The sequence below is a fragment of the Streptococcus sp. 2018162 genome (assembly GCF_019754175.1).
GTDB classification, from domain to species: domain Bacteria; phylum Bacillota; class Bacilli; order Lactobacillales; family Streptococcaceae; genus Streptococcus; species Streptococcus hashimotonensis.
The window spans coordinates 1-57,671 of sequence record NZ_JAIJZP010000003.1; the positions used below are offsets into that span (position 1 = coordinate 1).

Annotated in this window: 51 protein-coding genes and 1 tRNA gene (1 of these 52 running past the window's edge); 34 read left to right on the forward strand and 18 right to left on the reverse strand. The window is 42.1% G+C overall.

Going from position 1 to position 57,671, the window contains the following annotated elements:
• Nucleotides 1–390: 390 nt before the first annotated feature.
• Together K5Q22_RS03935 and queA are read right to left on the reverse strand one after the other, a co-directional pair.
• Nucleotides 391–864 carry an arginine repressor gene (locus K5Q22_RS03935; RefSeq protein ID WP_002941715.1) on the reverse strand — a complete coding sequence of 158 codons (474 nt, stop codon included), beginning with the start codon at nucleotides 862–864 and terminating at the stop codon, nucleotides 391–393.
• A 48-nt stretch (nucleotides 865–912) separates the two neighbouring features.
• Entirely contained in the window at nucleotides 913–1,941 is a 1,029-nt protein-coding gene (gene queA / locus K5Q22_RS03940) for a tRNA preQ1(34) S-adenosylmethionine ribosyltransferase-isomerase QueA (protein ID WP_024400153.1), read from the reverse strand.
• A 347-nt stretch (nucleotides 1,942–2,288) separates the two neighbouring features.
• Between queA and K5Q22_RS03945 the strand changes: the two genes are divergently transcribed.
• On the forward strand, nucleotides 2,289–2,996 hold the full coding sequence (locus K5Q22_RS03945; RefSeq protein WP_205013718.1) for a glucosamine-6-phosphate deaminase: 708 nt from the start codon (nucleotides 2,289–2,291) through the stop codon (nucleotides 2,994–2,996).
• A gap of 55 nt (nucleotides 2,997–3,051) precedes the next feature.
• On the opposite strand, the gene K5Q22_RS03950 is transcribed toward K5Q22_RS03945, so the two are convergent.
• Both K5Q22_RS03950 and K5Q22_RS03955 read right to left on the reverse strand, forming a co-directional pair.
• Entirely contained in the window at nucleotides 3,052–4,167 is a 1,116-nt protein-coding gene (locus tag K5Q22_RS03950) for a low temperature requirement protein A (protein ID WP_205013717.1), read from the reverse strand.
• Nucleotides 4,168–4,788: 621 nt separating this feature from the next.
• Nucleotides 4,789–5,751 carry a glutathione S-transferase family protein gene (locus tag K5Q22_RS03955; protein WP_205013716.1) on the reverse strand — a complete coding sequence of 321 codons (963 nt, stop codon included), beginning with the start codon at nucleotides 5,749–5,751 and terminating at the stop codon, nucleotides 4,789–4,791.
• A 131-nt stretch (nucleotides 5,752–5,882) separates the two neighbouring features.
• Between K5Q22_RS03955 and K5Q22_RS03960 the strand changes: the two genes are divergently transcribed.
• Entirely contained in the window at nucleotides 5,883–6,599 is a 717-nt protein-coding gene (locus K5Q22_RS03960) for a pseudouridine synthase (protein ID WP_029186508.1), read from the forward strand.
• Between the two features lie 13 nt (nucleotides 6,600–6,612).
• Complete coding sequence (locus K5Q22_RS03965; protein ID WP_205013715.1) at nucleotides 6,613–7,092, forward strand: glutathione peroxidase; 480 nt, start codon at nucleotides 6,613–6,615, stop codon at nucleotides 7,090–7,092.
• A gap of 18 nt (nucleotides 7,093–7,110) precedes the next feature.
• Here the strand turns inward: K5Q22_RS03965 and K5Q22_RS03970 are convergent, their stop codons facing one another.
• The 5 genes from K5Q22_RS03970 to K5Q22_RS03990 form a co-directional block, all read right to left on the reverse strand.
• A complete protein-coding gene (locus K5Q22_RS03970) occupies nucleotides 7,111–8,112 on the reverse strand; it encodes an iron ABC transporter permease (RefSeq protein ID WP_205013714.1) in 1,002 nt (333 codons plus the stop codon).
• Nucleotides 8,109–9,134, reverse strand: a complete 1,026-nt coding sequence (locus K5Q22_RS03975; protein WP_205013713.1) for an iron ABC transporter permease — start codon at nucleotides 9,132–9,134, stop codon at nucleotides 8,109–8,111. Before K5Q22_RS03975 ends, K5Q22_RS03970 begins: the two co-directional genes overlap by 4 nt.
• A 13-nt stretch (nucleotides 9,135–9,147) precedes the next feature.
• A complete protein-coding gene (locus K5Q22_RS03980; protein ID WP_205013712.1) occupies nucleotides 9,148–10,077 on the reverse strand; it encodes an ABC transporter substrate-binding protein in 930 nt (309 codons plus the stop codon).
• Between the two features lie 12 nt (nucleotides 10,078–10,089).
• Nucleotides 10,090–10,875: an ABC transporter ATP-binding protein gene (locus K5Q22_RS03985; protein ID WP_205013711.1), complete on the reverse strand. Its 786-nt coding sequence runs from the start codon at nucleotides 10,873–10,875 to the stop codon at nucleotides 10,090–10,092.
• A 151-nt stretch (nucleotides 10,876–11,026) separates the two neighbouring features.
• Entirely contained in the window at nucleotides 11,027–12,472 is a 1,446-nt protein-coding gene (locus K5Q22_RS03990; RefSeq protein WP_205013710.1) for a UDP-N-acetylmuramoyl-L-alanyl-D-glutamate--L-lysine ligase, read from the reverse strand.
• 411 nt (nucleotides 12,473–12,883) lie between these two features.
• On the opposite strand from K5Q22_RS03990, the gene K5Q22_RS03995 reads away from it, so the two are divergent.
• The 8 genes from K5Q22_RS03995 (at nucleotide 12,884) to K5Q22_RS04030 (ending at nucleotide 26,777) form a co-directional block, all read left to right on the forward strand.
• Entirely contained in the window at nucleotides 12,884–13,630 is a 747-nt protein-coding gene (locus tag K5Q22_RS03995; RefSeq protein ID WP_024385479.1) for a 1-acyl-sn-glycerol-3-phosphate acyltransferase, read from the forward strand.
• Between the two features lie 67 nt (nucleotides 13,631–13,697).
• Complete coding sequence (locus K5Q22_RS04000; protein WP_205013709.1) at nucleotides 13,698–14,360, forward strand: helix-hairpin-helix domain-containing protein; 663 nt, start codon at nucleotides 13,698–13,700, stop codon at nucleotides 14,358–14,360.
• On the forward strand, nucleotides 14,344–16,581 hold the full coding sequence (locus tag K5Q22_RS04005) for a DNA internalization-related competence protein ComEC/Rec2 (protein WP_205013708.1): 2,238 nt from the start codon (nucleotides 14,344–14,346) through the stop codon (nucleotides 16,579–16,581). Before K5Q22_RS04000 ends, K5Q22_RS04005 begins: the two co-directional genes overlap by 17 nt.
• Nucleotides 16,582–16,749: 168 nt before the next feature.
• Nucleotides 16,750–22,113: a ZmpA/ZmpB/ZmpC family metallo-endopeptidase gene (locus K5Q22_RS04010; protein ID WP_205013707.1), complete on the forward strand. Its 5,364-nt coding sequence runs from the start codon at nucleotides 16,750–16,752 to the stop codon at nucleotides 22,111–22,113.
• Nucleotides 22,114–22,471: 358 nt separating this feature from the next.
• Nucleotides 22,472–23,503 (forward strand): DNA polymerase III subunit delta, encoded by a 1,032-nt coding sequence (holA, locus tag K5Q22_RS04015; protein ID WP_205013706.1) that lies wholly within the window; start codon nucleotides 22,472–22,474, stop codon nucleotides 23,501–23,503.
• Nucleotides 23,504–23,615: 112 nt separating this feature from the next.
• On the forward strand, nucleotides 23,616–24,221 hold the full coding sequence (gene sodA, locus K5Q22_RS04020; RefSeq protein WP_013730459.1) for a superoxide dismutase SodA: 606 nt from the start codon (nucleotides 23,616–23,618) through the stop codon (nucleotides 24,219–24,221).
• Nucleotides 24,222–24,484: 263 nt separating this feature from the next.
• Nucleotides 24,485–26,509 carry a bifunctional UDP-sugar hydrolase/5'-nucleotidase gene (locus K5Q22_RS04025; RefSeq protein ID WP_205013705.1) on the forward strand — a complete coding sequence of 675 codons (2,025 nt, stop codon included), beginning with the start codon at nucleotides 24,485–24,487 and terminating at the stop codon, nucleotides 26,507–26,509.
• Nucleotides 26,510–26,705: 196 nt separating this feature from the next.
• A tRNA-Arg gene (locus K5Q22_RS04030) sits at nucleotides 26,706–26,777 on the forward strand.
• A gap of 106 nt (nucleotides 26,778–26,883) precedes the next feature.
• Here the strand turns inward: K5Q22_RS04030 and K5Q22_RS04035 are convergent.
• From K5Q22_RS04035 to K5Q22_RS04050, 4 genes are all read right to left on the reverse strand, one after another.
• Nucleotides 26,884–28,068 carry a chloride channel protein gene (locus K5Q22_RS04035; protein ID WP_205013704.1) on the reverse strand — a complete coding sequence of 395 codons (1,185 nt, stop codon included), beginning with the start codon at nucleotides 28,066–28,068 and terminating at the stop codon, nucleotides 26,884–26,886.
• Complete coding sequence (locus K5Q22_RS04040; RefSeq protein ID WP_205013703.1) at nucleotides 28,058–28,336, reverse strand: chorismate mutase; 279 nt, start codon at nucleotides 28,334–28,336, stop codon at nucleotides 28,058–28,060. Before K5Q22_RS04040 ends, K5Q22_RS04035 begins: the two co-directional genes overlap by 11 nt.
• 81 nt (nucleotides 28,337–28,417) lie before the next feature.
• Nucleotides 28,418–28,687 (reverse strand): 30S ribosomal protein S14, encoded by a 270-nt coding sequence (gene rpsN, locus K5Q22_RS04045; RefSeq protein ID WP_002940393.1) that lies wholly within the window; start codon nucleotides 28,685–28,687, stop codon nucleotides 28,418–28,420.
• A 141-nt stretch (nucleotides 28,688–28,828) separates the two neighbouring features.
• Entirely contained in the window at nucleotides 28,829–29,290 is a 462-nt protein-coding gene (locus K5Q22_RS04050) for a flavodoxin (RefSeq protein WP_012775265.1), read from the reverse strand.
• Between the two features lie 94 nt (nucleotides 29,291–29,384).
• On the opposite strand from K5Q22_RS04050, the gene K5Q22_RS04055 reads away from it, so the two are divergent.
• From K5Q22_RS04055 to serB, 8 genes are all read left to right on the forward strand, one after another.
• Complete coding sequence (locus tag K5Q22_RS04055; protein WP_205013702.1) at nucleotides 29,385–30,329, forward strand: bifunctional oligoribonuclease/PAP phosphatase NrnA; 945 nt, start codon at nucleotides 29,385–29,387, stop codon at nucleotides 30,327–30,329.
• Nucleotides 30,316–31,344 carry an FAD:protein FMN transferase gene (locus K5Q22_RS04060; RefSeq protein ID WP_205013701.1) on the forward strand — a complete coding sequence of 343 codons (1,029 nt, stop codon included), beginning with the start codon at nucleotides 30,316–30,318 and terminating at the stop codon, nucleotides 31,342–31,344. Before K5Q22_RS04055 ends, K5Q22_RS04060 begins: the two co-directional genes overlap by 14 nt.
• A gap of 118 nt (nucleotides 31,345–31,462) precedes the next feature.
• A complete protein-coding gene (locus K5Q22_RS04065) occupies nucleotides 31,463–31,705 on the forward strand; it encodes a type B 50S ribosomal protein L31 (protein ID WP_012027466.1) in 243 nt (80 codons plus the stop codon).
• Between the two features lie 565 nt (nucleotides 31,706–32,270).
• The gene (locus K5Q22_RS04075; protein ID WP_029694034.1) at nucleotides 32,271–33,500 is read left to right on the forward strand and encodes an FtsW/RodA/SpoVE family cell cycle protein; all 1,230 of its coding nucleotides are present in this window, start codon (nucleotides 32,271–32,273) and stop codon (nucleotides 33,498–33,500) included.
• A 13-nt stretch (nucleotides 33,501–33,513) separates the two neighbouring features.
• A complete protein-coding gene (locus K5Q22_RS04080; RefSeq protein ID WP_015647132.1) occupies nucleotides 33,514–34,053 on the forward strand; it encodes a DJ-1 family glyoxalase III in 540 nt (179 codons plus the stop codon).
• Between the two features lie 181 nt (nucleotides 34,054–34,234).
• Entirely contained in the window at nucleotides 34,235–36,187 is a 1,953-nt protein-coding gene (gene gyrB, locus K5Q22_RS04085) for a DNA topoisomerase (ATP-hydrolyzing) subunit B (RefSeq protein WP_002939427.1), read from the forward strand.
• A gap of 88 nt (nucleotides 36,188–36,275) precedes the next feature.
• On the forward strand, nucleotides 36,276–38,000 hold the full coding sequence (gene ezrA / locus K5Q22_RS04090) for a septation ring formation regulator EzrA (RefSeq protein WP_024385447.1): 1,725 nt from the start codon (nucleotides 36,276–36,278) through the stop codon (nucleotides 37,998–38,000).
• 51 nt (nucleotides 38,001–38,051) lie between these two features.
• Complete coding sequence (gene serB, locus K5Q22_RS04095) at nucleotides 38,052–38,687, forward strand: phosphoserine phosphatase SerB (RefSeq protein ID WP_105136160.1); 636 nt, start codon at nucleotides 38,052–38,054, stop codon at nucleotides 38,685–38,687.
• A gap of 173 nt (nucleotides 38,688–38,860) precedes the next feature.
• Here the strand turns inward: serB and K5Q22_RS04100 are convergent, their stop codons facing one another.
• Nucleotides 38,861–39,511, reverse strand: coding sequence for an HAD family hydrolase (locus K5Q22_RS04100; protein ID WP_172013366.1), 651 nt, complete (start codon nucleotides 39,509–39,511; stop codon nucleotides 38,861–38,863).
• A gap of 107 nt (nucleotides 39,512–39,618) precedes the next feature.
• Here K5Q22_RS04100 and K5Q22_RS04105 point away from each other — a divergent pair, with 107 nt between their 5' ends.
• Nucleotides 39,619–40,746: a glycerate kinase gene (locus K5Q22_RS04105; RefSeq protein ID WP_205013700.1), complete on the forward strand. Its 1,128-nt coding sequence runs from the start codon at nucleotides 39,619–39,621 to the stop codon at nucleotides 40,744–40,746.
• Nucleotides 40,737–40,964, forward strand: a complete 228-nt coding sequence (locus K5Q22_RS04110; protein ID WP_024385444.1) for a hypothetical protein — start codon at nucleotides 40,737–40,739, stop codon at nucleotides 40,962–40,964. Before K5Q22_RS04105 ends, K5Q22_RS04110 begins: the two co-directional genes overlap by 10 nt.
• A gap of 9 nt (nucleotides 40,965–40,973) precedes the next feature.
• Here K5Q22_RS04110 and K5Q22_RS04115 read toward each other — a convergent pair whose 3' ends face one another.
• Nucleotides 40,974–41,426 (reverse strand): DUF1694 domain-containing protein, encoded by a 453-nt coding sequence (locus K5Q22_RS04115; RefSeq protein ID WP_205013699.1) that lies wholly within the window; start codon nucleotides 41,424–41,426, stop codon nucleotides 40,974–40,976.
• A 149-nt stretch (nucleotides 41,427–41,575) separates the two neighbouring features.
• On the opposite strand from K5Q22_RS04115, the gene eno reads away from it, so the two are divergent.
• Nucleotides 41,576–42,883, forward strand: coding sequence for a surface-displayed alpha-enolase (gene eno, locus K5Q22_RS04120; RefSeq protein ID WP_002935704.1), 1,308 nt, complete (start codon nucleotides 41,576–41,578; stop codon nucleotides 42,881–42,883).
• A gap of 413 nt (nucleotides 42,884–43,296) precedes the next feature.
• On the forward strand, nucleotides 43,297–43,944 hold the full coding sequence (locus K5Q22_RS04125; protein WP_205013698.1) for an HAD family hydrolase: 648 nt from the start codon (nucleotides 43,297–43,299) through the stop codon (nucleotides 43,942–43,944).
• 27 nt (nucleotides 43,945–43,971) lie between these two features.
• Here K5Q22_RS04125 and K5Q22_RS04130 read toward each other — a convergent pair whose 3' ends face one another.
• Together K5Q22_RS04130 and K5Q22_RS04135 are read right to left on the reverse strand one after the other, a co-directional pair.
• A complete protein-coding gene (locus tag K5Q22_RS04130; protein WP_002935693.1) occupies nucleotides 43,972–44,157 on the reverse strand; it encodes a hypothetical protein in 186 nt (61 codons plus the stop codon).
• A 63-nt stretch (nucleotides 44,158–44,220) separates the two neighbouring features.
• Nucleotides 44,221–45,225 (reverse strand): lactonase family protein, encoded by a 1,005-nt coding sequence (locus K5Q22_RS04135; protein ID WP_205013697.1) that lies wholly within the window; start codon nucleotides 45,223–45,225, stop codon nucleotides 44,221–44,223.
• 135 nt (nucleotides 45,226–45,360) lie between these two features.
• Between K5Q22_RS04135 and K5Q22_RS04140 the strand changes: the two genes are divergently transcribed.
• The 3 genes from K5Q22_RS04140 to budA are packed head-to-tail and all read left to right on the forward strand — an operon-like array spanning nucleotide 45,361 to nucleotide 48,466.
• Entirely contained in the window at nucleotides 45,361–46,527 is a 1,167-nt protein-coding gene (locus tag K5Q22_RS04140) for an AI-2E family transporter (RefSeq protein WP_014638343.1), read from the forward strand.
• Nucleotides 46,517–47,746: a tetratricopeptide repeat protein gene (locus K5Q22_RS04145; protein ID WP_205013696.1), complete on the forward strand. Its 1,230-nt coding sequence runs from the start codon at nucleotides 46,517–46,519 to the stop codon at nucleotides 47,744–47,746. The genes K5Q22_RS04140 and K5Q22_RS04145 overlap by 11 nt, the downstream gene beginning before the upstream one ends.
• A gap of 3 nt (nucleotides 47,747–47,749) precedes the next feature.
• A complete protein-coding gene (gene budA, locus K5Q22_RS04150) occupies nucleotides 47,750–48,466 on the forward strand; it encodes an acetolactate decarboxylase (RefSeq protein WP_014638341.1) in 717 nt (238 codons plus the stop codon).
• Between the two features lie 40 nt (nucleotides 48,467–48,506).
• Here budA and K5Q22_RS04155 read toward each other — a convergent pair whose 3' ends face one another.
• A complete protein-coding gene (locus tag K5Q22_RS04155; protein ID WP_205013695.1) occupies nucleotides 48,507–50,165 on the reverse strand; it encodes an NFACT family protein in 1,659 nt (552 codons plus the stop codon).
• Between the two features lie 881 nt (nucleotides 50,166–51,046).
• On the opposite strand from K5Q22_RS04155, the gene trpX reads away from it, so the two are divergent.
• From trpX to K5Q22_RS04195, 8 genes are all read left to right on the forward strand, one after another.
• Complete coding sequence (gene trpX / locus K5Q22_RS04160; RefSeq protein ID WP_205013694.1) at nucleotides 51,047–52,048, forward strand: tryptophan ABC transporter substrate-binding protein; 1,002 nt, start codon at nucleotides 51,047–51,049, stop codon at nucleotides 52,046–52,048.
• Between the two features lie 22 nt (nucleotides 52,049–52,070).
• Nucleotides 52,071–52,937: an ABC transporter permease gene (locus K5Q22_RS04165; RefSeq protein ID WP_205013693.1), complete on the forward strand. Its 867-nt coding sequence runs from the start codon at nucleotides 52,071–52,073 to the stop codon at nucleotides 52,935–52,937.
• A complete protein-coding gene (locus tag K5Q22_RS04170; RefSeq protein WP_205013692.1) occupies nucleotides 52,934–53,692 on the forward strand; it encodes an ABC transporter ATP-binding protein in 759 nt (252 codons plus the stop codon). Before K5Q22_RS04165 ends, K5Q22_RS04170 begins: the two co-directional genes overlap by 4 nt.
• Nucleotides 53,693–53,779: 87 nt before the next feature.
• A complete protein-coding gene (locus tag K5Q22_RS04175; protein ID WP_205013691.1) occupies nucleotides 53,780–54,265 on the forward strand; it encodes a prolyl-tRNA synthetase associated domain-containing protein in 486 nt (161 codons plus the stop codon).
• 5 nt (nucleotides 54,266–54,270) lie between these two features.
• On the forward strand, nucleotides 54,271–54,675 hold the full coding sequence (locus K5Q22_RS04180) for a hypothetical protein (protein ID WP_014638335.1): 405 nt from the start codon (nucleotides 54,271–54,273) through the stop codon (nucleotides 54,673–54,675).
• A gap of 255 nt (nucleotides 54,676–54,930) precedes the next feature.
• Nucleotides 54,931–56,592: a ribonuclease J gene (locus K5Q22_RS04185; RefSeq protein ID WP_024406880.1), complete on the forward strand. Its 1,662-nt coding sequence runs from the start codon at nucleotides 54,931–54,933 to the stop codon at nucleotides 56,590–56,592.
• A 63-nt stretch (nucleotides 56,593–56,655) separates the two neighbouring features.
• Nucleotides 56,656–57,432 (forward strand): alpha/beta hydrolase family protein, encoded by a 777-nt coding sequence (locus K5Q22_RS04190; protein WP_205013690.1) that lies wholly within the window; start codon nucleotides 56,656–56,658, stop codon nucleotides 57,430–57,432.
• 65 nt (nucleotides 57,433–57,497) lie between these two features.
• Nucleotides 57,498–57,671, forward strand: partial view of a M57 family metalloprotease gene (locus K5Q22_RS04195; protein ID WP_205013689.1) — the 5' portion only. Its footprint extends 573 nt past the window's final position; the window shows 174 of its 747 coding nt (coding positions 1–174); it begins with the start codon at nucleotides 57,498–57,500; its stop codon lies off the right edge, out of view.

Below are 57,671 nucleotides of genomic sequence, written 5' to 3' on the forward strand. Positions count from 1 at the left end.
ATTTCAACATAAGGTGTTGCTTTTGTATACACTTTTTACACTAAACTTTAGTCCAAAATAAAATAATTTCCTTATTTTGACTACTGAATTCAAAATATTGTTCATCAAATACCTTGAAAGGCTTGACAAATGGTAGAAAAGAGTTCGTCAACAATTTTTCGTTTTAAGTTGTTGAGCTGAAACAGTCTATTCCCAGACTGTTTCACTCCCACCCCCGCACAGCTCAAACTGTCTGGGAGACAGTTTGAGGTTGGAGATAAAGCGAACTTTGTTCGCAACAGTCGTAATGGCCAGATTTGGAGTGTAAAACACGAACAAATCTGCCAATCAACCACTGCGCTGAGATGTTGACACGAACTCTGAGTAGTGGTCCTGGGCTTGAGCCCGGCCTTATAATTTACTAAAGAAAAATGGTGGAGTAAACTGTTTCAAGTGCTCGAAGCAAGCTTGTGCCCCCTCGACATCTTCACAAATGATGAGACAGACGTCGTCACCGCAGACGGTTGCTACAATTTGAGGAATCTCCATGGCATCCAAAATAGAACCGAATGAGTTAGCTAATCCAGGTAGGGTCTTGAGGACCACTTGATGCTGGATAGGTTTTAGCATGACCAAAGCATCTTCCATATAGAGTCGCAGTCGTTTTTCCCAGCGAGTAGGAGCAATGGGGTTGATGACATAGTGAGAAGAATCATCTTCGTTGACTTTGACAAGATTGAGCATCTTAATGTCACGAGAGAGGGTAGATTGGGTAACGGAGACTCCGTTGACCTCTAGTAATTCTTGCAATTCCTGCTGGGTATGTATTTTCTTCTCCATGATTAGAGACAGGATCAGCTGATGGCGGCTTTCAATCTTGTTCATAGGGCCCTCCAATAAAATCAGAATTCAGAATAATTTGGTGATAACAGCCTATTGAATGAACATTGCATCCCCAAAACTAAAGAAGCGGTAGCGTTCTTCAACAGCATGTTTATAGGCATCTAACGTAAATTCTCTACCTGCAAAGGCAGAAACTAGCATAACCAAAGTAGATTTTGGCAGGTGGAAATTGGTTGAGAAGGCATCAACAATTCGGAAGGTGTAGCCAGGTTTGATGAAGATATTTGTCCAACCAGAATCAGCTTCCAAACGGCCATCAAATTTATTACCGATGGTTTCGAGGGTGCGGATGGATGTCGTGCCGACTGCAACGATACGACCACCGCTATCTTTGACCTGATTGAGTGTTTGAGCAGCTTCTGCTGATAGGTTATAGAATTCCGAGTGCATTTCATGCTCATCAACGTTATCAACAGAGACTGGTCGGAAGGTCCCAAGCCCAACGTGAAGAGTCAGATAGACTAGTTTCACTCCTTTAGCTTCGATTTTTTCGAGTAACTCTTGGGTGAAATGTAGTCCAGCAGTTGGAGCTGCGGCAGAACCGTTTTCCTTGGCATAAACTGTTTGATAGCGTTCACGGTCTTCTAATTTTTCATGAATGTAAGGTGGAAGTGGCATTTCGCCTAGGCTTTCCAAGACTTCAAGGAAGATACCTTCATAGGAGAATTCAACAATTCTTCCACCGTGTTCTAATTCTTCTACGATAGTAGCAGTTAATCGTCCGTCACCAAAGGCAACTGTGGTACCGACTTTCAGGCGTTTTGCTGGTTTGGCAAGCACTTCCCACTGATCACCTTGGGTATTTTTCAAAAGCAAAAGCTCAACATGTCCCATAGTTTCAGGCTTGTAGCCATAGAGACGGGCAGGCAGAACACGTGTATTGTTCATGACCAGAGCATCACCGGGATTCAGCTGGTCGATGATATGGTCAAAGTGACTGTCAACCATGCTCCGTTTTTCGCGGTCGAGGATCAATAGTTTAGAGCTGTCGCGCTTTTCAAGGGGTACTTGAGCGATAAGCTCTTCGGGTAAATCAAAATCAAAATCTGCAGTATTCATATTCACTCCTTAGACTAAAATAAAATATAGGTAAAATAAATCAATAGGGCAAATGGCAAAGCCACCAATAAACTACCAATCAGGTAGAAAATAAACTTTAGGACCTTTGATTTAGAAATAAAATAGCCAGTAAGGCAGAACAGAATACCAATAAAAAATAAGTAAAAAAGCACATCTGTCATAAATGTATTATATCATAGTTAGACACTTAAGTCTTGATGGATGGGAAGAGAATTAAAATTATTCGTGTTGATGTAATACTTTATAAGTATAAATTCTTGACAAAAATTGGTCTATACCATATAATAAAGAAAAATAAGAAATGGTATAGACCAAAGAGGTGCGCTATGAAAATTCATGTAGTAAACAATCAAGTTGAAGGAGCAACTGTAGCATTAGATATTTTGAGAGAAAAATTGAACGAAGGTGCCAAGGTATTAGGTTTGGCAACAGGCTCCAGTCCGTTAGAATTTTACAGATTGATTCGTGAGTCGGATTTAGACTTTTCGGATGTGACATCTGTAAACTTGGATGAGTATGTTGGTTTAGGTGAGGAGAGCGACCAATCCTATATCCATTTTATGAAGGAAAATCTTTTCAATGACAAACCGTTTAAGAAATCTTATTTACCGAATGGTTTGGCGACAGATGTAGTTGCTGAAACAGAACGTTACAATAAAATTCTGGCTGAACATCCAGTTGATTTCCAAATTTTGGGTATCGGTCGCAACGGCCATATCGGTTTCAACGAACCAGGTGCTCCATTTGATGGTCAGACCCATCTGGTTGAATTGGCGCCATCAACCATCGAAGCCAATGCACGCTTCTTTGCGGATCCAGAGGAAGTGCCCAAGCAGGCTATTTCCATGGGCATCGCCAACATTATGGCAGCCAAGACCATTGTCCTCATGGCTTATGGTCAGGAAAAAGCTGACGCCATTAAGGCGACTGTGGAAGGTCCTGTGACAGAAGATGTCCCAGCAAGCGTCCTCCAAAACCATGACGATGTCGTTCTTATCCTCGACCAAGCCGCAGCAAGTAAATTGACAAAATAAGAGTTAAAAACCACAACAGTTTTAAGCCGTTAGAGCGGTCTGTTGTGGTTTATTTTTATACCTCTTCCCCAATCAAACTCTGACGAGCTTTTCGGAAACGAATGACATGATAGGCGACCATGGCATGCGAGAGCAGGTTGAGGATAATAAAGATGAGTAGGTTTGCATGTCCAGCTAGCAGTAAGACAACATTTCCAATCACTAAAATCAGACCGTAGATGAACAGTCCTTTTCTACCAACTTGGTGAATTTGTTGATTATAGAAGGAAGTCGAAAGGATGCCTCCGTAGAAAAGTAAGTTTCCTACAATCAGCATGGGCAAGGCCAGATCATTGTGATGGCTAGGGAATAGCTCCATTGCCACGGTGAAGAAATTCAAACCAAGGACAATCACCAAGTGGGCATAGAGCAAAACGCTCACATCTGCCTTGCGGTGATGGTCGATGGACAGATAGGTTTGGGAAATATAGAAGATGAAGAGGGTTGCCATCGCGAAGAAAAGCAAAATTCCTTCCAGAGCCAAGTCTAGTAGCGGATAATTTTTGATGATGGCGATGACGGTTTCACCGAAGGTGATAATGGTAATCAGCTGGCAACGTTCCACCATGTGAGGAAAGTTGATGGGGTCATGACTTATTCTCTTTTGAAAGAAAAAGGAAATCAAGAAGGGAATGATATAGACAATCAACATTCTCTCATCGTTGGTCCAGAGCTTGAAAACGACTAAAATGGTTGCACCAGCAAAGATAGCAATATAAGAGGCTAACATCTGCAAGGTTGCCTTAATGTCCTCATTAAAGCCAATCCGTCTTCCTCTCAGATAGTATTGCAGGAAGATGAGGATATAAGACAGGGTCAAGAAGGCATTAAATGGCAGAGCCGTCGCTTCAAAATCATTGCTGAAATTGAGGGACATGTTACCAATCAGGTACATGGATGGAATAATGGTGAAAATATCCAGAAAATCTCGTTCGCCATATTTATTGAGATAGATAGTTTCATTCATCCACAAGGTCATGATAATCAAATTAGCAGTGATAAAGGTCACAATTTCCTTGAAGCCGATATGATCTCCATGTAACAAGCCCGTCAGTGAAGAAGTAGCAAGGACAAAGACCAAATCATAAAACAATTCATAGTTGGATACACGTTTTGCCTTAATGTCAGACATGTTAATCTCCTCTTTCTGAAAATCTGAAATATTATACCACAGAAATTGTGAGGGAGCAAACCAGTTATTTTTGGAACTGATGTTCTGAAAATCGTGGAAAATATCTATAGGAGCTATTTAATTGTTGTTTCATTAGTGGATAAAAAAACTTGTTTATAATAGCAGGATTTGTTCATTTTATGATATAATATCTAAGTCACAATCACTAAACAGCGCAAGTTGGGAGGTGAGAACTTATGCTAGATAGTTTCCTGAAACTTGTTTTGCTACCGTTGTTAGTCAGCGTAGTTGCAGAACTTATTGCGGAGTGACTAATTTGTAAGTGGCAAAACAACAGCGACAATCAATCATTTATTTTTCCTTTTATTACTTCGACGAAAGAGGAAACTTCGTTCCCGTATTTCCAACTTCAAACACTCCACTGGATTGTTTGAACTCGCTTTGCCGTACCTTAGTACAGCCTTCAGCTCGTTGCCTCGTACTAAAAGTAAACTAAATGATCGTCACTTAGCCTGCGTGCCTTGAGCAAGCACAAAAAACACCCATGGCTGCCACCATGGGTGTTTTACTTATGCTTAGTTTCCTGAACTTTTAAGCACAATGATTATAACATATGTGTCTTTAGTTTTCAAGTGTCCAGTCCAAGTCAGGGCCGACTGGGACAATACCTGTTGGGTTAATGGTCTTATGGCTACCGTAGTAGTGTTGTTTGATATGGTCGAAGTCCACCGTTTCTGCAATACCAGCATGATTGTAAAGACGTTTGGTATAGTTCCATAGGTTTGGATAATCAACCAAGGCCTTGATATTGCACTTAAAATGCCCAAAGTAAACTGGATCAAACCGCACTAATGTAGTAAAGAGACGAAGGTCTGCTTCCGTTAATTGATTGCCCACCAGATAGTCCTTGTCTGCCAAATGCTTTTCCAATTTATCCAAGGCGGCAAAAAGGTTCTTGACCTCTTTTTCATAGACTGCCTGACTGGTTGAAAAACCTGCCTTGTAGACGCCATTGTTGATGTTTGGATAGACAAAGTCATTCATGGCATCAATCTCGGCTTGCAGGTTTGCTGGATAGTAGTCATCGTAATTTCCAGTAATATCATTAAAAGCAGTGTTAAACATGCGCATGATTTCAGCAGATTCATTGCTGACGATGGTATTTGTTTCTTTATCCCAAAGGACAGGGACGGTCACACGGCCAGTGTAATTTGGGTCTGCTTTCAAGTAAACTTGATAAAGATAGTCGCTGTTAAAGAGAGAATCCTTGATAACACCAGGTCCGTCCGCGAAAGTCCAACCATTTTCCAACATGAGCGGATGAACGATTGACAGGGAAATATGGTCTTCCAGACCCTTCAATTTTCGCATGATTAAGGTCCGACTAGCCCAAGGACAGGCCAAAGAAATGTAGAGATGGTAACGTCCTGATTCAGCCTTAAAACCACCCTCACCTGTCGGTCCTGCTTGTCCATCGGGTGTAATCCAGTTGCGAAATTGCGTGACAGTACGGACAAACTTGCCGCCTGTTGACTTGGTGTCATACCATTGATCCACCCATTTACCATCTTGTAAAAGTCCCATAAAGTTCTCCTTTATTATAAAAAGTAGGAAATCCAAGCAAACTGGATTTCATTTGTATACATATCACTAATTAGTATTATAGTCTTTTTTCAATCAAAGTCAAGGCCTAGGTTTTATGCTAGAATAGAGATATGAGATTGGACAAATGTTTAGAGAAAGCCAAAGTTGGCTCGCGCAAGCAAGTTAAAAAACTTTTCAAAGCCCAGCAAATCAAGATTAACGGACAAGCAGCTCAAAGTCTCAGTCAAATCGTCGATCCTGAACTCCAAGAGATTCAGGTGGCAGGGCGAAAAATCGAGCTAAAAGGCTCGGTCTACTATTTACTCAACAAACCAGCAGGAGTCGTTTCTGCTGTGACAGACCAGGAGCATCAGACAGTCATCGACTTGATTTCTTCGCAAGACAGTAGGGAAGGTCTCTACCCCGTCGGTCGTCTAGACAGGGATACCGAAGGCCTGGTTCTCATCACCAACAACGGTCCACTCGGTTACCGTATGCTCCATCCCAGCCACCATGTGGACAAGGTCTACTATGTGGAAGTCAACGGCCCCTTGGGTCCGGATGCCCCGACTTTCTTTGCATCAGGCGTTACCTTTTTGGACGGCACCCGTTGCCAGCCCGCAGATTTGACTGTTTTGGAGGCTTCTTTGGACCATAGCAGAGCGACCATCAAGCTGGCAGAAGGCAAGTTTCATCAGGTCAAAAAGATGTTTTTAGCCTATGGTGTCAAGGTCACTTATCTCAAGCGGATCTCCTTTGGTGGTTTTGAGCTGGGGGATTTGGAACGAGGTGCATACAGACAACTCACTCCAAATGAATTGGAACATTTATTCACTTATTTTGACTAGAGGAGGATATATAATGAGCATTTATGATTTTACAGTACAAAAACAAGATGGAACAGATCAGTCCATGGCTGATTATCAAGGACAGGTGCTTTTGATTGTCAATACGGCGCCAGGTTGTGGGTTGGCACCTCAATACAAGGAACTACAGGAGTTATATGGTTGCTATAAAGACAAAGGTTTTGTCGTGCTCGATTTTCCTTGCAATCAATTTTTAAATCAGGCACCTGGTTCTGATGAAGAAATCAATCAGACATGTAGTTTAACTTATGGAACAAGTTTCCCACGATTTGCAAAAATTGAAGTAAACGGTGCAGGAGCTAGTCCGCTATATCGCTATCTTAAGAAAGAAAAATCGACCTTATTAGGAGGTCGAATCGAGTGGAATTTTACCAAGTTTTTGGTGGATAGACAAGGGCGTGTGGTCAAACGCTATTTACCAACGACTAGTCCATTAAAACTGAAAGAGGATATTGAACGTTACCTAGAAAAATAACAAGAAGGCTGGAGTCATCTAGCCTTCTTGTTTTAGTAACCACAGAAAATAGGGAGCACCGATAAGGGAGACGATGATGCCGGTTGGGATGCCTGTTCCGACAAGTAGTACTCGTCCTATGGTATCCGCTAGAAGTAGAATGAAGCTTCCTATTATCATAGTCGCTGGAATGATGACACGATGGTCATTTCCTAACCATTTGCGCACAATGTGACCAGCAATGAGACCAACGAAGGTGATATTACCAACTAAAATGACACTAAGAGAGGCTAGGGCGGTAGCCAATACCAAGGTAATCCGTCTTTCACGCTGTAAGTGGAGTCCCAAAGCCATGGCTGTCTGGTCGTTTAGATTCATAATATTGAGTGAGCGACTTCGACTAAAAGTAGCCAGCCATACCAAGAGAAGAAGAGGAGTATAGATTGCGATAGTTTTCCAATCTCCACCATTTACTCGACCACTGAGCCACTGGACAATGTATTCCATCTTAAAGTCATCTAATTGGCTGATGATGCTAACCATGATACCAGATAGTATGCTCGAAATTCCAACTCCCGTGATAATTAAGCGTGCAGGATGGATGCCGTACAGCTTCTTACGTGCAATCCAGTAAACTAGAAAAATGGTTAATCCACCACCCATCATAGCAAATAGAGGCATGAGACTCAATAAGACAGGGCTGATTTTTGAAGAGAGACCGACAAATAGTGCCACAACAAGACCAGCTCCTGCGTTGATTCCTAATATTCCAGAATCTGCCAGAGGATTGCGGGTCAAAGTTTGTAGCAACAAACCCGCCAAAGCCAGAGAAGCCCCTCCGATAATGGAGGCGATTATTCTAGGTAAGCGAATTCGCCCAATGATAAGTAGAGTCGATGAACTGGCACGACCACTCATGATGTCAATGAGATCCGAAAAGGATGAATTGCTATAGCCGATAGATAAGGAAAGTAGGAAAATGACAAATAAAAGGATTAGTAGGAATGTGAATATTTTTAGAGAGTTGTGATGTCTTATCAAAAGTGTTTCTCCTTTCTAATCAACCATAGGAAGCAAGGGAGACCAATGATACTGATGACTGCGCTAATGGGAGTTTCAACAGGTGGATTGATAGAACGGCAAACCAAATCTACCCAGATGAGGAAACTAGCCCCTGCAAAGGCAGTTAATGGCAAGAGTAGCTTGTAATTTTTCCCTGTAAACATGCGGATAAAGTGAGGAATAATGAGCCCGACAAAAGAAAGTGAGCCCACAAGAGCTACCGCAGAAGCTGAGAGTAGAAGGACAATTCCCAACAAGATCAAGGTCATCAGCAAGGTTCGTTGCCCTAGATTTTTAGCAATGGTTTCGTTGAGACTCAGGATGGTCAGCTGATGTGAAAAGAGTTGAGCAAGGATGAGGCCAATGATGATAAGAGGAGCGATGATGGCCAGCATCTTCCAGTTTACCTGTACCAATCCCCCTGCTTGCCAGCCAATCACTGCAGTTGATAAATCAAAGTAGATAGTAATAGCCTGACCAATAGCAGAAAATAGACTTGCTACCATGGCACCAGATAAAATTAAACGTAGTTGATTGTAGCCTTTTTGTACCTGATAAGCTAGACCAAAGACTAGACCGGCTGCCAGACAGGAGCCCAGTAAACATATTAATAAAATTTGACTGTAGTGCAAACCACCGAATAGAGCATAGGCAACAATGAGAGCAAGTCCTGCGCCAGCATTGATTCCTAATAAGCCAGGATCGGCAATCGGATTGCGTGTAATTCCTTGCATCATTGCCCCAGCTTGAGCCATGGCAGCTCCCACCAAGATGGCGGCTACCATTCTAGGCAAACGCAAATCGATGATAACATCCTGAGCGGAAGAATCTGTCAGTGGATGCTTTAGGGTTTCTATCAGTTGTTGGTGGCTATAAGAAATAGCTCCAAAGCGTAAACTAAGATAGCCTCCAGCTATGAAAGAAAGACAGATGATGAAAAAAACAAGCCAAATATTCTTTGGCTTTGTTTTGGGATAATGAGAACTCACTAGTTTGTTCATATATCCAGTCCTTTTACTGAAGTTTTTGAATTGCTGAGACAAAGGCGTCAATTTGTAAATCTAAAGACATCGGGTCGGAGAAGTAGAAGAGGTTGTAGTCTACCTCGATGACGTGACCATTCTTTACAGCAGGTAGATTTTTCCAAATATCACTTTCTTTGAGAGATGCAGCAGCTTCTTTTGTTTTATCATTGACGTTAACAAGCACATAGTCGCCAACGTATTCTGGAAGAGCTTCCTGAGATACCCCAAACCAGCCTTCTTTATTGATAATGTCTTCTTGAACCTTTGCAGGAGCAGCAAAACCGAGAGCGCGATAGACTAATTCTCCACCACGACCAAAGTTGTTACCGTAAAGGAAGATGTTTTTATCGAAGAAGTCCATGACAGTAAATGTTGAACTTGTATCAATCAATCCTTTCAATTCCTCTTTCGCAGTAGCAACTTTCTTATCCCATTGATCTAACCAGGCTTGTGCTTCCTTTTCTTTTCCAAAAATCTGACCAACATCTGTCAGCATTTTCAGGTAGTCACTCTTTCCATAAGTGATTTCAATAACTGGAGCAATTTCTTTCAGTGTTTCTAAGTTATCATCACCAGCAAATACTAGAATGACATCTGGTTTTTGTGCGGTAATTGCTTCTGTATCTGCCGTTGTCAATTGAGGAACATCCTTTAGTTTGTCTCCAAATGCAGGGCTATTTTTTTCTAAATCTAGACTATAGCTAGATACATCAATTCCTAATTGTAAGAGATAGCCTGTGTAAGAGTAAGCAAAGTTGACAACTTTTTTAGGATTTTTTGGAATGTCACCGTGGTAAGTAATTCCTTCAATCTTTGGCATGCTAGACAATTCTACCTCTGTTGAAGAGGAAGAGGTAGAACAAGCTGTTAAGAAAACCAGCCCAACAAATAAACTAAAAATAGCTAAAAACTTTTTCATTTTTTCTCCTTATTATTTTTTTAAATCGTAAGTTAGCAAAATAGGGTAATCTTGACCAGCAACCTGCATCAATTGAGGTTCAATGCTAAAAATGTCCCTCAGTATCTCAGTTGTCATCATATTGGACACAGACCCATGGTAGCGAATATCTCCCTCTTTCATGGCAATCATATAATCTGAAAATCGAGCTGATAAATTGACATCGTGAAGGACCATCACAATGGTTTTCTGTCGACTTTGATTCAGTTCTTTTAAAAGTTCTAAGACTTCCAATTGATGATTGAGATCAAGATAGGTTGTTGGTTCATCTAAGAAAATGGTATCCGTATCTTGGGCAAGTGCCATCGCAATCCACACACGTTGCCTCTGACCACCTGATAAATCATCAACTGGGAACCTAGCGTAGGGAGCGGTCTGAGTGACCTCCAAGGCCCAGTTGATTTTCTCTCTATCCTGATCAGTGAGATGCCCCAGCCCATTTTGATGCGGAAAGCGACCATAGGAGACTAGTTCATAGACGGAAATCCCTTCTGTCGCTTCTAAGACCTGAGGGAGCAGGGCCAATTTTTTTGCGACTTCCTTGGTTGGCAGTTGTGAAATGGCTTGTCCATCTAAATAGATAGCCCCTTCTTGAACAGGGATAATCCTTGTCAACACCTTAAGTAAGGTCGATTTTCCACAGCCATTGGCACCAATGATCGTCGTTATATTTCCTTTTGGAATACTTGTTGATAATTCATCAATAATAATCCGATTGTCGTAAGAGACTTGGATATTTTCCGCTTGAATAGAAGACACAAACTCCTCCTTTCCAGAATATGATTCATTAATAATTTGTTCCGACCAGTATTATATCAAAAAAATTTACCAAAACAAAGAGTTTTCTGAAAATTTTAATTTAATGAGAATCGTTATAAAAAAGTCCTTGTCTGTGAACAAGGACCCTATGTTACAAATATTGTTTTGCTACTTCCAAATCACCGTCATAGGCGGCCTTTTCGCCATTGACAATCTGGTAGGCGTCAGCCCCCTTGCCTGCGATGATGACAGCATCCTTAGGAGAGTTTGTCAGGCTCATGGCTGTGCGAATAGCTTCTTCCCGGTCCAAGATAAAGTCGCTTGGACGGGTCATGTGGGCACGGATTTGTTCAGCGATAGCAGCTGGATCTTCACGGTTGGGGTCATCAGCTGTCAGGATAACATCAACCTGCGGATAGTCATTGAGCAGGAGACCGAAGTCTTTGCGGCGACTTTCTCCCTTGTTGCCAGGAGCCCCAAGGATTAGGATGACCTTGCCTGTCTGGTGCTCTAAGACAACATCAATCAGCTTCTTGACACTATCGCCGTTATGGGCGTAGTCCACGAAGACCTTGGCACCGTTTTGCTGGGTCAGGACTTCCATGCGACCAGGGACATTGGTTTGGGCAATCCCTATGTGAATATCTTCTAGACTTGCTCCCAAGCGAAGACAGGCCAGTCCAGCTGCGATAGCATTTTCTTGATTGAAGCCACCGATCAGCTGGATGTCGTAGTGGCCAGCCAATTTGCCAGTCGCTGTGAAATCAAAACCTGCTGACTGACTAATCTGGTTTTCAGAAGTCGGCCCATAAAAGTCATGGTCTTTGGAGCTGACTTGGTCTTTTACTACCTCAAAATGATCCATTCCAGCATTGACAACAACCGCTCTGCTATTGTCAATCAAAAGCCGCTTATGGTAAAAATAGTCCTCAAAAGTCGGGTGTTCAATGGGGCCGATGTGGTCGGGGCTAATGTTTAGGAAGACGCCGACGTCAAAGGTCAGCCTGTAAACCCGCTTAACCAAGTAAGCCTGGCTGGACACCTCCATAATCAAGTGAGTCATGCCGTTTTTGACTGCCTCCGCCATCATGGCAAAGAGGTCCAGGCTCTCAGGCGTGGTCAAGGTGGACTTGAGGAAAGTCTTGCCGTCCAGCGTGGTGTTCATGGTCGAAAGCATGGCAGGTTTCTTGCTCTGTTTAAGGATGTTAAAAGCAAAATAAGCCGCCGTTGTCTTACCTTTGGTGCCGGTGAAAGCCAGGAGTTTGAGCTGTTTCTGGGGATAACCATGAAATTCCATGGCAATCAGACTCATAGCCTGCTTGATGTCATGGACGATGATAGCAGGAATGCCGACCTCATAGTCGATTTCAGACACGTAATAAGCCAGCCCAGCCTCGATAGCTTTTTCAAGAAATTCTTTCTTAAAAGCCAAACCCTTAGCGAAAAAGAGGGTCGTTGGGCTAACAGTCCGGCTGTCATAGCTGAGAGCATCAAACTGGACATCTGTCCAAGTGCTGCCAGTCTGGTTATTCTGTTTGATATGGCGGAAGTTGTCATCCGCTTTTAAGATGTCTACTACACGTTCAATTTTAATCATGCTTCTATTGTAAACCTATCTAGTGGTTTTTACAAGTCGGGACCTTGTATCGTCATTTAGTTTTTCTTTTATGACTTCGACGAATGAAGAAACTTTGTTTCCTTATTTCCAACTTCAAACACTCCACTGGAGTGTTTGAACTCGCCTTGCCTGATTGAAACAGTCTGGGGGACTGTTTCAAGTCAATGCCTAGAAACAAGAAAGCATTGAGTTATGCCTGCGGCTGTTGATGCGAACTTTGTTCGCTTTATTTCCAACCTCCAACTATCTCCCAGATAGTTGGAGCGAGTACTAAAAGTAAACTAAAAGACTATAAATACAGGCTTTTTGATTGTAAATTTGAATGTATATGACATTTCGTTCTGAAGCAAATTTGTGCTATAATAGGAGGGATTGAAAAAGGAGAAGTTTATGTTTTATTCTTATCTACGAACACTATTAACATTCTTGTTGTGGGCCATCAATGGCAATATTCACTATCATGATAGAGAGAAGATTTTGCCACAGGAGGAAAATTATATTCTTATCGCTCCGCACAAAACCTTCTGGGATCCAGTCTTTCTTGGCTACGCAGCTGCTCCTAAGCAGTTCATCTTTATGGCTAAAAAAGAACTCTTCAAGGACCGTGGTTTTGGCTGGTGGATTTCAAAATGTGGAGCCTTTCCGATTGACCGTGAAAATCCTGGTATGGCAGCCATCAAGTATCCAGTTAACATGTTGAAAAAAAGTGACCGTTCGCTGGTCATGTTTCCTTCAGGAAGTCGTCATTCATCTGAGCTCAAAGGTGGTGTGGCGGTCATTGCCAAGTCAGCCAAGGTCAAACTCATGCCAGCTACCTATGTGGGTCCTATGACTATCAAGGGGCTCTTAGCTGGTGAGCGAATCGATGTGGCTTTTGGAAATCCTATCGATGTTTCGGACATCAAGCGTATGGATGATGCAGGTACAGCAGAAGTAACTAGCCGAATCGAGGCTGAGTTCAAACGCTTAGATGACCATGCGGCATCCTTCCAAACCAAGAAAAAGCCAAATATCTTGACTTATATCTATCGTATCCCAGTTCTTTTGCTGGTTGCTCTCATCTTGGGATTGACCTATGCCTTTAGCTATGTCGCCAGCTTCTTCTGGCAACCAAGTACTCAGTTGGATAAAAAATAAGTAAATGAAACTCGCAACTTGCGGGTTTTTTTCTATCTTTTGCGAACTATATAGGTGGAGGTAATTTATGGATACAATCAAAACTTATATAGAAATGTTTAAAGAATACAAGTGGCAGATTGCTCTACCAGCAGCTGCAGGTTTGCTTCTGACGACATTCTTAATTTTCAGTCAACCTGCCAAGTCTGATCAGACAGGACTGACAGACTTTCCACAGACCGAGCAAACTTCTAATAGCTCTGAGTTGGTCGAGGAAACCAGTACAGAAGTAAGTGAGGAGCCTAGCCAGCTGGTCGTTGATGTCAAAGGAGCGGTAGCAAAGCCAGGACTCTACACTTTAGAAGCTGATGCGCGTGTTAATGATGCAGTTGAGGCAGCTGGCGGCTTGACCAGTCAGGCAGACCCCAAGTCTATCAATCTGGCTCAGAAGCTCAGCGACGAAGCGGTGGTCTATGTGGCTAGTAAGGACGAAAATATCTCGGTTGTGACCAGCACGACTGCCAGCTCTGCTATGTCCCAAGAAGAAAAAAATACCAGTCTAGTCAATCTCAATACGGCGACCGAGGCCGACCTGCAGACCATTTCGGGCATCGGTGCCAAGCGAGCGACAGACATTATCGCCTATCGTGAGGCCAATGGTGGCTTCAAGTCGGTGGACGACCTCAACAATGTGTCGGGCATCGGCGACAAGACAATGGAAAGCATCCGACCTTATGTCACGGTTGAGTAAGCTCCCCTGCCAACCCATTCACCTGGCAGTTTTGGCGGTGGCGGCCCACTTTGCCGTCCACTCTTTTTCCTTTTTGACAATGGGCCTGTTGAGTCTGTTACTAGCTGTCTTTGGGTTTCGGCAAGGTAAGGCAGTTTTCCTCAAAACGCTGCCGCTTCTAGCCCTGTGCGGTCTCTTTTTCGGATGCCAGAAGGTCCAATGGGAGCGGGCAGCCCAGTCAGCACCAGAGCAAGTGACGACTGTGCAGGTCATTCCAGATACCATAGACATCAATGGGGACAGCCTGTCTTTTCGGGGTCGGGCTGATGGACAAACCTATCAGGTTTTCTACAAGTTAGCCAGTCAAGAGGAGCAGGCCTATTTTCAAAAGCTGACAGGTCTGGTCCAGATAGAAGTGGAAGCAGAGGTCAGCCTGCCAGCTGGTCAGCGGAATTTCAATGGCTTTGACTATCAGGCCTACTTGAAAACACAGGGCATCTATCGGACTATCAAGCTAACGGCGATTAAGAAGATTGTTCCTGTCCAGTCTTGGAACATTTTTGACTGGCTATCAAGCTGGCGTAGGCAGGCCTTGGTCTATATCAAAACCAATTTTCCGGCTCCCATGAGCCACTACATGACAGGGCTCTTGTTTGGGGAGCTGGATAGTGAGTTTGACCAGATGAGCGACCTCTATTCCAGTCTGGGTATCATTCATCTCTTTGCCCTGTCTGGTATGCAGGTGGGCTTTTTCATCGACAAGTTTCGTTGGATTTTGCTGCGGTTGGGCTTGACCAAGGAAACGGTGAATAAATTGCAGATTCCCTTTTCCCTTGTCTATGCTGGTTTGACAGGCTTTTCGGTGTCAGTAGTGCGGTCCTTGGTCCAAAAAATTCTGGGCAATATGGGCTTGCGGAAGCTGGATAACTTTGCGGTGACGGTCTTTGTCTGCCTGCTGGTGCTGCCCCGATTTCCACTGACAGCAGGTGGAGTGCTGACTTTTACCTATGCTTTCTTGCTGACGGTCTTTGATTTTGAGGATGTGGGGCAGGTCAAAAAGGCTGCGGTGGAGAGTCTCAGTATTTCGCTAGGGATTTTGCCGGTGCTCATGACTTATTTCTATGCCTTCCAGCCCTTGTCTATTCTCCTGACATTTGTCTTTTCCTTTATCTTTGATGTTCTGCTCTTGCCAGGTTTGTCAGTTATTTTTCTCCTGTCACCTCTGGTCAAGATGACTTGGGTCAACGGATTTTTCGTCTTTATGGAGAAAATCATTGTCTGGGTGGCTGATTTGGGCTTTCGGCCTTGGATACTGGGCAAGCCGTCTGGACTGGTTCTCTTGCTCTTGCTGGTCAGCCTCTTCTTGCTCTACGATTTCCACAGGAAGAAAAACTGGCTCCAAGGACTGAGCCTGGTCCTCGCTCTGCTATTTTTTATGACCAAACACCCGCTGGAAAACGAGGTGACGGTGGTGGACATCGGGCAGGGGGACAGCATCTTTTTGCGGGATATACGGGGGCGGACGGTCCTGATTGATGTGGGTGGTCGGGTCGATTTTGCAGCCAAGGAAGCTTGGCAGGAGCGGTCTTCGCAGGCAAATGCAGAGCGAACCTTGATCCCTTATCTGCATAGTCGGGGCGTGGACAGGATTGATAGTTTGGTCCTGACCCATACCGACGCTGACCATGTGGGCGATGTGTTGGAAGTGGCGAAGCGGGTCCAGATTGGTCGGATTTACGTGTCGCCAGGAAGCCTGACGGTGCCTGACTTTGTAGCCACCTTGAAAGAAATCAATGTCCCTGTTGATGTGGTGGGGGTGGGCGACCGCTTGCCGATTTTTGACTCCTATCTGGAAGTTCTCTATCCAGACGGGACAGGTGACGGTGGCAATAATGACTCTGTTGTCCTTTACGGTCGTTTGCTGGAAACCAATTTTCTCTTCACAGGTGACTTGGAGCAGGGGGAGTTAGACTTGATTAAAACCTATCCGCAGCTACCTGTTGATGTCCTCAAAGCTGGTCACCACGGCTCCAAAGGTTCTTCCTATCCTGAATTTCTAGACCATATCGGAGCCAAGATTGCCCTGGTATCTGCTGGAGAAAACAACCGCTACAAGCACCCTCACCAAGAAACCTTGGACCGCTTTGACAGTCGAAATATCCAAGTCTATCGCACCGACCAGCAAGGAGCCATTCGTTTCCGAGGTTGGAAGGAGTGGACGATTGAAACGGTGAGGGAGTAGATTTTGGTAGTAAGCTATATAATTATAGTTTGTTTAGTTTCCTAACAACTATTGTTAGGAAATTTTCTTGCTTTGGTGAGATTGCTAGCGTTTTCTTTGCATTTCACTCTTCTTACTTATATAATTGTAGTAGAGTTTTTATTTGGCTCAAAAGGAGACTATATTTTAATGAATTTAAATTTTTTACAAAAGAAGCACCATTTTGGTATACGTAAGTTTTCCATCGGTGTCGTGTCAGTTGCTCTGGCCATTAGCTTTAGCGTCCTTGGAGGGCAGGTTGCGGCTGCGCAAGAGGTAAGTCAAGTGCCTACTAGTAGTCAACAAACTAGTCAGTCAGTAACAGATGAGCCAAGTCAAGTGCAAATTACTAATGAAACAGTTCATCAAACTGCGGAAATAGTGGGGACGGAGTTATTAGCAACAGTTCCCGCAGAGACTTTGTCTCCAGTAGCTCAGTCTACACAAACTGATTCAATCGTCTCACAGACCCCAGTTACCCAAGAAAATCAATCAACAACACTCGATCAAGAAAAGGCAAACTCAGTTCAACCCCTGTCGGAAGCGAAAGTCAGTGAACCTAGTATAGCGACAGAAAGTCCTCAAACAGTTGTTGTAAACCCAAGCCAATCAGCAGTAGAGCCAGCTACAACAGCTCAGCTAGCAGAAACATCAGCAGTAGAATCTGCTCCGACTGACCAGCTAGCAAAAGAAGTAGTCCAACCCGTACTTCGTTCAGTATCCATGGCTCGTAGTGTAGCTGCCAATGAAGTTGCTAAATTGCCACTAGATGACCAAGGGGAGCTTATGACCTCCGTCAATGGAAAAACAGTTCAGCAGTTTCAAGTGGTTTATTCGGATGGTAGTAGTCAGATAGTCCCTGCGACGACTCAGCCGACGACAAGCCAGACCAGAGAGGCAGTTGCGCAGCAGGTTGCTTCGCTGAAAAATGATTTTGCGGCTGTGACCTATGACTCACTCTATCCTTACTTGGGCCATCAAGAAAGTTTTCTTGAAAAAAATGCTCTAGAGACGGCCATTCGGAAGGAAAATGGGGGAAATGCTCTGTCAGCCGACCAGCTGCAGTCTCTCAAGCAGACAGCTTATATGGATATGCTGGATATGAGGGAGAGTTTTGAGCGAGTAAAGGCTAAGATTGAAACGAGTCTGACGGGTATTTTTGAGAAATCAAGCCAAGTCAATGTAGAGGATATCCGTCGTAATAAGGAGAAGATTTTAGCAGGTCTTTCCTATCTGGATCGTCAATATTCCTTTGAATTTGGTCAACATCAGGCCCAAGATTTAATCTTGTATCACCCTCAGGTTTTTGGTGGTGGCGGGAGTCCTCTTGGAACTCTTACTATCTTGAATACCCTGACCTATCGTGATTTGACCTTGGGACAGTCAGCGACTACTTACCAAACCAAACTAGCTCCAATTACAAATCAAGCTGATATTTTCTCCTTTGTGGAGAAGGGAGTTAGCCTTTTTGAGCCAAGTAAAACAGGGGAGCAATGGTTTAAGGAGACCAGTAAGGCTCATCTGGCAGAGTCCCAATCTCCTTACGGCGATTCTTCACTCTATCAGAAATTAAAGAGCAATGCACGTCTAAATAACCACCTCATTCCTCTCCTGACCCTACCTAGTGATCTCATATATGCCATTAGCACTTCAAACACAGTCAACTACGGTTTGACGGAATCCTATGTTCGACCAGGTGACCAGACCGGCTTGGCAACATTTAAAGCTAACTTACAATCCTATGCTGATGACCAGGAAAGCTTTTTGAAATTCTGGCATCGTATCAGTCAGAACAAGGATATTCTAGCCAATCATGAAACCATTATTGTGATTGATAGTCCGCAGAAACTAGGGACAGCTACTCAGCGCGTTCAAGAACTTTATTCACCAAAATATGGTTCAAGTGTTTTAGAAGGGGTCGAGAAATTTATCAGACCGCTCAACCTTTATGCCAACTTTTTACAAGCTGATGGTCAGGCCAATGGAAAGACTTCTATTAACCTCTTCTTGAAAAAATCCCTGTCTGAGGCAGGTCAGTCTGTCTATACCCATGAATTGACCCATATGTTTGATAAGAACGTTTGGTTAAATGGCTATGATAGACGAGCTGGCCAGTTACAAGAAGTTTTTGCCAGAGGAATGTTTGAGTCTATGGATGTTGCCAAAACACCCTATCAAGACCCGAGCTTTATTATCAATACCGCCTTTCGCATGGGAGACAATCGGACACAAAATGCTAGTCCAGACCGTTTCCAAACAAGTGATGACCTCAAGACCTATATGCAGGGTATCTTGGACGTCTTGTACACTTTAGACTACGCAGAAGCTCAGTCTATCTTGGGTCAGATACCTGAAGACAGGGCGGTCCTACTTAATCAGCTGAGCCTTGTCGCAAGTGCCAATGGTGGTCAGACAGATCAATCTCAACCGATTTCCAGAGATTTAGCAGCAGGTTTGCAATCTGTCCATGATTTTGTAGATAATCAATTGATTTCCGGTCGCTACAAGTTTGATGGTCTCAATACCACAGGAATAGCTCGAACCAATTCTTACTACACCATTCCTCTCTTTGAGCCTATCTATGCAGGTCTGCAAAACAATGCAGGAACAGTAGGTGATATTAGCTTTAGAAGAAATGCCTATGATATTCTAGGAGAATATGGTTATGAAAAAGGAATGGTAGCCTATGTTTCTGGCCAGCATGCCAATGATCAGGCAGCTTTGAATGCCATTATGCCAGAATATGGAGGAGACCTAGCAACCTTTAAGAAAGCTATGTTTGACCGTCGCATCGCCAAGGTTACCGAACTAAAATCCACTAGTGTAGCCAGCGATTTCGCTGCTATTCAGAGTTTGATGGATGCAGCCATTGCCAAAGATTTGCAACAGATGAAACTTAATGCAACCAACAAGGTAGCCTTGTCAACCAGAGTTTCAGCTGTTCAAGAATTGAAAAAGAGCATCTTCCAGGCTTATTTGAAGGATACAGATGACTTCCGTTCAAGTATTTATCAAGAAGTTCAGGCGCGTGACCTGTATGTCACTCAGGGAGATGAGCAATCCAGAGACGGTCAAGGAACAGAAGGTAATCCATATCATAGCTTGACTTATGCACTTTCTCAAGCTAGGGATGGTGATACCATCAAATTGGTAAGTGATGTTCAACATCGTCAAGAAACGCCTTTCCTTATCAATAAGGCGGTCACAATTGATGGTCAAGGGCATCGCCTCACCTTCCGAGGTCCAAATGTAGAATTGGGTAATGATGTAACCTTTGCCAACATGACGCTGAATATGATTGTAGATGCCAGTCAACAAGCAACGCTCTATGCCAATGGTTACCATTTGACCTTTGATAGAGTTTCTACAACCATAAGTCAAGCTCAAAGCAATCTCCGTCCAAGCCTGGTTGCCGGCTCTCGTACGGGCGATCCAGCAGGAAGCCATGGGCAAATTACTATTACCAACGGAAGTTCAGATACACGATTTAACACAATCTACGCAGGAAATGCAGATTCAGCAAGCAGCATTCCTGTGACAATTTCAATCCTGTCGGATTTTGTCAATGCCGATCAAGGTATTAAACTGTCAGGTGTTAATGGGGAGCTTGTTGAGGGACCAGTGTCTGTTATTTCAAAATCTAGTAGTTTGAAATCAATTGACGGTAATGGTAGTTTGGATAATAAGGTTACGATTGACACTGCACGCATTCACGGATTGAATGTACAAAATATCCAAACTTTAGAATTGGTCAATAAGGCAGATGTTAGTTTAGCCAGTCAGGTATCTGAGATTTCAACAGGTGTAGAACTTGCAACTGGCACGCAGTTGATCATTGCCAATGATCCAGTAACTCTGGGAAATCTATCTGGTCAAGGAAAAGTCATTGTCCCAGCTACAGCTAGCCTAGCAGTAACAGGTAGCATTGAAGGTACTGTTGAAGTACTTGTTAGAGGATTTGAGCATAATCTAAGTCCTCATGTTGATAAGGTATTCGTGACTGCTGAAGGTGGCTTTGCAGATACTATTCGAATTGCCTTGGAAAACCAATCGGACCGTTTTAGCTTGAGCAATGAGGGAATTTCCTATCGTTTAACAGAGCCGACTCAGACACCACAGAACCTCCAAATCAACCTTCGTTTCAAAGAAGGTGAAACAGTAGTCAAAGAAGAAAACTTGACCTTGCAAGTAGGTTCCTCTGTGACAGATTTGGCAGCACGTTTGCCTCAACCAGCCCAAGGACATTATGAAATTGCATCAAGTTTTGACCAGACTCAATTGAACAACCTGCAAATATCTCAGACAATTGAGATTCCATTGGAATTAATCACCCCTTCCCTACCAGTTAAAGTATTCGATAAAACTGCGGTTACAGGTCTTGAATTGGTGACCCCACCGACTAAGACAGACTATCGTCCAGCTGAAACAGTGGAATTGGCAGGTCTTCAAGTGAAGCTAGTGGACAATCAAGGTCTATCCAAAACCATCACTCCAGACCAATTCAAGGAGTACGGTGTGGAAGTGGTGCCTGTTACCCTGACCCCACAAGTTACTAGTCTGCAACTCCGTAAGGACACTCATGAGGTGGCTATTCCAATTCAGGTTACCCCATGGAAAGCAGATGTTTATTCGGTTACTGTCGGAGATAAGTATGTCTATGAAACAGATGACGATTTGACTGCGGTGGGAACTGCTATTTTGGCCAAGGTTCAGGTTGATGCCCAGGCAGGTCCTGTTGAAAGGAGTCTTGTAAATCCTCTTCCCACAACCCTTGGTGAACATACTATTCCAGTCCTTGTTCGATTTGATGACGGCAGTCAGGAGCAGGTATTTGTTCAAGTGATTGTCCAGAAAACAGAAAATGGAAAAGGAGTCACTCATGAATTGCCAGTCGGTGTTCTTCCAAAATCCGATCTCTATCAAGCTCAGGTTACAGGAACAGCCCAAGCTCTTCCAACTAGCACTAGTGAAGCAACCACGGCTGAAATCTTGAAGCAAATCAGTCTTCCGCCCGCAGCCGGTCAAGTTGATTTTGAAGTTATAGGCTCACTACCACATTCCAGCGGTGATTATTCTATTACCGTTCGAGTGGTTTATGATGATCGTAGTCAAGAAGAAGTCGCTGTTCCTCTTCATATTCTCTTTGTAGAAAATGGCAAGGGCGTCAAACATGAACTGCCAGTCGGCGTTCTTCCCCCGTTAGAAACAGGCAAGGGTGAAGGAGTTACCCATGAATTGCCAATCGGCGTTCTTCCCCCGCTAGAAGTAGCTAAAGGAACTTTTGTGGTTTCAGAGAAAGGGACAGGAGAAAATAGTCCAAAGCCAGCCGCAAAAGAAATGGCAGTCCCTGTGAGTGCTGTTGAACAGAAAAAATTGTCTAATAGGCAGCTACCTGAAACAGGAGACAAGAATGATCTTGTCCTGGTTGGCTTAATGCTTGCACTCTTTAATCTGGTCTTTTTGAAGCATGGTAAGAAATCTCATCATTCTCTTTATAGAGGAGATGAGAAATAGTAGCAATGAATCCCAGTTTCGACTGAGTATTCATTCTCTTAAATACTACAAATCGAGTTCTATCCTAATTTTGAAGGCAGAAGCTAAATGTATTAGTTTCTGCCCTTTTTTATAATTGATAGAAGAATTGATACTTTTCAAAAATCAAAAACAAACCTTGCTAGCTGAAAACAAAAGTTCTATTCGCACATGTCGAAACGAACTGTTCGTTTTAGCTCCAACTTCGAAATGATTCCCCGACCATTGAAAACGGTTTGGTTTTGATTTTAATTGAGTATGACTAATCTATTTTTATTAATGAGTTTGTTTTCTATTTTTATTTCAACATGGTATAATTTATTAAGAATTAGAGGTATACATGTTAGTTATTGAACAGATTGAAAAATTAAAAAAAGAGAAATTAGAGCTTCTGACCGTTTTATGCGGTGAAGACATCGGACAATACCAAATAGCGAAAGACTTACTTCTGAGGAAGCTTGATTTTGATGCGGCAGATTTAGGTTTTGCCTATTTTGATATGTCGGAGGCTGATTATCATCAGGTAGACTTGGACTTAGTTTCTCTTCCCTTCTTTTCAGATGAAAAAGTAGTGATTCTTGATTATTTTGCAGACTTGACGACGGATAAAAAACGACATTTGACGGATGATGAACTCAAACAGTTTGAGGCCTATTTGGAAAATCCTGTCGAAACAACACGTTTGGTCATTCTAGCACCGGGTAAGTTGGACAGTAAGCGTCGTCTGGTCAAACTCCTCAAACGAGATGGACTAGTATTAGAAGCCAATCCCCTGAAGGAGCTGGATTTGAAAAATCATTTCCAGAAAGAGATACTGCATCTTGGATTGCAGATGGGAGGAGAGGTTTTTCAATATCTTTTAGAAAAGTCCAATTTTGATTTTTCAGAAATCAGTAAGAACCTGGCCTTTCTTCAATCTTATAAGGGAAAAGAGACGATTGAAATTTCAGATATTGATGCGGCTATCCCCAAAACACTACAAGATAATATCTTTGATTTAACACAGTTAATTCTACAATCCAAGGTAGACGAGGCTCGCAACTTAGTTCGTGACTTGCGGTTGCAAGGGGAGGAAGAGGTTAAGTTGATTGCCATCATGTTAACCCAATTTCGAACCTATCTACAGGTGCAAATACTACTAGAGCAAGGCCGAGGGGAACAGCAGATAGTAGCTGAGTTATCAACTATTATGGGGCGTAAGGTGAATCCATACCAAGTAAAGTATGCTTTGCGTGATTCACGCCATCTGTCCATTGGATTTTTGAAAAAAGTCGTCAAGCTCCTAATCGATACAGATTTTCAAATTAAAACAGGTCAATTTGATAAGGATTATTTATTTGATTTGGCATTATTAAAAATTGCGACCACATAGTAAAAAGAGTATTTTTAGACCGAGGGTCAACCGTAGTTTCAGACAAATAAATTGAAAAGGCTCTCACATTGGAGTAGAATAGAACTATCACTTAGTATAGGAGAAAACGAAAATGGCAATTATTTTACCAGACCTTCCATACGCATACGATGCCTTGGAACCACATATTGATGCAGAAACAATGACCCTTCACCACGATAAGCACCATGCGACTTATGTTGCAAATGCTAATGCTGCCCTTGAAAAACACCCTGAAATTGGCGAAGACTTGGTAGCTCTTTTGTCAGATGTGGAGCAAATTCCAGCTGATATCCGCCAAGCTTTGATCAACAACGGTGGTGGTCATTTGAACCATGCTCTTTTCTGGGAATTGCTTTCACCTGAAAAAACAGAAATTTCAGCAGAATTGGCAGCAGACATTGATGCAACTTTTGGTTCATTTGATGCTTTCAAAGAAGCCTTCACTGCAGCAGCAACAACTCGTTTCGGTTCAGGTTGGGCTTTCTTGGTTGTTAATAAAGAAGGCAAGTTGGAAGTTATCTCAACTGCTAACCAAGACACACCAATCATGCAAGGTTTGAAACCAATCTTGGCATTGGATGTTTGGGAGCATGCTTATTACCTTAACTACCGTAATGTCCGTCCAAACTACATCAAAGCCTTCTTTGAAGTAATCAACTGGGACAAGGTTAACGAACTTTATAAGGCAGCTAAATAAGAACAGTTCTCTTCCGTTTGGAAGAGATTTTTTAGTTGCGAAGAGTACTTTGGAGAGAATTGTGTAAGGAAAGAGGGGTGATTTTTCGTATTATGGATAAAAATAACAAGATATTTTCAGAAAAATGATGTAAAAGTAAGAATAAACGAATGTTTTTATAATTTTTTGTTATAAATGACTGATTTAATGTTGAAAAGCCGTAAGAAAAGGATTATTATAGATATGTCAATATGACAAAAAATAGAAGGAGCATTGATTTGCTTATGAAAAAGAATATTCGGTTGAAAAGCAGTGTACTAGCTCTTGTAGCTGGTTTTAGTGTCATTACAACACAGGCTGTTTTAGCAGATGAATTAGCTGTCCAAATTATGGGAGTTAATGATTTCCATGGTGCGCTTGATACGACAGGGACAGCGCGATTAGAGGGGGAAACAGTTCGGAATGCGGGAACTGCCGCCTTGCTTGATGCTTACATGGATGATTCGCAAGCAGAATTTGAAGAAACAGCAGCAGAAACAGAAACACCTGCAGAGTCTATCCGTGTTCAAGCCGGAGATATGGTTGGTGCAAGTCCATCGAATTCTGGACTTTTACAAGATGAACCAACTGTAAAAGTCTTTAACAAAATGGATGTTGAATACGGTACTTTGGGGAACCATGAATTTGATGAGGGACTTGATGAGTATAACCGTATCATGACTGGTGAAGCTCCAAAAGAAGGTCAGTTTAATGAGATTGTGGATAATTATACTCATGAAGCTGCCAAACAGGAGATTGTTATCGCTAACGTTATTGACAAAGAGACGGGTGAAATTCCGTATGGCTGGAAACCATATGCTATTAAGACTATTCCTGTAAATGATAAAGAAGCAAATATTGGCTTTATTGGTGTAGTTACGACAGAAATTCCTAATCTTGTTTTGAAGAAAAACTATGAGCAGTACACTTTTTTGAATGAGGCAGAAACGATTGCTAAATATGCGCGTGAGTTAGCTGAAAAAGGTGTAAATGCGATAGTTGTACTGGCTCACGTCCCAGCTACAAGCAAGGATGGTGTGGCTGCTGGTGAAGCTGCAGATATGATTGCTAAGCTAAATGAAATCTATCCTGAACACTCAGTTGACCTTGTGTTTGCCGGTCACAACCATGTCTATACAAATGGTACAACAGGCAAAACCTTGATTGTTCAAGCTACCTCACAAGGTAAGGCTTATGCAGATGTTAGGGCTGTTTATGATACAGATATTGCCGACTTTAAAGATGTTCCGACTGCGAAAATTATTGCAGTGGCACCAGGGCAGAAAACACCAAGTCCAGAAATTCAGGCGATTGTAGACGAAACAAATACCATTGTTAAAAAAGTAACAGAGCAAAAAATTGGTACGGCTAGTCAAGCGACAGATATTTCTCGCGAGGTAAATGAATTTAAAGAAAGTGCTGTGGGAAATTTAGTAACATCTGCTCAATTAGCTATTGCTAAGAAATCAGGTTATGATGTTGACTTTGCAATGACCAACAATGGCGGGATTCGGGCAGATTTGAAGGTCCAAGAGGATGGAACAGTTACTTGGGGAGCAGCACAAGCTGTTCAACCATTTGGGAATATCCTACAAGTCGTTCAAATGACAGGTGAACAGGTTTATACAGCCTTAAATCAACAATACGATGAAGGCGAAAAATATTTCCTTCAAATGTCTGGAATCAAATATATCTACACGAAAGCAGATAATCCAACGGAAGAAAATCCTTACAAGGTTGTTAAAGCCTTCAAAGAAGATGGAACAGAGATTGTTCCGACAGAAACCTATACACTTGTCATCAACGACTTCCTATTTGGTGGTGGGGATGGTTTCTCGATTTTCAAAGAAGCTAAGCTGATTGGTGCTATCAATCCAGATACAGAAGTATTTGTGGAGTATTTGACTGACTTAGAAAAAGCAGGTCAAACCATTAGTGCCACTATTACAGGTAGAAAAGCATTTGTCGAGGAATATGTAGAAGAACCAAAAGCAGAAGAAAAAGGAGATACTGCTGGGACAACTACCGATACGAAAACACCTGAAAAAGCAAGCGACGGTGGCGATAGTGTAGCAAATCAGAAAGCAAACGAGCAACCGGCACCATCTGGAAATGTAGCTCCTATTTCAAATCAGAAAGCTGAAAAAGCATCAGGAAATCAAATACTTCCAAATACCGGTCAAGAAGCCCTAGGCTCACTTCTTATTAGCTTGGGTGGCTTAGTCTCACTCGGAATGGCTGTCTCAATGAGACGTAAGGAAGGGGAATAGGAATCAAGCATAAAGGTGACAAACTTTCGAAGTATGTTCTAGGAGCGCTTCTTTTAGAGACTATCATGAGAGGAATACATAAAAACAATTGTCTTTCATCTTAGAGTCGGTTCTGCTTTTTGTAAAAATTTGAAAAAAACTTATATAACCTTGCTCTTGCAATCTGCTCTCTTCTGGGGTACAATAGAGAAGCAGACTTCCCTTAGTTAAATGGATATAACAAATTCCTCCTAAGAATTAGTTGCAGGTTCGATTCCTGCAGGGGAGATATTTAAAATTGTAAAAACCCTTGAAATATCAATGTTTTCAAGGGTTTTGTTTTTTCTAAAATGTGAGCGAGGGGCAAGAAAGGGGCAAACTATGAATCCAATAGTTCATCGCACCTGCACCCCATAAATGGTCTGTTTTCTGTTTATAAGATAAGCAAGGGCAAGGACAGGAATGGCATAGGGCAGGATATTAGCGCCGAATACTTCATAACTAATGAAGAGAGGAGCCAGTAAGGTATTGGTGGCTGTTCCAAATACGGCACAATACCCAAGGGCTGCAACAAGTTCAGTTGGTAGACCTAGTAATCCTGCTAAAACAACCCCAGAACTTGCTCCAATCGCAAAGAGTGGAGTGACTTCGCCCCCTTGAAAACCTGCAGCCAAACAAAGACAGGTTAGTAGGAGTTTTAGTAGCCAATCGTAAGCAAACACCTGTTCTCCAGCTAAACTGGCATCAATCAAATTGGTTCCTAGACCAGTATAACGACCTTGATGGAAGAAAAATAGTAGAATGGTCAATCCAACTCCCATGATAGCTATTTTAATGTAAGGATTTGGAAGCCATCGAGTTGCGATGCTTTTTGCTTGCGCCAGAAACCAAGCAAATAAATTACCGACAACTCCAAAGCAGATGGCAATCAGAAGCCATTTAAAACTATCTGTAAAATGGAATGAGGTAGTAGCGATGGCATGCGAAAATTTCTCCAATCCCAGTAAGTGGGAAGTAGTAGAAGCCGTGAAAGCGGCAACTAGACAATAGGGGAGACTAGTCCAAGAATATTGGCCAACGACTAATACCTCAATGGCAAAGAAACTAGCAGCCAATGGTGTTTGAAATAACCCAGCAAAACCTGCGGCCATACCAATCTTTGTTATCATGTCTTTGGGCAAGTGTGTGAAACCATGTTTTTGTAACCAATGCGAGAGACTGGCACCAAGTTGGACAGCTACCCCCTCACGACCAACGGAAGCACCAAAAAGATGACTGAGCCAAGTTGTAGAGATGATGAGCGGAATGAGAACTGGAGAAATTTGCACATTCTCACCTTGTCCAGCTTTGAAGACTAAGCTCATGCCTGCATGGACTTCCCTCCCCCATTTTTGATAAATGAAAACAATCAACAACCCTGCAAGTGGCAGAAAGGGGATTAGAAAAGTAAAATATTCAGACCGTAGGTCTCCAACTCCTAGTAGAATTTTCCCAAAAAGTGTGGTGATTATTCCTGCACCGACTCCAATTAAGCTGGAAAAGAAAAGGAGTTGGATGGCTTGTTTCATCTTATTCCTCATGATTCGCTAGCTTGGAAGATTGATAGGCTCTTGATTGGGTCATAATATCGCTAAAGGTTGCTTGAATGGCAGAGCGGTAATCATCCTTTTGAACTAATTTTCCAACTCTTTCAAGGACAGCATTTTCTCGGCTGGTATCCAAAACAGGCTTACCTGTTGCTTGTTTGTAGGCTGTGACTTGGTCGACCAACTCCATTCGTTTTTCAAGTAGTTCAACCAATTGGCTATCAATCGTGTTAATCTGTTCGCGGATGCAATCCAAATTCATCTTATAAACCTCCGTATATTGTTTCAGTTGTTTTTTAGTATAGCAAAAAACAAGGCAGAATACTAGCCTTGTTTGAGGAAGTTACCAACTTGCTTTTTTAACCCCAGGAAGTTGACCAAGATGGGCTAATTCACGGAAGGTAATCCGACTCACACCGAATTTTCGCATATAAGCATGCGGACGGCCATCGGTCCTGTCGCGGTATTTCAGTCGATTTGGATTTGAGTCGCGAGGCAATTTTCGAAGTGCTTGATAGTCACCTTTTTCTTTGAGACTTTTTCGCAAATCCGCATAACGTTCGATTAATTCCAACTGTCTCTGATAGCGTGCCATTTTTGATTTTTTAGCCATAAAATTCTCCTTTTTTTAAAAAAACTTAACCAGTTAATTATATATCAAAAAAATAAAGATTGCAAACAATAGGTGTACAATCTTAATAAAAGGCTAAAAGAAAACAGACTAGACCTATTGATAAGCCAGTCTGTTTGTCAGTTAATTCATTGTATCTAATTTTGCAACAAGGTCTGTCGCGAATTGCTCAAGGTTAACAATATCCTCATCTTCAGCGGCAAGGTCTACCTTAACATTTTCGGCACCCTTAGTTGCACCACGTGAACCCAACATGACATCAAAGTCATCTACTGCACTACAGAAGTCATCATAGAAGGTATCGCCAGAACCACAAACACCGTAGACCTTACCAGTCAAATCTAAGTCAGCTAGGTCAGCATAGAAATCAACAATTTCATCTGGAAGCTCACCGTCTCCACCGTAAGAATAGGTGTAGCTGGCTACCACGATGAGGTCCGCATCCAAGATTTCTTCGGTTTCAATAGTCGTACATTCGTGAACCTGTACTTCCAAACCTAACTCTTCTAGCTTACTGGCGACGATGTCAGCGATTTCTTCTGTGTTACCAGTCATACTAGCGTAAACTATTTTTGCTAGTGCCATAATTTCCTCCAAATTACATAGTAATTCCATTATACCACACTCCCATCATTTTCAAAAGGGGAAGTTTATGCTAAAATGATGAAAAGGAGTTGCTATGACAATTTACAGTAAAATTATTGAAAAAATTCACGAATACGACACAATTATTATTCATCGACATAAACGACCAGATCCGGATGCCATTGGTAGTCAAGTTGGCTTGCAGAAACTCTTGCAGAAGAATTTTCCTGAAAAAACCATCAAGGTAACCGGTTTTGAGGAACCAAATCTTGCTTGGATGGCAGGAATGGACATAGTTGCAGACCAAGACTATCAAGGAGCCTTGGTTATCGTGACAGACACTGCCAATACGGCGCGTGTGGATGACGACCGCTATGTTCAAGGAGATTTCTTGATTAAAATCGATCATCACCCCAACGAAGAGCCTTATGGCGACCTGCTCTGGGTCAATACGGAAGCCAGCTCATGCAGTGAAATGATTACGGAACTGGCCATCCAGAGCCAACTGGAACTAGATGGAGAGATTGCTCGTCTACTCTATGCAGGAATTGTGGGCGATACAGGCCGCTTTCTCTATCCAGCAACCAGCTCGCGCACCTTTGAGATTGTCGCTCGTCTCCGCCAAGAAGATTTTGACTTTGCAAGGATGTCTCGTCAGATGGACACCATTGATTTCAAGATTGCCAAGTTGACAGGTTACGTCTACGACAACTTGGAAGTGGATGAACATGGTGCGGCACGTGTCGTTTTGACACAGGATATTCTCGAAAAATATGGCGTGACCGATGCGGACACTTCCTTTATCGTAGGTGCACCAGGACGGATTGGAATCGTTCAATCTTGGGGGATTTTTGTGGAACAAACTGACGGAAACTATCGCGTACGACTACGTAGTAAGTATATTCCAATAAACGAGATTGCCAAACGCCACGATGGCGGTGGCCACCCACTAGCAAGTGGTGCTAACTCTTATTCACTCTCCGAAAATGAGCAAATATACCAAGAAATCCAAGAGGTAGTGAGGAATGCAAGCAAGTAGTCGCTCCCTTCGTTTAATGGGCACTGTCATTGAAACAAAAATCTGGCATCCCCAGGCAGAACCGATTTTGGATCAGGTAGAAGAGCTTCTCTATCTCTACAAGGATCGGTTTTCTGCCAATGACTTGACTTCTGAATTGATGGAGGTCAACCTCAATGCAGGTGTTCAGGCGGTGCCTGTTGCTGATGACCTGTATGAATTGATTAAGTTGGGCAAAGAACACAGTCTGGCTCAGGGATCTTTTTTGAATATAACCATTGGTCCCCTTGTGCAAAGCTGGCGGATTGGATTTAGTGATGCCAAACTTCCAACCCAAGAAATGATCAGTGAAAAACTCCAACTCATCAATCCAAGGGACATTGAATTAGATGATGAGGAGCAGACAGTCTATTTGAAAAAAGAAGGCATGGCGATCGACTTGGGTGCTCTTGCTAAAGGATATGTGGCAGATAAGATTGTCGACTTCCTTAAAAGAATAGGTGTGGAGGCTGGACTGATTAACCTGGGTGGCAACGTCCTGACCTTTGGTCAAGCTCCTCACAATGCCGATGGCTATTGGCGAATTGGTATACAGGATCCTCAGAAACCACGTGGTGAAAATGCCCTCGTCCTCAAAATAGGAGAAGAATCGGTAGTCACCTCTGGTATTTACGAAAGAACCCTTACCGTGAATGGAAAGACCTATCATCATATTTTGAGTTCCGAGACCGGATATCCAATCGAGTCGCAACTGGCTAGTTTGACCATTGTGTCCAAACAATCTGTTGATGGTGAGATTTGGACGACTCGACTGTTTGGTCAGGAAATAACTCGGATTTATAAGATGGTAGAAGAAACTGATGGTATCGAGGCGGTTCTGATTGGGCTGGATGGCAGGATTCTAGTGACCTCAGGGCTTTCTGAGAAAGTTCTTGCTGGTAAAGAAAGGATTTCTGACAGCTTGGGCAGTCCTTCAAGAGGGGGATTTGGCGCCAGAGTAACTTCTGACCTTGCTTCAGGTGCTTCCGTACTATAACTTGAAAAAATATTAAAAAAATAGGTAAAAAGACTTGCCATAAGAACAAACTTTTGGTAAACTTAAATGGTTATAATCTATGGCTCGGAAAGAGTCCATGGCAGAAAGGAATTTTAAAATGAAAAAAGATATCCATCCAGAATATCGCACTGTTGTCTTCATGGACACAACTACTGGCTACAAGTTCCTTAGCGGTTCAACTAAGAAATCAAACGAAACAGTTGAATTCGAAGGTGAAACTTACCCATTGATCCGTGTGGAAATTTCATCAGACTCACACCCATTCTATACTGGACGTCAAAAGTTCACTCAAGCAGATGGACGTGTGGATCGCTTCAACAAAAAATACGGTCTCAAATAATCAGCGTTATAGAAGCGTTAGAAACGTTGATTTTAAGCCATTCCCGAGCTATGGGAATGGTTTTCTTTTTGAAAAAGTAACGGAAATGGTAACGGCTGGGCGTTACATTCCCAAAAATTGGGCAAATTTTTCAGCCATTTTTTCTTTGCCTCTAGAAATTGGAGAGGGCTTTTTTGGTGCGTGATTGCCAAAATGATTGCCATTGGTTTACATACTCGTGAATTGAGCAAACTTAAGGGGTGTGTGAAGGTAAAGCATTATATTTCAGCCTGTTCGAAGGTATGAAGATATACGTATTTTATGATTTGTGCACTAGTAATACTCTTCGAAAATCAAAATTATCCGTTGTCAACTTGCCTTGATGAGTGAAAAGCTCCAGTGGAGGTTTTCAGCCTGTTACCTTGAAATAAGAAAGTAACAGAGTTCTATCTTCGCCTTCGTTTCCTAGGCTACTTTTGATTTTCGTTGAGTATAAATCGTATCCCCTCAGATGTAACTAGATTTTTAGTTTCAATGAGAGATGATTTTTGCTATAATGGAACGAGTAAGAATTTGAAGTGAAAGTATGAGGAAATTGATGAAAAATAGGGGCACAATTGATAGTCGAGTAGACTACTCACTTATTTTACCGGTCTTTTTTTTATTAGTTGTGGGGATTATTTCTCTCTACATTGCGGTTAGTCAAGATTATCCGGATAATGTTGTACAGATGGTTGGTCAACAAATTGCTTGGATAGGAATTGGAACAGTGGCAGCTTTTTTGGTCATGTTCTTTTCCACTAAGTTTCTGTGGCAAATCACACCTTACTTGTACGTGCTTGGGCTTGGACTTATGGTATTGCCTTTGTTTTTCTACAGTCCAGACTTAGTAGCGTCAACGGGAGCAAAAAACTGGGTAACGATTGGTGGAATGACTCTTTTCCAACCATCCGAATTTATGAAAATAGCCTACATCATTATGTTGTCAAGGGTGATTGTCACCTTTCATAAATATTATCCAAATCGAAAAATTCGTGAGGATTTTATGTTGATTGGTTATATGACACTGTTTACTATCCCTGTCCTGATTTTGTTGGCCTTACAGAAAGATTTAGGAACTTCCTTAGTATTTGTAGCAATCTTTAGCGGAATGCTTCTATTATCAGGAGTTTCTTGGAAAATTCTATTACCGACTGCCTTAACGGGGATCGTTTTGGTTGGTGGATTTATGCTGATTTTTATTTCTCCTGGTGGAACAACATTCCTCCACAATTTGGGGATGGATACTTATAAAATCAATCGTATTGCAGCCTGGCTTGATCCCTTTAAAAATGCCCAATCAACGACCTACCAGCAAGCTCAAAGTTTGATAGCTATCGGAAGTGGTGGCTTAAAAGGACTAGGTTTCAATAAAACAAATCTTCTTATCCCTGTTCGAGAAAGTGATATGATTTTTACGGTGATTGGCGAGGACTTTGGCTTTATTGGAGGGACGGTATTGATTGGACTATACTTGTTGCTCATTTATCGAATGCTGCGGGTAACGTTGAAGTCAAACAATCGATACTACACTTACATATCAACTGGCTATATCATGATGCTCTTGTTCCATGTGTTTGAAAATGTTGGCGCTGCAACTGGTTTGTTACCTTTGACAGGTATTCCTTTGCCGTTTATCTCCCAAGGTGGTTCGTCCATGGTTTCAAATCTGATTGGTGTCGGTCTAGTGCTGTCAATGGGGTATCAGTCACGACTAGCTGATGAGAAGGAAATAAATCGATCACGTCGCTATAGAAAAATTACGATAAAACGTTAGAAAGTTGGTTTATATGACAAGAGTTGCGGTTGTTTTAGCCGATGGTTTTGAAGAAATCGAAGCATTGGCCCCTGTAGATGTATTTCGTCGAGCTCATTTTGACTGTCAGATTGTTGGTTTAGATAGTCATGAAGTGGAGGGATCGCACGGTATTCGTGTTCAAACTGACCAAGTCTTTGATGGAGACCTGTCTTCCTTTGATCTGATTGTGTTACCAGGAGGAATGCCAGGTTCTGTCCACCTTAGAGATTCAGAGTCACTGATTACGGAATTGCAAAGAGCGGTTGCATCAGGAAAATCAGTAGCAGCAATTTGTGCGGCACCAATTGTTCTGGATAAGGCTGGTTTGTTAGATAGTCGTCACTATACATGTTTCCCAGGGAAAGAAAAAGACATTCCGTCAGGTATCCATCTGGAAGAGGATGTGGTCGTTGATGGTCCAATTATCACTAGCCGAGGCGCTGGAACAAGTTTGGATTTCGCCTATAAATTGGTTGATTTATTTGGTGGAGATGGGGAAAGCCTAGCTCAAACAATGGTTTATCATAGTTAAAGTAATGAAGAAGATGGAGCTAATGTTTCCTCTTCTTTTTTCTATCAAAATATTAGAAAATATGGTATAATAAAGGGTATTCGTTAGAATGATTTTTGCTCTAAAAATATGTCTCGCTTTTATCCAGATGGATTGGCTTTTCTATTTTTAAGGAGCAACAAATAGAAAATAAGGAAAAGAAATGACAGAAGAAATCAAAGATTTACAAGAGAAGGCTCAAGAATATGATGCCAGTCAGATTCAAGTCTTGGAAGGTCTTGAAGCTGTTCGAATGCGTCCAGGGATGTATATCGGCTCAACATCTAAAGAAGGTCTCCATCACTTGGTTTGGGAAATTGTCGACAACTCAATCGATGAGGCGCTGGCTGGTTTTGCGGATAAAATTGAAGTTTATATTGAGCCAGATAACTCCATCACGGTTATTGATAATGGACGTGGTATTCCGGTAGATATTCAGGAAAAAACTGGTCGTCCAGCGGTAGAAACTGTCTTTACAGTGCTCCATGCAGGTGGTAAATTTGGCGGAGGCGGTTATAAGGTCTCAGGTGGATTGCACGGCGTAGGTTCATCAGTCGTAAACGCCCTATCTACTCAGCTAGACGTCCATGTCTACAAAAATGGTCAGGTCTATTTCCAAGAGTATAAACGAGGTGAAGTCGTTGCAGATTTGGAGGTTGTTGGAGAAACAGACCGTTCTGGTACAACTGTACATTTTACACCTGACCCAGAAATTTTTACTGAGACGACTGAGTTCGACTTTGCAAAATTAAATAAGCGGATTCAAGAATTGGCCTTCCTAAATCGTGGTTTAAATCTCTCTATTACGGACAAACGTGAGGGAGTAGAGCAAACAAAGGAATATCACTACGAAGGTGGTATTGCTTCCTACGTTGAGTATCTTAATGAGAACAAGGATGTCATTTTTGAGACCCCTATCTATACAGAAGGTGAAATGGATGATATTACCGTTGAGGTTGCCATGCAATATACGACGAGTTATCATGAAAACGTAGTTAGTTTTGCCAACAATATTCACACGCATGAAGGTGGGACTCATGAGCAAGGATTCCGTACAGCTCTGACACGTGTTATCAACGACTACGCCAAGAAAAATAAAATTCTCAAAGAAAATGAGGATAATTTGACTGGTGAAGATGTGCGTGAAGGTTTGACAGCGGTCATTTCTGTTAAGCACCCAGGGCCTCAATTTGAGGGACAAACTAAGACAAAACTTGGCAATAGTGAAGTGGTCAAAATTACCAACCGCCTTTTCTCTGATGCCTTTGCAGAATTTCTTTTGGAAAATCCACAGATTGCTAGACGGATTGTTGAAAAAGGGATCTTGGCAAGCAAGGCTCGTATTGCTGCTAAGCGTGCGCGTGAGGTAACTCGTAAGAAATCGGGTCTTGAAATCTCAAACCTCCCAGGTAAGTTAGCGGACTGTTCCTCAAATGATGCAACGAAGACAGAGCTTTTCATCGTTGAGGGGGACTCAGCCGGTGGTTCAGCTAAATCCGGTCGCGACCGTGAATTTCAGGCTATTTTACCGATTCGTGGTAAGATTTTGAACGTAGAAAAAGCCAGCATGGACAAGATTTTGGCCAACGAAGAAATCCGTAGTCTATTTACAGCTATGGGAACTGGCTTTGGTGCGGATTTCGACGTTAGCAAGGCACGTTATCAAAAATTAGTCATTATGACAGATGCCGATGTCGATGGTGCCCATATTCGGACACTCCTTCTGACATTATTTTACCGCTACATGCGTCCTGTTGTAGAAGCGGGATACGTATATATCGCTCAACCACCTATTTACGGTATCAAGGTTGGAAGTGAGATAAAAGAATATATTCAACCTGGGGTTAATCAAGAGCAAGAATTGCAAGATGCCTTAGAAAGACATAGTACGGGACGGTCCAAGCCAACGATTCAACGTTACAAAGGTTTGGGAGAAATGGATGATCATCAGTTGTGGGAAACTACGATGAATCCTGAAAATCGTCTCATGGCACGCGTTTCAGTTGATGATGCGGCAGAAGCCGATAAGATTTTTGACATGCTAATGGGGGATAAGGTTGAACCTCGTCGAGAGTTTATCGAGGAAAATGCTGTTTATTCAACATTGGATGTCTAAAAACTAAAAAAACAAGTGCATATACTAGAGATTTATGGTATAATTAAGCGATATTTTCTAGTAATTACTATGAGCTAAGGAGATTTACATGCCTACAGGAACAATCATCTTAATCGTTTCGATTGTTATTATTTTAATCATTGCCTATGTAGCTTGCCTGATTGTTCGTAAACGAAATGACAACCTTTTGGTTGCATTGGAAGAACGTAAGGAAGAGCTATTTAACCTTCCAGTTAATGAAGAAGTCGAAGCTGTCAAAGCACTTCATTTGATTGGTCAAAGTCAGGTGTCATTCCGTGAATGGAATCAAAAATGGGTTGATTTGTCGCTCAATTCATTTGCCGACATTGAAAATCATATCTTTGAGGCAGAAGGTTATAACAATGCCTTTCGCTTTGTGAGTGCAAAGAATGCTATCGACAGTATCGAAAGCCAAATTGATTTAATTGAAGAAGACATCGCCTCTATCCGTCATGGTTTGATGGAGTTGAAGGAGCAAGAAGAGAAAAACTCTGGTCGCGTAAAACATGCGTTAAACTTGTTCGATAGTTTACAGGAAGCTGTTCGTGAAAATCCAGATAGCTACGGTGAGACACTACCAGAACTTGAGAAACAATTGAAAAATATTGAAGTTGAGTTTTCTGAATTTGTGATGCTCAATTCCTCAGGTGACCCGATTGAAGCTTCTGAAATTCTTGATAAGACTGAAGAGCATATGATTGCTCTCAATCAAATCATGGATCGCATTCCAAGTTTGATTGAACGAGTTACAAAAGATTTCCCAGAGCAATTGGAAGATTTGGAGTCGGGTTATCGGAAACTGGTTGAGCAGAATTATTTGTTCACAGAAGCTAACATCGAGTCACAGTTCCAAAATATTCGTGTTTCAATTCGTGAAAATACTGCTTTGATTGTTTCCTTTGATTTGGATGCTGCAGAAGCTGAAAATGAGGGAATTCAAGCAAAAATTGATCATTTGTATAAAGTCTTCAATCGTGAAATCGAAGCGAATAAGGAAGCTGTTAAGATTAGTAAAAACTTGCCAAAATTCTTGGAGCATGTTGTCCAAAATACACAGCTCTTGGATGAGGAAAGCCAACGCCTAAATGCGACTTACTTGCTGGCAGATAGCAAACTTTCACGGATCAATCAGCTTAAAGCTCGTTTGGAATCGATTGAAATTGTTGTTACAGAAAGTGTGGAAGACATTGAAAATCCACAAGTTGCATATTCTATTTTGGAAGAGCGTTTGGACCATTCGTTGGCAAGCTTGAAAGAAATCGAAGAGGAGCAGCTTGTTTTAGCTGACTATCTTAAATCACAAGAATTGTCAGAGAGCACAGCGCGTAAGAAAGCTACACTTTATATCAACAAATTGCATACCCTTAAGCGTTATATGGAAAAACGCAACCTTCCAGGAATTCCAGCTGAATTTTTAACAAACTTCTTTAGAACGAGCGATCATGTGGAAGCCTTGATTGCCGAGTTAGACTATAAACGAATCAATATCGAAGTTGTTAACCGTTTGTTGGAAAATGCAACGTATGATATGAATCAATTGGAAGAGTTAGCGTATTTGATTGTGCAAAATGCGACTTTAACAGAGCAGTTGCTACAATATTCTAACCGTTATCGTTCATTCGATGAAAGTGTGCAAAAAGCATTTAACCGTTCATTATCAATTTTTGAAAAGGATTTTGATTACCAAGCAGCATTTGAAGAAATTTCATTTGCTTTGGAAACAGTTGAACCTGGTGTAACAGAGCGTTTTGTACGTTCATACGAAAAAACACGTGAAGCTATTCGCTACTAGATAAAAAGCCATTTGGCTTTTTATTTTTATACTTTGAAAGGAATATCGGAAATGACAACTGGATTATTAGTTATGGATGTTGATTCAACATTAATTTTGGAAGAAGGAATAGATCTACTTGGAGAAGAGGCCGGTTTAGGAGCGCAAGTTGCAGCAATTACCGAACGTGCTATGCGTGGGGAATTGGATTTTGAAGAAGCCTTACGTGAACGTGTGGCGTTGTTAAAGGGACTGCCTGTTTCTGTGTTTGATCGAATTATCAAAAAAATCCACTTTACGCCTGGAGCAGCAGAATTAGTCTCAGAATTAAAAATGCGAGGCTATAAGGTAGCAGTAGTTTCAGGCGGATTTCATGAAACAGTCGATCGACTAGCTGCACAGTTAGAGTTAGACTATGTTCGGGCTAATCGATTAGAAGCAGTAGATGGAGTATTGACGGGACAAGTATTGGGTGAAATTGTAACGAAAGATACTAAAAAAGCATGTTTAGAAGAATGGGCGACAGAAAATGGGCTGAGTCTATCTCAAACGATTGCCATGGGGGATGGAGCAAATGATCTACCAATGATTCAACGAGCAGGAATTGGAGTAGCTTTCTGTGCTAAACCGATTGTCCAAGAACAGGCGCCCTACCAAATAAATGAAAAAAATCTCTATAAACTAATAGAGATTTTAGATAGTAAATAATGGGAGCGGGAAAGAACTCGACTAGTCAAAAAAAGAGTTCGTCTTCCCGCCCCCGCACAGTTGATTAGGTCAGATTTGGAGTGTAAAACACGAACAAATCTGCCAATCAACCACTGCGCTGAGATGTTGACACGAACCCTGAGAAGCGAGGTTGGTCTTTTTGCCCAGCCTCTTTATTCTGTTGTCAGTAAAATCCTTTTCAAATCTTGGACGGTTTCGACTATCATGGTGGCCCCAGCCTTTTCAAATTCCTGTTTGTTCCCATAGCCGTAAAGAACACCGATAGCGGGAAGTTGGTGTTTGCGTGCTCCTTCAATATCATGTTCCCTATCTCCAATCATCACAGCATGGTTTGGAAATGCTTCTAATTGATTTATAGCATAGCCGATGACGTCCGCCTTACTGATGCGACTACTATCCAGACTAGCACCGGCAATGACATCAAAGTAGTGAGCAATACCAAAATGTTCTAGGATCTGTTTGGCAAATATTTCTGGCTTTGAGGTAGCAATTACTAGTGTTTTTCCAGCTGTTCTCAATTCTTCAAGCAGAGGGATGATTCCAGGATAGAGTTGATTTTCAAACATTCCTTTTTCTTTAAAATAGACACGGAAAGCGTCAACTGCACTTTGTGTATCTTCAGGGCTGAGTTGGTAGAATCGTGAAAAAGATTCATAGAGTGGCGGGCCGATGAATCGGTTTAAATTGGCTGTATCTGGTTCTTCAATTCCCATTTTTTCTAGTGCGTAGGCGACGGAGTTTAAGATTCCTTGTCCAGAATCAGTAAGAGTTCCATCTAAGTCAAATAATATAGTTTGATACATACTTATCTCCTTTCTTTCAGTATAACACAGACGATGAAAAACAGAAAAGATTTATTGAAAGCTGAATAGTAGCGTGATATACTAACAATATAAAGGAGGTTAGTATCATGCATATTCTCATTGCTCCAGATTCATTTAAAGAGTCTCTTTCAGCTATAAAGGTTGCTGAAGCGATTAAAAAAGGATTTTCTAAGGTTTATCCACAAGCAGGGTATGACTTAATTCCCCTAGGAGATGGTGGCGAAGGGACAGTTGAGAGTCTAATGCAGGCCTTATCCTTGGATGTAACCCAGACTTGGGTGACAGGTCCATTTGGAGATAAAATTAAGGTTTCCTATGCGGTTAAAGATGATCTTGCGGTTTTTGAAATGGCTGAGATTGTAGGGCTTGCAAGTATCCCGCATGGAAAAAGGAGTCCTCTCTTTATTAAGACACAAGGGGTTGGGGAGCTGATTGTAGAGCTCGCTCAAAATGGTGTTAAACGCATATTTATAGGAGTAGGTGGCTCTGCCAGCCATGATGGTGGTATCGGAATGGCGGCAGGTTTAGGAGTGAAATTTTATAATCGAGAGGGAAACGAAGTAGAGGCAATTGGAGCTCATATCGGGGAGATTGTCAGCTTTTCCACAGAGGATATGTTGGTAGATTTATCTCAGGTCAGGATTGATTTGGTAACGGATGTGGAGAATCCGCTTTGTGGACCAGCGGGAGCCACATTTGTTTTTGCAGGTCAGAAAGGTCTTGCCTCTGCTGAATTTGAACTAGTAGACAAGAAAATGGAGTCCTTTTATAAATTAGTTAATCCAATGCTACTCGATTTAGCAGGAGCGGGTGCTGGAGGAGGTATGGCAGCAGGTTTAGTCCAATTTGCTGGTGCTCGCATTCAAAAAGGCATCGACTTTGTCTTGGACCAGTTGGATTTTGATCATCGCGTTGCCAAAGCGGATCTGGTTGTAGTCGGAGAAGGGCGGATGGATGCCCAAAGCTTATCAGGGAAGACTCCGATAGGAGTAGCTAGACGTACGCCGACTGGGATTCCCATCATTGCAATTTGTGGTAGCCTCAAAGACGATCTTCCCGAGTTTCCTTTTGAAAATATCTGCGCCGCTTTTCCGATCATTGCAAGCGTTGAAAGTTTGGAGGACACGCTTCAAAAAGCAGAAAAAAACCTGGTCCGCACGGCAGAACAGGTGGCAAGAATTCTTCAGTTAGGAGGTCAACAAAGATGGAATTAGTGAAATATGTGGCTATTATCTTATTTATTGTTATTTGTCTTGCAAAGCTAGTATCTGTTATGAGACTTTCCAAAAAAGAAAGAGGAATGGAAACGAATGTAATAAAGGCAAATGGAGCAATGTTCTTTTTCAATGAAAAAAATGAAAGAGGCAGATTGCTGGGAATCCTTTGTCTAACCTGTATTATTTTTGCTTTAATATTTATACTGCTTTATTGATAAATAAGTCTAACCAAATAATTTTTTCCAGAAGGAAGGTTTTGCATCTTCCTTTTTTTCTTCTGGTTTTGAGATAAGATTTGGAAATATAGATTCTAAGCTAACTTCTTCATTATCCACAGCGTGATTTGTGTGAAAGACAAGTGCGTAGGGAGACTGTCCTATTTTTTCATCGATGATAGCGGTAGTAATGCCGAAGTTCTGAGCAATTTTTAGTAGTGAAATTTGTTGCTTGTCAGACAGGGCTGGCGAGAGTTTGAGGAATAGAGGAGAGTAGCTACTTGCTAGTTTTTGGCAAATTGTATCGAACTTATTTCCGACGACTTCACTACTCAAATCGTCAAAGGAAACGAGCAGGACAACCCGTTCGCGATAGGTTCCCATGTATAGACGTTGTTCATCTGGATTCAATCGTGTTTCGCCAGAGGCTTTCTGTAGTATGGTAGTATTTAAATCATTCATGGTTTCAGTATAACATACTCAGTTAACTTTGAAAAGGAAGGCGTTTACATTATTTCTTTCAGTAAAATAACCTGTTTTTTCTTGAAAAATCCCTTCTTTTAGGGTATGATAGCTATGTAACAATTTTAAACTCAAAGGAGAGTAATATAATGTCAATTATTACTGATGTTTACGCTCGCGAAGTCCTTGACTCACGCGGTAACCCTACACTTGAAGTTGAAGTTTATACTGAATCAGGTGCTTTCGGACGTGGTATGGTTCCTTCAGGAGCTTCTACTGGTGAGCACGAAGCAGTTGAGCTTCGCGACGGTGACAAATCTCGTTACCTTGGTCTTGGTACTCAAAAAGCTGTTGACAACGTGAACAACGTGATTGCTGACGCTATCATCGGTTTTGACGTTCGTGATCAACAAGCTATCGACCGCGCTATGATCGCTCTTGACGGTACTCCTAACAAAGGTAAATTGGGTGCAAACGCAATCCTCGGTGTTTCTATCGCTGTTGCGCGTGCTGCTGCTGACTACCTTGAAGTGCCACTTTACACTTACCTTGGTGGATTCAACACTAAAGTATTGCCAACTCCAATGATGAACATCATCAACGGTGGTTCTCACTCAGATGCTCCAATCGCTTTCCAAGAATTCATGATCTTGCCAGTTGGCGCTCCTTCATTCAAAGAAGGTCTTCGTTGGGGTGCTGAAGTATTCCACGCTTTGAAGAAAATCTTGAAAGCTCGTGGTTTGGTAACAGCTGTTGGTGACGAAGGTGGTTTCGCTCCTAAGTTCGAAGGAACTGAAGACGGTGTTGAAACAATCATCGAAGCTATCGAAGCTGCTGGTTACGAAGCTGGCGAAAACGGCATTATGATCGGTTTCGACTGTGCGTCATCTGAATTCTACGACAAAGAGCGTAAAGTTTACGACTACACTAAATTCGAAGGTGAAGGCGCTGCTGTTCGTACATCTGCAGAACAAATCGACTACCTTGAAGAATTGGTTAACAAATACCCAATCATCACTATCGAAGATGGTATGGATGAAAACGACTGGGATGGCTGGAAAGCTCTTACTGAGCGTCTTGGCAAACGCGTTCAATTGGTTGGTGACGACTTCTTCGTAACAAACACTGACTACCTTGCACGTGGTATCAAAGAAGGTGCTGCTAACTCAATCCTTATCAAAGTTAACCAAATCGGTACTCTTACTGAAACATTTGAAGCTATCGAAATGGCTAAAGAAGCTGGCTACACTGCCGTTGTATCACACCGTTCAGGTGAAACTGAAGATTCAACAATCGCTGACATCGCAGTTGCAACTAACGCTGGCCAAATCAAGACTGGTTCATTGTCACGTACAGACCGTATCGCTAAATACAACCAATTGCTTCGTATCGAAGATCAACTTGGTGAAGTTGCAGTCTACAAAGGCTTGAACTCATTCTACAACTTGAAAAAATAAATTAGTACAGTGTACTAATTTATCCCCGAGCTAGAATAGCGAGGGTTATAATAAGAACAAGTCTGGAAAGTTCCAGACTTGTTTTTCAATGTCTGGGAGACTGTTTTATCCCCGAGCTAGTATAGTGAGGGTTATAGTAAGAACAAGTCCGAAGATTTTCGGACTTGTTTTTCTATGTACACTGTACTAATTTATCCCTGAGCTAGAATAGCAAGGGTTATAATAAGAACAAGTCTGGAAAGCTCCAGACTTGTTTTTTCGTCGTACAGTGTGCTAATTTATTTTCGGACTAACAAAGTGAGGGACAGCAAAACTCTCTAGGGAGTTTTCTTTGTCTTGATATTGATAAAATGATATTCTAAAAAGGCAGATCAACTTAAGTATTCTCATTTTGAAAAGAGATGGAGAGTGGGATGATAGAGTGGATATTTTTTGATTTGGGTTCAACGCTTTTAGATGAAGAGGCTGCTTATGGTTATTATATAGACAAGTGTGTGAAGAAGTTAGAGTCTCTGGATATAGAGGTTTCATCAGATTCTTATAAAAAGAAAATGGTGGAGTATGCTCATAAGTCGCTGGACCCTATTCGTGCGACCTGGCAATATTTTGCACCGACCGAGCCACGTCCTTTGTGGACAAATGAGGGTGTGAGCCTGTATCCTGAAACAATAGATGCTCTAGAGAAGTTATCACAAAACTATCGATTGGGGATTATTGCCAATCAGTCTAGTAGTATTAGAGAACTGCTTAAAGAGTGGGGAATTGAGTCTTATTTTCAACTCCTCATCCTCTCTGAAGAGGTTGGGCTATCTAAACCAGATACAACTATTTTCACACTTGCCTTGCAAAAAGCAAACATCCCTGCAGATAGAGTTGTCTATGTCGGGGATAGGTATGATAATGATATTCTGCCTGCTAAATCTTTGGGAATGTGGACTGTATGGATACTGACAGGTTTTGGAAAGTATACCAGTGAAAATGAAAAATTGAAGAGTGATTTGGTAATTCCTTCATTGCAAGAGATAACAAATATTTTTGAACAAACAAAAAAACTAGACTGAACCTCCTCAGCCTAGTTTTTACATGTATTAGAACAAGCCTTTAACTTTATCTAAAAGACCGTTAACACCTTCAGAACCTGATAACAAGCCTTTTGCTTGTTCCAAGTATTCACCGAATTGGTCCTTGTTTTCTTCGATAAATTGTTTTGCACCATCAAAGTCTTTGTTTGCAATCAATTCTTTTACTTGGTTAAAAAGATCTACTGGATTCATGTTGAAATCACCTCCTATGAGACTATTAAACCAAAACTGTACGGATTTCACAACTGAAACGACTTATAAAAATGTAACGCAAACTGCTTCAGGAACATAGAAATCGTGTGAGAGCTCAGTCAAACAGCCATTTTCGGCATCTCTTTCGAATACAGTTGCATTGTCAGAATCTTGATGGACAACAATCAAATGCTTTTCATCAGGACTAAGCGTGAAATCGCGAGGAGTTTTTCCATTTGTTGGGACGATTTCAACTAATTCTAAGCTGGCATCAGCAAGCGTTTTGTAGACTGCGATAGAGTCGTTTCCTCGGTTGGATCCATAAATAAATTTACCATCCTTTGTGATGCGAATAGCGGCAGTACCGTTGAAACCAGTATGGTCTTCTGGGAGAGTAGAGACAGTTTGTAGGTGTTCAAATTGTCCCCAGCCGTCATAGATAAGCACCTCAATAGTTGAATTGAGTTCACAGATGAGATAGGCGATTTTTGCGACAGGATGGAAGACAATGTGACGTGGACCACTTCCTGGTGCAGCCTGATAGGTTGCGATTTTCTCTACTTTTCCTTGGTCAGATACCTTATAGGTTACCACTTGATCACATCCTAAATCACAGGTTACTAAAAATTTATCGGGCGTCAAATCAGAAAAGTGAACATGGGCGGAAGCTTGGTTTTCGTGCGGCCCAGATCCTTCGTGTTGAGCGACATCAGCTAATTCTAGTGAACCATCCGCCAAACGTTTATAAACAAGTAGTTGCCCTTTGTGGAAATTGGAGCCATAAACTAAATCTCTTGCTTCATCTACAGCGACATAGCAAAGTGGTGCGCCCTCTGATACAACATGGTTGAGTAGAGTATAGTCAGCATTAAAGGCAGCGATACCTCCTAGACCATTTTCAGTGCCGACGGAGTATAGATGTCCGGCCTTATCAAAGGCAAGGTAGGTAGGGTTAGGTTCTTCAGTGACCAATTCTAGATTGCTAAGTTGTCCTGTTTCAGAGTCAAAATTTGCTTTATAAATTCCTTTTGATTCACGTTTTGTGTAGGTACCGAAATAGATAGTCATAGGATTCTCCTTTTTGGAAATGATTGATAAAATTATACCATGTTTTTCTGAGAAAGTCGTATAAATTCTGTAGTTGATTTTTACAAAAATCCTTTCTCCATGTTACAATAGAAAAAAAGACTAGGAGTGTATTAGATGGAGGATAAGCATCAAAAATTTAGTCTGACTTGGTTTTTCCGCTTGTTTTTGAATAGCCAAGCAGTGACATTTTTATTAGTAACCTTGCTGACTTTTTTGACCATATTTATTTTTAGTAAAATTAGTTTTTTATTCAGACCAATAGGAAGCTTTTTAGAAATTGTATTGTTACCGATGATTTTAACAGGTCTTTTGTATTACCTATTAAATCCGATGGTTGACTGGATGGAAAAGCATAAAATTTCTCGTACAGTTGGTATTTCTATTCTCTTTGTTTTAATCAGTCTTCTCATTATCTGGGGACTGGCGGTGGCAATTCCGAGTATTCAAGAGCAAGTGACATCTTTTGCGCAAAATCTTCCTTCGAATATCCAGAAAATCGAAGGACAGGTAACTGGGCTCCTACAGGATCAGCGCTTTGAACAATTTAGACCAACAGCTCTGGAGATGTTAAATAAGGTCAATGATCAGGTCGTTGCCTATGCTCAGAAGTTTTCTTCAAGTGCTGTGAATTGGGCAAGTAATTTGATTTCAACCGCTTCGCAGATTATTGTTGCTATTTTGATTATGCCTTTTATTCTCTTTTATCTGTTACGGGATGGTCAGTATTTGAATAAACACATCACCCAATATCTACCAACCAAGTGGAGAGAACCGATTGGAACAGTACTATCAGATGTGAATGGGCAATTATCAAACTATGTTCGTGGTCAGGTGACCGTTGCGATTATTGTTGCCCTGATGTTCTCAGTGATGTTCTCAATCATTGGTCTTAGCTATCCAATAACCTTGGGGGTGATGGCTGGTTTCCTCAATCTAATTCCGTATTTGGGTTCTTTCTTGGCCATGATTCCAGCTGTTATTTTAGGATTGATTGCTGGTCCAATCATGCTGATAAAGGTTTTAGTAGTCTTTATGATTGAGCAGACTATAGAAGGTCGTTTTGTGACACCATTGATTATCGGAAGCTCCCTAAGTATTCATCCGATTACCATTTTATTTGTATTATTGACAGCTGGTCAGATGTACGGTGTCCTGGGAGTTCTTCTGGGAATTCCAATATATGCCTCTATTAAGGTTTTAGTGAAAGCGGCATTTGAGTGGTACAAGGCACACAGTAGTTTGTATGAAGATGAAGAAAATGAGGTTGTGAATGAACAATAGTGAAAAAATGTTGGTTTGTTTGGACCAACAGGATTTAGACAAGGCAGATAAGTATTTCAAGCGTGCCCTGGAGCAAGATGATAGCGAAACGCTTTTGTCCTTGGCTGCCTATATGGAAAGCATTGGTTTTTTCCCACAGGCTAGACAAATCTATGAACAGGTCAAAGAAGAATTTCCCGAAGTACTGATCAATCTTGCCCAAATAGCATTTGAAGATGGCTTGGTTGAAGAAGCTTTCGGATATTTGGAGGAAATTTCGGAAGACAGTCCTGTCTATGTGGAAGCCTTATTGGTCAAGGCGGACCTGTATCAGGCAGAAGGCTTGTCGGATGTGGCGCGTGAAAAATTGTTAGAAGCAAGTCACTTATCAGATGAACCCATCATCCTCTTTGGTCTGGCAGAATTGGATATGGAACTGGAGCTTTTTAATGAGGCTATTTCCTATTATGCCCAGCTGGATAATCGTGAAATCTACGAATTAACGGGAGTTTCTACCTATCAGCGAATTGGTATTGCCTATGCAAGTTTAGGGAAATTTGAAGCAGCCATTGAATTTTTGGAAAAAGCTGTTGAGCTGGAATACGATGATCAGACAGTTTTTGAGTTAGCAGCTCTGCTATTTGAACGAGAAGAATACCAAAAAGCCAATCTCTACTTCAAGCAACTGGATACCATCAATCCTGATTTTGAGGGCTATGAATATGCCTATGCTCAGTCGCTTCATGCCGAGCATAAGATTGATGAAGCTTTGGTTATGACACAAAAAGGCTTGGCTAAAAATGACTTTGATGCCAATCTCTTGCTCCAGGCTTCTCAGTATGCCTATGAACTGCATGACGAGGCGGGGGCAGAAGATTATCTTCTACGGGCAAAAGAGGTGGCAGATGATAGTAACGAACTAGCTCTACGCTTGTCCAATCTGTATCTTGAACAGGAGCGATTTGAAGAGGTTGTGGCTTTATTTGATGAAGAGGTAGATAACGTTCTAGCTCGCTGGAATGTGGCCAAGGCCTATCAAGCTCTAGAAAGAGATGATGAAGCTATTGAGCTTTACGATGAATTGGCCGGAGAATTGGCTGAGAATCCTGAATTTTTGGCTGATTACGTAGCGGTTTTACGTCAACTTGGTCGCTTGGATGAGGCAAAAGAGCAAGCTAGTCGTTATATCCAATTGGTGCCAGACGATTTAGCCATGCAAGAATTTTTGAATGAAGAGTAGGTTATGCAAGTAAATCGATTATTTCAATACAATACACTCGGTGCCTTGATGGCTGGACTGTATGGCGGCTCCTTGACGGTTGGCGAATTGTTGGAACATGGTGATCTGGGTTTGGGAACCCTGGATTCCATTGACGGCGAGCTGATTGTTTTAGATGGAAAGGCCTATCAGGCCAAGGGAGCAGGGGAAAAACCAGAAGTGGTTGAAGTTCCTGCTGATATGAAGGTTCCTTATGCGGCGGTCATTTTCCATGAGGCAGAAGTCATTTTCAAACAACGCTTTGAAATGACTCATGAGGAATTACATCAGCGGATTGAGTCCTATTATGATGGTGAAAACCTCTTTCGTTCCATCAAAATAAAAGGGACGTTTGCTCGGATGCATGTCCGCATGATTCCCAAATCGGCTTCGGATGTTCGTTTTGCAGAGGTGGCAAGTCGCCAGCCTGAGTATACCGCTGAGAATATTTCAGGTACCATTGTTGGTATTTGGACGCCAGAGATTTTCCATGGTGTCAGTGTGGCCGGCTATCATTTGCATTTTATTTCGGATGATTTGACTTTCGGTGGTCATGTCATGGACTATGTTATCTCAGAAGGAATGGTGGAAGTGGGACCAGTCGATCAGCTAGATCAACGCTTTCCAGTCCAAGACCGCCAGTATCTTTTCGCTAAGTTCAATGCCAAGGAAGTCAGAGAAGATATTGATAAGGCGGAATAGGTTTCAATACAGAAAAATCCATGAATGAAAAATCCATGAACTAGATTTTCATGGATTTTATTTTGTCTTCTGTTGGGGTGACACGGAGGGTCTTCTGACCGCGGTAGGTCACAAAACCTGGCTTGCCACCTGTTGGTTTGTGGAGTTTCTTGGCCTCAATCATATCGACTTGGACCAGATTAGAATGTCTGGCCTTGGAGAAGTAGGCAGCCAGCTCGGCCGCATCTGTCTTGACTTCGTCGCTTGGGTCCAAGTTGTCTGTGATGACCACGTGGCTGCCTGGAATGTCTTTGGCATGGAACCAGAGTTCGCCTTTTTTGGCCATTTTGAAGGTCAGCTCATCATTTTGCAGGTTATTTTTCCCGACCAGAATAATGGTCTTCCCGTCCGTCGCCAAGTATCGCTCAGGTTTCTGACGCTTATGGATTTTCTCACGGTGGCGACGTTTGAGGTAGCCTGTTTCAATCAGCTCTTCACGGATCTCATCAATCTCAGCAAGACTAGCTTGTCCCAGCATGGTGTCAACGGACTCCAGATAGACAATGGTCGCCTTGGTTTCCTCAATCAAGTTGGTCAGGTGCTTGACCGCCTCCTTGAGTTTCTGGTACTTCTTGAAGTAACGTTGGGCATTTTGGCTAGGCGTCAAAGCCACATCCAACTCAATCTCCAACTCCTCGCCCGTATAGTAGTTGTCTAACCGCACACTCGGCTGGTCATTGGGTACCTGATGCAGATAGGTGGTCAGGAGCTCGCCCTTTTGCCGAACCAACTCCGCCGTCTCCGTATCTGCCAATTCCTGCTCCTGCTTGACCAACTTCTTGCGATTCTTCTCCAGCTCACTGGCCACCCGCTTGATCAGCTCATTGGCCTGCTGGGCCACCCGATCCCGCTCCGCCTTGTCCTGATAGTAGAAGTCCAGCAGACTGCTCAGGCTCTCAAAGTATGGCTGGTTTTCAGGGCTATTGGCAAATGGCAGAGCAGCATAGGACTTGTCTGTCAGGCTAGGCTGTGTTGCCTGTTCAAAAAAGGCACGGAAGTTCTTCAGGCGGTCTGACTGCAAGTGACTGGCCAGTTCAGAAGCCGTATCCCGACCCAAACCTTGAAAAAGTTGTTGGAGATTTTTTGGACTCAGTTCCTGAGTCGATAAGATTTCAAACAATTTCTCATCAGACACAGTATAAGGATTAAGAGAATGCGTCTCCGGTGGACGAATGTAGGTGGAACCAGGCAAAATGGTCCGGTAGGAATTTTGCGAGAAACCAACGTGCTTGATAGCCTCGATAATCTTCTGTTCAGACTTATCTACCAAGATGATGTTGCTGTGCTTGCCCATGATCTCCACAACCAAGGTAGCTTGAATATCGTCGCCAATCTCGTCCTTGTTGGACACCGAAAATTCTAAGATACGGTCATTGTCCAACTGACGAATGTCTTCGATAATGGCTCCCTGTAAGTATTTCCGCAGAATCATGATAAAGGTATTGGGCACCTTGGGATTGGTAAAGTCCGACTGGGTCAACTGGACCCGCCCGAAGACCGAATGGGCGGACAGGAGCAACTTATGGCTCTGACGGTTGCTGCGGATGTTAAGGACAATCTCCTGCTCAAAGGGCTGGTTAATTTTCTGAATCCGCCCACCTTCTAAATTGGCCTGTAACTCAGCCGTCATGTGATGTAAAAAAAATCCGTCAAAAGACATGGTTTTCCTCTTTCTAATAGCTATAACTCAGTCTAGTATATCATATTTTGATGTTTTTTGATGAGACTGGTAGTCCCTACTGACATAAAAAGTTTTCAGAAAATTTAATCAAAAGTATTGACAAAGATTGATGGATGCCGTATAATCGTCTGTAATCAGAAGAAGTAGTAAAGCAGAAGTCTTCAGGGAGCCTGTGGTACTGGGAACAGGTGGCGGAGTTTTATGAAATGGGCTGATGTGCATTTATGTCTATTTTATGACGTCGTTAGTCGGTCTCGCCGTACCACCAGTACTGCCTTCACCCGACTGCCTAGTCCTAAAATACCCTAAATCCACAATGATTGTTTGGCATAGCATACTTTACGTAGACTGTTTTGGCTGAGTACGAGGCAGGTCGACGCAGCTTATACTAGCGGTATAGCAAGGAGAGCTAACGAAGGTTTCAGCCGAAACAGTCACGCAAATGAACTTAAAACAATGATAGTTCGGTCCGCACACCTTACAGTGCAACTCCTTGTTAGAGGAGATGAGATATGGGAGGATTCTATACAATTCCCATAAGTGAGGTGGCACCGTGTCATTGACGCCCTCGCGTATTGTTTTTCAATATGCGGGGGCTTTTCCATTGTCTTCGTAGATTACTTTTATATTGCGTCACGTTCGGCTTGGATGATTCAAACAGTCCAGTGGACTGTTTGAAGTCAATGCTTGAAAACGAGGAAGCATTGAGTTATGTCTGCACCTCCGTTCCTAATCTAAAAGCAATCTACTTTGACAATTATTAACAAAATGAGGTAATCAAGATGAAACGATGGCGATGGTGGGATAAAATATTGATGATATAGAGATTGAATATTGTGTATTTTTAAAGGAGAATGAATATGTTGAAAAATAAAAATTTACTTGCTACAATTGTTGCCCTCACTGTTATGGTAGTTGCTGCCCTGTTTTTGACGCAAAAAGAACAGAACAATTCATCTAATAGCACAGAAAAAGTTAAAATTGGAGTTCTGCAATTTGTGACACATGATTCATTAGATGAGATTTATAAGGGAATCAAGGCAGGCCTTAAAGAAGGTGGTTATACCACAACGGATAATTTAGAAATTGATTTTATGAATGCTGAGGGTGATCAATCCCAAGTTCAAACCATGAGTAAAAAATTGGTGGACAATGGCAATGAATTATTGATTGGTATCGCAACACCTGCTGCACAAGGTCTTGCCAATGCAACCACAGAATTACCCATTATCATGGGAGCTGTGACAGATCCAGTCGGAGCCAACCTGGTGACGGATTTGAAAAATCCTGGTGGAAATATCACAGGAGTATCTGACCAAACACCAGTAGCAGATGCAGTTTCTCTCATTAAAGAAATTACACCAGACGCTAAAACTATCGGTGTCCTCTATTCTTCAAATGAGGACAATTCAAAAATTCAAGTAGCGGAATTTAAGGTAGCAGCAGAAGAGGCTGGCTATACTGTTCTTGAATATGCAGTTGCTTCTAGTAATGAAATTGCAGCGACAGTAGAGGTCGCAAGTAGTAAAGCAGATGTTCTCTTTACACCAGTAGACAACACAGTTGCCTCAGCATTTTCAACTGTCGTATCTGTGGCAAATAAAACCAAAACTCCGATTTTCACCAGCGTAGAAGACATGGTAGAAGGTGGAGGTATCGCATCTGTTACCCTTAGCCAATATGACTTGGGTGTGGCAACTGGTAAGATGGCTGCAAAAATTCTTGACGGTGCGAATCCAGCGGACACACCTGTGCAAATCTTTAACGAGGGTACCATTGTAGTCAACCAAAAAGTTGCTAAAGAATTAGGAATTACCTTGTCAGATGATGTGATTAGTAAAGCAAGCAAGGTTATCGAATAAGAGATAAGAGAAAAGGAAAAATATGATTGTATCAACAGTTTCACAGGCTCTTTTATGGGCTGTACTAGGTTTGGGAATATTCGTTACCTTTCGGATTCTGAATTTTCCTGATATGACGACAGAGGGCTCTTTCCCGCTTGGAGGAGCGGTTGCTGTTACCTTATTGACGCAAGGAGTTCATCCTATCTTGGCTACTCTAGCAGCAGTTCTTGTTGGCTGTTTGGCGGGCTTTGTCACAGGCTTGCTTTATACCAAGGGGAAAATTCCCACTCTCCTGGCTGGTATCTTGGTCATGTCTTCCTGTCACTCTGTCATTCTATTTATCATGGGTAGGGCAAATCTAGGTTTACTGAATACCAAACGTTTACAAGATTTCCTTCCTTTTTCTGAGCAAATTAATGGTCTCTTGCTAGGTCTAGGTAGCCTAGTGGTGGTGATTGGTGCCTTGATGTTCTTCCTCTATACTCGCCTTGGACAGGCCTTTATTGCAACAGGGGATAATCCAGATATGGCACGCAGTTTTGGTATCAATACAAGTCGAATGGAGTTGCTAGGTCTTATTCTTTCAAATGGGATTATTGCTCTTGCAGGTGCCTTGATTGCACAACAAGAAGGCTATGCGGATGTGTCGCGTGGTATCGGTGTCATTGTAGTCGGTATGGCTAGTCTGATTATTGGTGAGGTCTTGTATGGAAACCTGACCATGTTAGAACGATTCTTGGCCATTGTTGTCGGAGCGATTTTCTATCAGTTCTTGATTTTGGTGGTCATTTCCCTCGGTATCAATACCAGCTACCTCCGTATCTTCTCGGCCATGATTCTGGCGGTCTGCCTCATGGTTCCTGAGTTGAAAAATAAACTTCTGAAAGGAGCCAGTCTGTCACGATGAGAGCAATTGTTGAATTAAAAAATACCACCAAGGTGGTGACAAACGGTTTTGATGAAGAACGTGTGATTTTGGACAATGTCAATCTGACCATCTATCAGGGTGATTTTATTACCATTTTGGGTGGAAATGGGGCTGGGAAGTCAACCCTCTTTAATGTCATTGCTGGCACCTTGCCTTTGACTAGTGGTTCGGTCCATATTCTTGGTGAAGATGTGACCAACTGGCCTGCAGAAAAGCGTGCCAAGTATCTGGCTCGTGTCTTTCAAGATCCGAAAATGGGAACTGCTCCGCGGATGACGGTGGCAGAGAATCTACTTATCGCTAAGTATCGCGGCGAGGGACGGTGCTTGGTGCCACGCAGATTGGCCCAGCAGACCGAAGAATTTGCCCAGCTTCTGCCGAGAGTGGGAAATGGTCTGGAAAAACATTTGGATACGCCAGCGGGTCTTTTATCGGGTGGCCAACGCCAGGCATTGAGTTTGTTGATGGCCAGCTTGAAGCAACCTGAACTCCTGCTCTTGGATGAGCATACCGCAGCCCTTGACCCTAAGACTAGTCAATCCCTGATGCAACTAACAGACGAATTGATTGCGACCAAGGGAATGACGGCTCTTATGGTCACTCATCAAATGGAAGATGCTCTCCGTCACGGCAATCGCTTGATTGTCATGAAAAATGGTCAGATTATTCAAGACCAAACGGCAGAGGAAAAATCCAAGATGAAACTGGAAGATTATTATAAGTTGTTTGACTAAAGTCTGGAGAAATCCAGGCTTTTCTTATCCTTTGAATTTTTAGTTTAAAAGCAGTATAATATACTAAATATATCAAGAGGTGCTGTCATGGATAAATTGGTTCTTGAAAGCTTAGCTGACTTGGGAATGGACTACACCATTGTAGAGCATCCACCAGCTCTGACAACTGAGGAAGCAGACCGTTACATTGAAGGGGTAGAAGGAGTACGGACCAAGTCCATGTTTCTGACTAATAAGAAAAAGACTGCATTTTATTTATTGATCATGGATGACCAGAAGCAGCTGGATATGGACCAGTTTCGTGATTTGGTAGGAGCCAATCGTATTCGCATGGCCTCAAGTGAAAGCTTGATGGAAAAAATGCACTTGCCTGCGGGTGTGGTATCTGTTTTTGGCTTGTTACAAAATGTTGATAAGGATATTCAAGTCTATTTTGATAAGGAAATCCTTTCTGAACCCATTCTAACCTTCCACCCCAATGTTAATACGAAAACAATTTTTGTAAAGACAGAGGATATTTTACGTTTTGTCGAAGAGATTGGTTTTTCAGCAACGATTGTTGACTTGGGGTAACAAAGATGAGAAAATGTTTAGCTATTTGTAGTCTGTTGTGTTGTCTCTTTTTGGTAGGATGTCGGACAGGAGCAGCTTATCAGGCAGAGATTGAACCGATGGAACAATCAGAATTGTATACGGAAAAAGAGATTGAGGCGGCTATTCTTGTAGTTGAAGATTACTTTGATCACCATTTTAAAAGTTGTAAATTGCTGACTATCGGTTATAGTGGTGATAATGAAAAGGAATTTGATGAGTGGGCGGAGCACTATGGTGCAGAGGAAGCCATTATCCTAACTTCGTCTTTTAAGGTAGCAGCTGAGGGGGCAGAGCCCACCTTAGAGCCTAATAGTACCCATACGGATTGGAAATGGATTTTAGTGCGGAATGTTGGTGGTAAGTGGGAACATAAGGGACATGGTTACTAATGTATATGTAGAACTTCGTTGATTTTCAGCGGAGTTTTTTGTAAATTTTCTTGAAAAAATGTATAATAGAAGCGATAGCTATTTAGGAATTTCTATTTAAAAGTTGCTTTGATGGTTGAATATAATGTTGAACCAAAGTGTGTCTTTTGCAAATAGAGCTCCGACATAGCAGACTGTAATTCGACTTGGAATTCCCAAGGACCGTTGGTAAGAAAAATAAAATGGACACCTGTGGGATGTCCAAAAGGAGTAAAGATGAGTACAATTAAAATTATGGCTCTTGGGGGTGTGCGGGAAAATGGAAAAAACCTGTACATTGCCGAAGTGAATGAACATATTTTTGTTTTGGATGCAGGGGCAAAGTATCCTGAGAATGAACAGTTAGGTGTGGATGTAGTCGTCCCTAATTTCGATTATTTGGAAGAAAATAAGCACCGTGTAGCAGGGGTCTTTTTATCTCACGGGCATGCAGATGCTATCGGAGCGCTTCCTTATCTCTTGGAGAAAGTGAAAGTGCCAGTATTTGGTTCGCACTTGACTATCGAACTGGCTAAGCTACTTGTCAAGGGGAATAATGCTACTAAGAAATTTAATGATTTCCATGTTATCAATGCAGACACTGAAATTGATTTCGGGGATTCAGTGGTATCTTTCTTTCAGACGACCCACTCTATTCCAGAGAGTTTAGGAATTGTCGTTAAGACGGATGAAGGAAATATTGTCTACACAGGTGACTTTAAGTTTGACCAGGCGGCAGATAAGTTTTATCGTACGGATTTTGGGCGATTGGCTGAAATCGGTAACGAAGGTGTGTTGGCCCTCTTGTCAGACTCAGCTAACGCAGATAGCAATGTTCAAGTAGCGAGCATGCATGAGGCTGGGGAGGAAATTCTCAATACGATTGCTGACTGTGATGGGCGTGTTATTGTGGCAGCAGTTGCCAGCAATATTGTACGGATTCAACAGATTTTTGATGCAGCAGAAGCAACTGGTCGTCGTGTCGTATTGACAGGACATGATGTGGAAAACATTGTCCGAACAGCGATTCAATTGAAAAAACTTCGTTTGGTCAGCGAACGCCTGTTGGTAAAACCAAAGGATATGAACAAGTATGAAGACCATGAATTAATTATTTTAGAAACTGGTCGTATGGGCGAGCCGTTAAATGGATTGCGTAAAATGTCTATCGGTAGACATCGCTATGTTGAAATCAAAGAAGGTGATCTAGTTTATATTGTTACCACTCCAAGTATTTCAAAAGAAGCGGTTGTTGCTCGTGTGGAGAACTTGATTTACAAGGCTGGTGGTACCGTAAAATCTATCACAAAGAATCTTCGCGTATCTGGGCATGGGAATGCGCGTGATTTGCAGCTCATGCTCAACATCATGAAGCCTAAATATCTTTTCCCAGTTCAAGGGGAGTATCGTCAATTGGATGCTCACGCTAAGGCTGCGCTTGAAATTGGTATGTATCCAGAAAACATTATCATCGTTAAGCGTGGGGATGTCATGGCTTTTGAAGAGGGGGATTTTGTCCATAGCGGAGCGGTTCCTGCTGGTGATGTCATGATTGACGGAAATGCCATGGGCGATGTTGGAAATATCGTCCTTCGTGACCGTAAGATCCTCTCAGAAGACGGTATCTTTATTGTGGCTATCACTGTCAACCGCCGTGAGAAAAAAATCATTTCTAAAGCCAAGGTCAATACTCGTGGTTTTGTCTACGTGAAAAAGAGCAAGGACATCTTGCGTGAGGCATCAGAATTGGTGAATACAACGGTGGAAAATTACTTTACAAAGGATAGCTTTGACTGGACAGAGCTTAAGAGTGCTGTTCGCGATGATTTAGCAAAATTCCTCTTTGACCAAACCAAACGTCGCCCAGCTATTTTACCGGTAATTATGGAAGTTAAGTAAGCTGATTTATATACATAAGAAGAGCCGAGGAAACTCAGGCTCTTTACCATAAGGAGAAGATTTATGGCAATAATGAAAATTGAATACCACTCAGAAGCTCTAGATATGTCTAGACAGGTTACGGTTTTATATCCAGATCGCAATCGTGTGGAAAATCCTGATGACAACGACATTCCTGTCCTATATCTTTTGCACGGTATGGGAGGAAATCAGGATTCCTGGCTGAATCGTTCTACAGTGGAACGGTTGGTTCGTTATACCAATCTTATCGTGGTTATGGTCAATACAGATAAAGGCTGGTATACCAATACTACTTACGGTATGAATTATTATGATGCTATTGCAGTAGAGTTGCCTCAAATTCTCAAACGATTTTTCCCAAATATGTCTGACAAGCGGGAGAAGAATTTTATCGCTGGTTTGTCTATGGGTGGTTATGGGACCTTCAAGATTGCCATGATGACCAATCGTTTTTCACACGCAGCTTCGCTTTCAGGCGCATTGTATTTTGATTTTGATAATCCAGCGGCAGCAGAATTGGGAAGTCTTTCGTATTGGCAAGGAGTATTTGGTGACATTTCTGATAAACAGAATCCAAATAATTTGTTAGAAATTGCTAAACAATCCGATAAAAATACCAAATTTTATGCCTGGTGTGGTGAGGAAGATTTTCTCTTTGAAGGGCATCAAAAGGCAGTTGGAGAGTTAAAAGAGCTGGGATTTGATATAGAGGCAAGTTTCGGACCTGGTAAACATGAGTGGTACTACTGGAATCAGCAGATTGAGAAGGTATTGGCTTGGTTGCCAATTGATTTCAAATTGGAAGAAAGACTGTCCTAGTTTTTAAGAAAAGTTTCAGAAATTATGGCTATACTAAAACCTATTTCTAGAAAGAGGTATAGTCTATGAAACTTATTGGAAATATTCTACGGTGGATTTGGCGGACATTTTGGGGTCTGATTTGGTTATCAATGGTGTTATTGGCTTGTGGTCTAGGTCTGTTATTCTATTTTCAACAGGAAGCAGCGCCACAGATGTTGCAAACCTTGGCTCAGGAAGTGCAACTGATGGTTAAAGGG

Excerpts from the sequence above, each read along its gene's own strand:
- K5Q22_RS03935 (WP_002941715.1), bottom strand. The coding sequence starts at position 864 with ATGAACAAGATTGAAAGCCGCCATCAGCTGATCCTGTCTCTAATCATG.
- queA (WP_024400153.1), bottom strand. The coding sequence starts at position 1,941 with ATGAATACTGCAGATTTTGATTTTGATTTACCCGAAGAGCTTATCGCT.
- K5Q22_RS03945 (WP_205013718.1), top strand. The coding sequence starts at position 2,289 with ATGAAAATTCATGTAGTAAACAATCAAGTTGAAGGAGCAACTGTAGCA.
- K5Q22_RS03950 (WP_205013717.1), bottom strand. The coding sequence starts at position 4,167 with ATGTCTGACATTAAGGCAAAACGTGTATCCAACTATGAATTGTTTTAT.
- K5Q22_RS03955 (WP_205013716.1), bottom strand. The coding sequence starts at position 5,751 with ATGGGACTTTTACAAGATGGTAAATGGGTGGATCAATGGTATGACACC.
- K5Q22_RS03960 (WP_029186508.1), top strand. The coding sequence starts at position 5,883 with ATGAGATTGGACAAATGTTTAGAGAAAGCCAAAGTTGGCTCGCGCAAG.
- K5Q22_RS03965 (WP_205013715.1), top strand. The coding sequence starts at position 6,613 with ATGAGCATTTATGATTTTACAGTACAAAAACAAGATGGAACAGATCAG.
- K5Q22_RS03975 (WP_205013713.1), bottom strand. The coding sequence starts at position 9,134 with ATGAACAAACTAGTGAGTTCTCATTATCCCAAAACAAAGCCAAAGAAT.
- K5Q22_RS03980 (WP_205013712.1), bottom strand. The coding sequence starts at position 10,077 with ATGAAAAAGTTTTTAGCTATTTTTAGTTTATTTGTTGGGCTGGTTTTC.
- K5Q22_RS03990 (WP_205013710.1), bottom strand. The coding sequence starts at position 12,472 with ATGATTAAAATTGAACGTGTAGTAGACATCTTAAAAGCGGATGACAAC.
- K5Q22_RS03995 (WP_024385479.1), top strand. The coding sequence starts at position 12,884 with ATGTTTTATTCTTATCTACGAACACTATTAACATTCTTGTTGTGGGCC.
- K5Q22_RS04000 (WP_205013709.1), top strand. The coding sequence starts at position 13,698 with ATGGATACAATCAAAACTTATATAGAAATGTTTAAAGAATACAAGTGG.
- K5Q22_RS04005 (WP_205013708.1), top strand. The coding sequence starts at position 14,344 with ATGTCACGGTTGAGTAAGCTCCCCTGCCAACCCATTCACCTGGCAGTT.
- K5Q22_RS04010 (WP_205013707.1), top strand. The coding sequence starts at position 16,750 with ATGAATTTAAATTTTTTACAAAAGAAGCACCATTTTGGTATACGTAAG.
- holA (WP_205013706.1), top strand. The coding sequence starts at position 22,472 with ATGTTAGTTATTGAACAGATTGAAAAATTAAAAAAAGAGAAATTAGAG.
- sodA (WP_013730459.1), top strand. The coding sequence starts at position 23,616 with ATGGCAATTATTTTACCAGACCTTCCATACGCATACGATGCCTTGGAA.
- K5Q22_RS04025 (WP_205013705.1), top strand. The coding sequence starts at position 24,485 with ATGAAAAAGAATATTCGGTTGAAAAGCAGTGTACTAGCTCTTGTAGCT.
- K5Q22_RS04035 (WP_205013704.1), bottom strand. The coding sequence starts at position 28,068 with ATGAGGAATAAGATGAAACAAGCCATCCAACTCCTTTTCTTTTCCAGC.
- K5Q22_RS04040 (WP_205013703.1), bottom strand. The coding sequence starts at position 28,336 with ATGAATTTGGATTGCATCCGCGAACAGATTAACACGATTGATAGCCAA.
- rpsN (WP_002940393.1), bottom strand. The coding sequence starts at position 28,687 with ATGGCTAAAAAATCAAAAATGGCACGCTATCAGAGACAGTTGGAATTA.
- K5Q22_RS04050 (WP_012775265.1), bottom strand. The coding sequence starts at position 29,290 with ATGGCACTAGCAAAAATAGTTTACGCTAGTATGACTGGTAACACAGAA.
- K5Q22_RS04055 (WP_205013702.1), top strand. The coding sequence starts at position 29,385 with ATGACAATTTACAGTAAAATTATTGAAAAAATTCACGAATACGACACA.
- K5Q22_RS04060 (WP_205013701.1), top strand. The coding sequence starts at position 30,316 with ATGCAAGCAAGTAGTCGCTCCCTTCGTTTAATGGGCACTGTCATTGAA.
- K5Q22_RS04065 (WP_012027466.1), top strand. The coding sequence starts at position 31,463 with ATGAAAAAAGATATCCATCCAGAATATCGCACTGTTGTCTTCATGGAC.
- K5Q22_RS04075 (WP_029694034.1), top strand. The coding sequence starts at position 32,271 with ATGAGGAAATTGATGAAAAATAGGGGCACAATTGATAGTCGAGTAGAC.
- K5Q22_RS04080 (WP_015647132.1), top strand. The coding sequence starts at position 33,514 with ATGACAAGAGTTGCGGTTGTTTTAGCCGATGGTTTTGAAGAAATCGAA.
- gyrB (WP_002939427.1), top strand. The coding sequence starts at position 34,235 with ATGACAGAAGAAATCAAAGATTTACAAGAGAAGGCTCAAGAATATGAT.
- ezrA (WP_024385447.1), top strand. The coding sequence starts at position 36,276 with ATGCCTACAGGAACAATCATCTTAATCGTTTCGATTGTTATTATTTTA.
- serB (WP_105136160.1), top strand. The coding sequence starts at position 38,052 with ATGACAACTGGATTATTAGTTATGGATGTTGATTCAACATTAATTTTG.
- K5Q22_RS04100 (WP_172013366.1), bottom strand. The coding sequence starts at position 39,511 with ATGTATCAAACTATATTATTTGACTTAGATGGAACTCTTACTGATTCT.
- K5Q22_RS04105 (WP_205013700.1), top strand. The coding sequence starts at position 39,619 with ATGCATATTCTCATTGCTCCAGATTCATTTAAAGAGTCTCTTTCAGCT.
- K5Q22_RS04110 (WP_024385444.1), top strand. The coding sequence starts at position 40,737 with ATGGAATTAGTGAAATATGTGGCTATTATCTTATTTATTGTTATTTGT.
- K5Q22_RS04115 (WP_205013699.1), bottom strand. The coding sequence starts at position 41,426 with ATGAATGATTTAAATACTACCATACTACAGAAAGCCTCTGGCGAAACA.
- eno (WP_002935704.1), top strand. The coding sequence starts at position 41,576 with ATGTCAATTATTACTGATGTTTACGCTCGCGAAGTCCTTGACTCACGC.
- K5Q22_RS04125 (WP_205013698.1), top strand. The coding sequence starts at position 43,297 with ATGATAGAGTGGATATTTTTTGATTTGGGTTCAACGCTTTTAGATGAA.
- K5Q22_RS04130 (WP_002935693.1), bottom strand. The coding sequence starts at position 44,157 with ATGAATCCAGTAGATCTTTTTAACCAAGTAAAAGAATTGATTGCAAAC.
- K5Q22_RS04135 (WP_205013697.1), bottom strand. The coding sequence starts at position 45,225 with ATGACTATCTATTTCGGTACCTACACAAAACGTGAATCAAAAGGAATT.
- K5Q22_RS04140 (WP_014638343.1), top strand. The coding sequence starts at position 45,361 with ATGGAGGATAAGCATCAAAAATTTAGTCTGACTTGGTTTTTCCGCTTG.
- K5Q22_RS04145 (WP_205013696.1), top strand. The coding sequence starts at position 46,517 with ATGAACAATAGTGAAAAAATGTTGGTTTGTTTGGACCAACAGGATTTA.
- budA (WP_014638341.1), top strand. The coding sequence starts at position 47,750 with ATGCAAGTAAATCGATTATTTCAATACAATACACTCGGTGCCTTGATG.
- K5Q22_RS04155 (WP_205013695.1), bottom strand. The coding sequence starts at position 50,165 with ATGTCTTTTGACGGATTTTTTTTACATCACATGACGGCTGAGTTACAG.
- trpX (WP_205013694.1), top strand. The coding sequence starts at position 51,047 with ATGTTGAAAAATAAAAATTTACTTGCTACAATTGTTGCCCTCACTGTT.
- K5Q22_RS04165 (WP_205013693.1), top strand. The coding sequence starts at position 52,071 with ATGATTGTATCAACAGTTTCACAGGCTCTTTTATGGGCTGTACTAGGT.
- K5Q22_RS04170 (WP_205013692.1), top strand. The coding sequence starts at position 52,934 with ATGAGAGCAATTGTTGAATTAAAAAATACCACCAAGGTGGTGACAAAC.
- K5Q22_RS04175 (WP_205013691.1), top strand. The coding sequence starts at position 53,780 with ATGGATAAATTGGTTCTTGAAAGCTTAGCTGACTTGGGAATGGACTAC.
- K5Q22_RS04180 (WP_014638335.1), top strand. The coding sequence starts at position 54,271 with ATGAGAAAATGTTTAGCTATTTGTAGTCTGTTGTGTTGTCTCTTTTTG.
- K5Q22_RS04185 (WP_024406880.1), top strand. The coding sequence starts at position 54,931 with ATGAGTACAATTAAAATTATGGCTCTTGGGGGTGTGCGGGAAAATGGA.
- K5Q22_RS04190 (WP_205013690.1), top strand. The coding sequence starts at position 56,656 with ATGGCAATAATGAAAATTGAATACCACTCAGAAGCTCTAGATATGTCT.